This window comes from Companilactobacillus sp. FL22-1, assembly GCF_043951805.1.
Classification (GTDB): Bacteria; Bacillota; Bacilli; order Lactobacillales; family Lactobacillaceae; genus Companilactobacillus.
On record NZ_JBINJY010000013.1, the window covers coordinates 1 to 51,662 of the forward strand.

General features: G+C 36.4%; 74 protein-coding genes and 6 pseudogenes (1 of these 80 running past the window's edge). 41 read left to right on the forward strand and 39 right to left on the reverse strand.

From position 1 onward, the window contains the following. Positions 1 to 224 precede the first annotated feature (224 nt). From dhaK to ACG72T_RS10895, 5 genes and pseudogenes are all read left to right on the forward strand, one after another. Positions 225 to 1,223 (forward strand): dihydroxyacetone kinase subunit DhaK, encoded by a 999-nt coding sequence (gene dhaK / locus ACG72T_RS10875; RefSeq protein WP_395266226.1) that lies wholly within the window; start codon positions 225 to 227, stop codon positions 1,221 to 1,223. A gap of 30 nt (positions 1,224 to 1,253) precedes the next feature. Continuing rightward, positions 1,254 to 1,838: a dihydroxyacetone kinase subunit DhaL gene (gene dhaL, locus ACG72T_RS10880; protein WP_395266227.1), complete on the forward strand. Its 585-nt coding sequence runs from the start codon at positions 1,254 to 1,256 to the stop codon at positions 1,836 to 1,838. Position 1,839: 1 nt separating this feature from the next. Continuing rightward, entirely contained in the window at positions 1,840 to 2,223 is a 384-nt protein-coding gene (gene dhaM / locus ACG72T_RS10885; RefSeq protein WP_395266228.1) for a dihydroxyacetone kinase phosphoryl donor subunit DhaM, read from the forward strand. Between the two features lie 5 nt (positions 2,224 to 2,228). Further along, positions 2,229 to 2,945 (forward strand): MIP/aquaporin family protein, encoded by a 717-nt coding sequence (locus ACG72T_RS10890; RefSeq protein WP_395266229.1) that lies wholly within the window; start codon positions 2,229 to 2,231, stop codon positions 2,943 to 2,945. 516 nt (positions 2,946 to 3,461) lie between these two features. After that, positions 3,462 to 3,653 (forward strand): annotated as a pseudogene (locus ACG72T_RS10895) (hypothetical protein); the annotation flags it as partial. Between the two features lie 237 nt (positions 3,654 to 3,890). On the opposite strand, the pseudogene ACG72T_RS10900 reads toward ACG72T_RS10895, so the two are convergent. From ACG72T_RS10900 to ACG72T_RS10910, 3 genes and pseudogenes are all read right to left on the reverse strand, one after another. After that, a pseudogene (locus ACG72T_RS10900) lies at positions 3,891 to 4,749 on the reverse strand (IS982 family transposase). Positions 4,750 to 4,851: 102 nt separating this feature from the next. Next, a complete protein-coding gene (locus ACG72T_RS10905; protein WP_395266230.1) occupies positions 4,852 to 5,436 on the reverse strand; it encodes a recombinase family protein in 585 nt (194 codons plus the stop codon). Positions 5,437 to 5,548: 112 nt separating this feature from the next. Continuing rightward, positions 5,549 to 6,202 carry a hypothetical protein gene (locus tag ACG72T_RS10910; RefSeq protein ID WP_226769511.1) on the reverse strand — a complete coding sequence of 218 codons (654 nt, stop codon included), beginning with the start codon at positions 6,200 to 6,202 and terminating at the stop codon, positions 5,549 to 5,551. A gap of 116 nt (positions 6,203 to 6,318) precedes the next feature. Between ACG72T_RS10910 and ACG72T_RS10915 the strand changes: the two genes are divergently transcribed. The 4 genes from ACG72T_RS10915 to ACG72T_RS10930 all read left to right on the forward strand — a co-directional run bounded on the left by ACG72T_RS10915 (position 6,319) and on the right by ACG72T_RS10930 (position 9,567). After that, positions 6,319 to 7,494, forward strand: coding sequence for an IS256 family transposase (locus tag ACG72T_RS10915; protein WP_072557572.1), 1,176 nt, complete (start codon positions 6,319 to 6,321; stop codon positions 7,492 to 7,494). A 182-nt stretch (positions 7,495 to 7,676) separates the two neighbouring features. Further along, entirely contained in the window at positions 7,677 to 8,888 is a 1,212-nt protein-coding gene (locus ACG72T_RS10920; RefSeq protein ID WP_010492180.1) for an NAD(P)/FAD-dependent oxidoreductase, read from the forward strand. A gap of 32 nt (positions 8,889 to 8,920) precedes the next feature. Next, positions 8,921 to 9,292, forward strand: a complete 372-nt coding sequence (locus ACG72T_RS10925; protein WP_010492182.1) for a DUF488 domain-containing protein — start codon at positions 8,921 to 8,923, stop codon at positions 9,290 to 9,292. Positions 9,293 to 9,420: 128 nt separating this feature from the next. Next, positions 9,421 to 9,567, forward strand: coding sequence for a hypothetical protein (locus ACG72T_RS10930; RefSeq protein ID WP_156521557.1), 147 nt, complete (start codon positions 9,421 to 9,423; stop codon positions 9,565 to 9,567). A 224-nt stretch (positions 9,568 to 9,791) separates the two neighbouring features. Here the strand turns inward: ACG72T_RS10930 and ACG72T_RS10935 are convergent, their stop codons facing one another. Together ACG72T_RS10935 and folE are read right to left on the reverse strand one after the other, a co-directional pair. Continuing rightward, positions 9,792 to 10,553 (reverse strand): SDR family oxidoreductase, encoded by a 762-nt coding sequence (locus ACG72T_RS10935; protein ID WP_024047499.1) that lies wholly within the window; start codon positions 10,551 to 10,553, stop codon positions 9,792 to 9,794. 8 nt (positions 10,554 to 10,561) lie between these two features. Then, the gene (gene folE, locus ACG72T_RS10940) at positions 10,562 to 11,209 is read right to left on the reverse strand and encodes a GTP cyclohydrolase I FolE (RefSeq protein ID WP_010492191.1); all 648 of its coding nucleotides are present in this window, start codon (positions 11,207 to 11,209) and stop codon (positions 10,562 to 10,564) included. 176 nt (positions 11,210 to 11,385) lie between these two features. Between folE and ACG72T_RS10945 the strand changes: the two genes are divergently transcribed. The 4 genes from ACG72T_RS10945 to ACG72T_RS10960 all read left to right on the forward strand — a co-directional run bounded on the left by ACG72T_RS10945 (position 11,386) and on the right by ACG72T_RS10960 (position 13,394). Beyond that, positions 11,386 to 11,649, forward strand: coding sequence for a transposase (locus tag ACG72T_RS10945; RefSeq protein ID WP_002823325.1), 264 nt, complete (start codon positions 11,386 to 11,388; stop codon positions 11,647 to 11,649). A gap of 157 nt (positions 11,650 to 11,806) precedes the next feature. Continuing rightward, positions 11,807 to 12,606 (forward strand): IS5 family transposase gene (locus ACG72T_RS10950; protein WP_097558290.1). Its coding sequence is split into 2 segments (ribosomal slippage): positions 11,807 to 12,077 and positions 12,077 to 12,606, totalling 801 coding nucleotides; the frame shifts between segments, so codons are not numbered across the junction. A 217-nt stretch (positions 12,607 to 12,823) separates the two neighbouring features. After that, positions 12,824 to 13,102 carry a plasmid mobilization protein gene (locus tag ACG72T_RS10955; RefSeq protein ID WP_003625288.1) on the forward strand — a complete coding sequence of 93 codons (279 nt, stop codon included), beginning with the start codon at positions 12,824 to 12,826 and terminating at the stop codon, positions 13,100 to 13,102. Continuing rightward, complete coding sequence (locus tag ACG72T_RS10960; protein WP_005917927.1) at positions 13,092 to 13,394, forward strand: type II toxin-antitoxin system YafQ family toxin; 303 nt, start codon at positions 13,092 to 13,094, stop codon at positions 13,392 to 13,394. Before ACG72T_RS10955 ends, ACG72T_RS10960 begins: the two co-directional genes overlap by 11 nt. 156 nt (positions 13,395 to 13,550) lie before the next feature. Here ACG72T_RS10960 and ACG72T_RS10965 read toward each other — a convergent pair whose 3' ends face one another. Further along, positions 13,551 to 13,865 carry a hypothetical protein gene (locus tag ACG72T_RS10965; protein ID WP_395266235.1) on the reverse strand — a complete coding sequence of 105 codons (315 nt, stop codon included), beginning with the start codon at positions 13,863 to 13,865 and terminating at the stop codon, positions 13,551 to 13,553. A gap of 16 nt (positions 13,866 to 13,881) precedes the next feature. Between ACG72T_RS10965 and ACG72T_RS10970 the strand changes: the two genes are divergently transcribed. Then, positions 13,882 to 14,262: a DUF4430 domain-containing protein gene (locus ACG72T_RS10970; protein WP_125765019.1), complete on the forward strand. Its 381-nt coding sequence runs from the start codon at positions 13,882 to 13,884 to the stop codon at positions 14,260 to 14,262. 343 nt (positions 14,263 to 14,605) lie between these two features. Here ACG72T_RS10970 and ACG72T_RS10975 read toward each other — a convergent pair whose 3' ends face one another. The 6 genes and pseudogenes from ACG72T_RS10975 to ACG72T_RS11000 form a co-directional block, all read right to left on the reverse strand. Further along, positions 14,606 to 14,944 carry a hypothetical protein gene (locus ACG72T_RS10975; RefSeq protein WP_288646975.1) on the reverse strand — a complete coding sequence of 113 codons (339 nt, stop codon included), beginning with the start codon at positions 14,942 to 14,944 and terminating at the stop codon, positions 14,606 to 14,608. After that, on the reverse strand, positions 14,880 to 15,209 hold the full coding sequence (locus ACG72T_RS10980; protein WP_395266238.1) for a DUF536 domain-containing protein: 330 nt from the start codon (positions 15,207 to 15,209) through the stop codon (positions 14,880 to 14,882). Before ACG72T_RS10980 ends, ACG72T_RS10975 begins: the two co-directional genes overlap by 65 nt. Positions 15,210 to 15,655: 446 nt before the next feature. Then, on the reverse strand, positions 15,656 to 16,585 hold the full coding sequence (locus tag ACG72T_RS10985) for a replication initiation protein (protein ID WP_395266239.1): 930 nt from the start codon (positions 16,583 to 16,585) through the stop codon (positions 15,656 to 15,658). 708 nt (positions 16,586 to 17,293) lie between these two features. Beyond that, positions 17,294 to 17,506: a hypothetical protein gene (locus ACG72T_RS10990; RefSeq protein WP_395266241.1), complete on the reverse strand. Its 213-nt coding sequence runs from the start codon at positions 17,504 to 17,506 to the stop codon at positions 17,294 to 17,296. After that, entirely contained in the window at positions 17,506 to 17,598 is a 93-nt protein-coding gene (locus tag ACG72T_RS10995; protein WP_395266243.1) for a TRASH domain-containing protein, read from the reverse strand. Before ACG72T_RS10995 ends, ACG72T_RS10990 begins: the two co-directional genes overlap by 1 nt. Positions 17,599 to 17,887: 289 nt before the next feature. Further along, positions 17,888 to 18,547: pseudogene (locus ACG72T_RS11000) on the reverse strand (replication initiation protein); the annotation flags it as partial. Between the two features lie 156 nt (positions 18,548 to 18,703). Here ACG72T_RS11000 and ACG72T_RS11005 point away from each other — a divergent pair. From ACG72T_RS11005 to ACG72T_RS11020, 4 genes are read left to right on the forward strand one after another with little or no spacing between them, the layout of a single operon-like run. Continuing rightward, positions 18,704 to 19,198, forward strand: coding sequence for a MerR family transcriptional regulator (locus ACG72T_RS11005; RefSeq protein ID WP_395266245.1), 495 nt, complete (start codon positions 18,704 to 18,706; stop codon positions 19,196 to 19,198). A gap of 12 nt (positions 19,199 to 19,210) precedes the next feature. Then, positions 19,211 to 20,254 (forward strand): adenine-specific methyltransferase EcoRI family protein, encoded by a 1,044-nt coding sequence (locus ACG72T_RS11010; RefSeq protein ID WP_395266247.1) that lies wholly within the window; start codon positions 19,211 to 19,213, stop codon positions 20,252 to 20,254. Continuing rightward, positions 20,254 to 21,228 (forward strand): DUF262 domain-containing protein, encoded by a 975-nt coding sequence (locus ACG72T_RS11015; RefSeq protein WP_395266249.1) that lies wholly within the window; start codon positions 20,254 to 20,256, stop codon positions 21,226 to 21,228. Before ACG72T_RS11010 ends, ACG72T_RS11015 begins: the two co-directional genes overlap by 1 nt. Before the next feature lie 12 nt (positions 21,229 to 21,240). Next, positions 21,241 to 21,390, forward strand: a complete 150-nt coding sequence (locus ACG72T_RS11020; protein ID WP_395266251.1) for an HNH endonuclease — start codon at positions 21,241 to 21,243, stop codon at positions 21,388 to 21,390. 95 nt (positions 21,391 to 21,485) lie between these two features. On the opposite strand, the gene ACG72T_RS11025 is transcribed toward ACG72T_RS11020, so the two are convergent. Next, on the reverse strand, positions 21,486 to 22,073 hold the full coding sequence (locus ACG72T_RS11025) for a site-specific integrase (RefSeq protein ID WP_395266253.1): 588 nt from the start codon (positions 22,071 to 22,073) through the stop codon (positions 21,486 to 21,488). 103 nt (positions 22,074 to 22,176) lie between these two features. On the opposite strand from ACG72T_RS11025, the gene ACG72T_RS11030 reads away from it, so the two are divergent. Both ACG72T_RS11030 and ACG72T_RS11035 read left to right on the forward strand, forming a co-directional pair. Further along, entirely contained in the window at positions 22,177 to 22,455 is a 279-nt protein-coding gene (locus ACG72T_RS11030; RefSeq protein ID WP_003625288.1) for a plasmid mobilization protein, read from the forward strand. After that, positions 22,445 to 22,747 carry a type II toxin-antitoxin system YafQ family toxin gene (locus tag ACG72T_RS11035; RefSeq protein ID WP_005917927.1) on the forward strand — a complete coding sequence of 101 codons (303 nt, stop codon included), beginning with the start codon at positions 22,445 to 22,447 and terminating at the stop codon, positions 22,745 to 22,747. Before ACG72T_RS11030 ends, ACG72T_RS11035 begins: the two co-directional genes overlap by 11 nt. Before the next feature lie 156 nt (positions 22,748 to 22,903). Here the strand turns inward: ACG72T_RS11035 and ACG72T_RS11040 are convergent, their stop codons facing one another. Continuing rightward, positions 22,904 to 23,218, reverse strand: coding sequence for a hypothetical protein (locus tag ACG72T_RS11040; RefSeq protein WP_395266235.1), 315 nt, complete (start codon positions 23,216 to 23,218; stop codon positions 22,904 to 22,906). Positions 23,219 to 23,234: 16 nt separating this feature from the next. Between ACG72T_RS11040 and ACG72T_RS11045 the strand changes: the two genes are divergently transcribed. After that, complete coding sequence (locus ACG72T_RS11045) at positions 23,235 to 23,615, forward strand: DUF4430 domain-containing protein (protein WP_125765019.1); 381 nt, start codon at positions 23,235 to 23,237, stop codon at positions 23,613 to 23,615. A gap of 343 nt (positions 23,616 to 23,958) precedes the next feature. On the opposite strand, the gene ACG72T_RS11050 is transcribed toward ACG72T_RS11045, so the two are convergent. From ACG72T_RS11050 to ACG72T_RS11075, 6 genes and pseudogenes are all read right to left on the reverse strand, one after another. Beyond that, a complete protein-coding gene (locus ACG72T_RS11050) occupies positions 23,959 to 24,297 on the reverse strand; it encodes a hypothetical protein (RefSeq protein ID WP_288646975.1) in 339 nt (112 codons plus the stop codon). Continuing rightward, a complete protein-coding gene (locus ACG72T_RS11055; RefSeq protein WP_395266238.1) occupies positions 24,233 to 24,562 on the reverse strand; it encodes a DUF536 domain-containing protein in 330 nt (109 codons plus the stop codon). Before ACG72T_RS11055 ends, ACG72T_RS11050 begins: the two co-directional genes overlap by 65 nt. 446 nt (positions 24,563 to 25,008) lie before the next feature. Beyond that, positions 25,009 to 25,938: a replication initiation protein gene (locus tag ACG72T_RS11060; RefSeq protein ID WP_395266239.1), complete on the reverse strand. Its 930-nt coding sequence runs from the start codon at positions 25,936 to 25,938 to the stop codon at positions 25,009 to 25,011. 708 nt (positions 25,939 to 26,646) lie between these two features. Next, on the reverse strand, positions 26,647 to 26,859 hold the full coding sequence (locus ACG72T_RS11065) for a hypothetical protein (protein ID WP_395266241.1): 213 nt from the start codon (positions 26,857 to 26,859) through the stop codon (positions 26,647 to 26,649). Then, positions 26,859 to 26,951, reverse strand: coding sequence for a TRASH domain-containing protein (locus tag ACG72T_RS11070; protein WP_395266243.1), 93 nt, complete (start codon positions 26,949 to 26,951; stop codon positions 26,859 to 26,861). Before ACG72T_RS11070 ends, ACG72T_RS11065 begins: the two co-directional genes overlap by 1 nt. A gap of 289 nt (positions 26,952 to 27,240) precedes the next feature. Beyond that, positions 27,241 to 27,900, reverse strand: a pseudogene (locus ACG72T_RS11075) (replication initiation protein); the annotation flags it as partial. Positions 27,901 to 28,056: 156 nt separating this feature from the next. Between ACG72T_RS11075 and ACG72T_RS11080 the strand changes: the two are divergent. Genes ACG72T_RS11080 through ACG72T_RS11095 form a run of 4 tightly spaced genes read left to right on the forward strand, consistent with a single transcriptional unit; the run spans position 28,057 to position 30,743 of the window. Next, on the forward strand, positions 28,057 to 28,551 hold the full coding sequence (locus ACG72T_RS11080; protein ID WP_395266245.1) for a MerR family transcriptional regulator: 495 nt from the start codon (positions 28,057 to 28,059) through the stop codon (positions 28,549 to 28,551). A 12-nt stretch (positions 28,552 to 28,563) separates the two neighbouring features. Then, a complete protein-coding gene (locus tag ACG72T_RS11085) occupies positions 28,564 to 29,607 on the forward strand; it encodes an adenine-specific methyltransferase EcoRI family protein (RefSeq protein WP_395266247.1) in 1,044 nt (347 codons plus the stop codon). After that, complete coding sequence (locus tag ACG72T_RS11090; RefSeq protein ID WP_395266249.1) at positions 29,607 to 30,581, forward strand: DUF262 domain-containing protein; 975 nt, start codon at positions 29,607 to 29,609, stop codon at positions 30,579 to 30,581. Before ACG72T_RS11085 ends, ACG72T_RS11090 begins: the two co-directional genes overlap by 1 nt. A 12-nt stretch (positions 30,582 to 30,593) precedes the next feature. Continuing rightward, a complete protein-coding gene (locus ACG72T_RS11095) occupies positions 30,594 to 30,743 on the forward strand; it encodes an HNH endonuclease (protein ID WP_395266251.1) in 150 nt (49 codons plus the stop codon). A gap of 95 nt (positions 30,744 to 30,838) precedes the next feature. Here the strand turns inward: ACG72T_RS11095 and ACG72T_RS11100 are convergent, their stop codons facing one another. Further along, entirely contained in the window at positions 30,839 to 31,426 is a 588-nt protein-coding gene (locus ACG72T_RS11100) for a site-specific integrase (RefSeq protein WP_395266253.1), read from the reverse strand. Between the two features lie 103 nt (positions 31,427 to 31,529). Between ACG72T_RS11100 and ACG72T_RS11105 the strand changes: the two genes are divergently transcribed. Both ACG72T_RS11105 and ACG72T_RS11110 read left to right on the forward strand, forming a co-directional pair. After that, complete coding sequence (locus ACG72T_RS11105; protein WP_003625288.1) at positions 31,530 to 31,808, forward strand: plasmid mobilization protein; 279 nt, start codon at positions 31,530 to 31,532, stop codon at positions 31,806 to 31,808. Next, positions 31,798 to 32,100: a type II toxin-antitoxin system YafQ family toxin gene (locus ACG72T_RS11110; RefSeq protein ID WP_005917927.1), complete on the forward strand. Its 303-nt coding sequence runs from the start codon at positions 31,798 to 31,800 to the stop codon at positions 32,098 to 32,100. Before ACG72T_RS11105 ends, ACG72T_RS11110 begins: the two co-directional genes overlap by 11 nt. Positions 32,101 to 32,256: 156 nt before the next feature. Here ACG72T_RS11110 and ACG72T_RS11115 read toward each other — a convergent pair whose 3' ends face one another. Then, positions 32,257 to 32,571 carry a hypothetical protein gene (locus ACG72T_RS11115; protein WP_395266235.1) on the reverse strand — a complete coding sequence of 105 codons (315 nt, stop codon included), beginning with the start codon at positions 32,569 to 32,571 and terminating at the stop codon, positions 32,257 to 32,259. A gap of 16 nt (positions 32,572 to 32,587) precedes the next feature. On the opposite strand from ACG72T_RS11115, the gene ACG72T_RS11120 reads away from it, so the two are divergent. Further along, positions 32,588 to 32,968, forward strand: coding sequence for a DUF4430 domain-containing protein (locus ACG72T_RS11120; RefSeq protein ID WP_125765019.1), 381 nt, complete (start codon positions 32,588 to 32,590; stop codon positions 32,966 to 32,968). A gap of 343 nt (positions 32,969 to 33,311) precedes the next feature. Here ACG72T_RS11120 and ACG72T_RS11125 read toward each other — a convergent pair whose 3' ends face one another. The 6 genes and pseudogenes from ACG72T_RS11125 to ACG72T_RS11150 form a co-directional block, all read right to left on the reverse strand. Continuing rightward, a complete protein-coding gene (locus ACG72T_RS11125; RefSeq protein ID WP_288646975.1) occupies positions 33,312 to 33,650 on the reverse strand; it encodes a hypothetical protein in 339 nt (112 codons plus the stop codon). Then, positions 33,586 to 33,915 (reverse strand): DUF536 domain-containing protein, encoded by a 330-nt coding sequence (locus ACG72T_RS11130; RefSeq protein WP_395266238.1) that lies wholly within the window; start codon positions 33,913 to 33,915, stop codon positions 33,586 to 33,588. Before ACG72T_RS11130 ends, ACG72T_RS11125 begins: the two co-directional genes overlap by 65 nt. A gap of 446 nt (positions 33,916 to 34,361) precedes the next feature. After that, positions 34,362 to 35,291: a replication initiation protein gene (locus ACG72T_RS11135; protein ID WP_395266239.1), complete on the reverse strand. Its 930-nt coding sequence runs from the start codon at positions 35,289 to 35,291 to the stop codon at positions 34,362 to 34,364. A 708-nt stretch (positions 35,292 to 35,999) separates the two neighbouring features. Beyond that, complete coding sequence (locus ACG72T_RS11140) at positions 36,000 to 36,212, reverse strand: hypothetical protein (protein ID WP_395266241.1); 213 nt, start codon at positions 36,210 to 36,212, stop codon at positions 36,000 to 36,002. Next, entirely contained in the window at positions 36,212 to 36,304 is a 93-nt protein-coding gene (locus tag ACG72T_RS11145; protein ID WP_395266243.1) for a TRASH domain-containing protein, read from the reverse strand. Before ACG72T_RS11145 ends, ACG72T_RS11140 begins: the two co-directional genes overlap by 1 nt. A 289-nt stretch (positions 36,305 to 36,593) precedes the next feature. Then, positions 36,594 to 37,253: pseudogene (locus ACG72T_RS11150) on the reverse strand (replication initiation protein); the annotation flags it as partial. 156 nt (positions 37,254 to 37,409) lie between these two features. On the opposite strand from ACG72T_RS11150, the gene ACG72T_RS11155 reads away from it, so the two are divergent. Genes ACG72T_RS11155 through ACG72T_RS11170 form a run of 4 tightly spaced genes read left to right on the forward strand, consistent with a single transcriptional unit; the run spans position 37,410 to position 40,096 of the window. Next, entirely contained in the window at positions 37,410 to 37,904 is a 495-nt protein-coding gene (locus ACG72T_RS11155; protein ID WP_395266245.1) for a MerR family transcriptional regulator, read from the forward strand. 12 nt (positions 37,905 to 37,916) lie between these two features. Beyond that, positions 37,917 to 38,960, forward strand: coding sequence for an adenine-specific methyltransferase EcoRI family protein (locus ACG72T_RS11160; RefSeq protein WP_395266247.1), 1,044 nt, complete (start codon positions 37,917 to 37,919; stop codon positions 38,958 to 38,960). Beyond that, positions 38,960 to 39,934 (forward strand): DUF262 domain-containing protein, encoded by a 975-nt coding sequence (locus ACG72T_RS11165; RefSeq protein WP_395266249.1) that lies wholly within the window; start codon positions 38,960 to 38,962, stop codon positions 39,932 to 39,934. Before ACG72T_RS11160 ends, ACG72T_RS11165 begins: the two co-directional genes overlap by 1 nt. A 12-nt stretch (positions 39,935 to 39,946) precedes the next feature. Then, complete coding sequence (locus ACG72T_RS11170; protein ID WP_395266251.1) at positions 39,947 to 40,096, forward strand: HNH endonuclease; 150 nt, start codon at positions 39,947 to 39,949, stop codon at positions 40,094 to 40,096. Between the two features lie 95 nt (positions 40,097 to 40,191). Here ACG72T_RS11170 and ACG72T_RS11175 read toward each other — a convergent pair whose 3' ends face one another. After that, positions 40,192 to 40,779, reverse strand: coding sequence for a site-specific integrase (locus ACG72T_RS11175; protein ID WP_395266253.1), 588 nt, complete (start codon positions 40,777 to 40,779; stop codon positions 40,192 to 40,194). A gap of 103 nt (positions 40,780 to 40,882) precedes the next feature. On the opposite strand from ACG72T_RS11175, the gene ACG72T_RS11180 reads away from it, so the two are divergent. Together ACG72T_RS11180 and ACG72T_RS11185 are read left to right on the forward strand one after the other, a co-directional pair. After that, positions 40,883 to 41,161 carry a plasmid mobilization protein gene (locus ACG72T_RS11180; RefSeq protein ID WP_003625288.1) on the forward strand — a complete coding sequence of 93 codons (279 nt, stop codon included), beginning with the start codon at positions 40,883 to 40,885 and terminating at the stop codon, positions 41,159 to 41,161. Continuing rightward, a complete protein-coding gene (locus tag ACG72T_RS11185; RefSeq protein ID WP_005917927.1) occupies positions 41,151 to 41,453 on the forward strand; it encodes a type II toxin-antitoxin system YafQ family toxin in 303 nt (100 codons plus the stop codon). Before ACG72T_RS11180 ends, ACG72T_RS11185 begins: the two co-directional genes overlap by 11 nt. A 156-nt stretch (positions 41,454 to 41,609) precedes the next feature. On the opposite strand, the gene ACG72T_RS11190 is transcribed toward ACG72T_RS11185, so the two are convergent. After that, entirely contained in the window at positions 41,610 to 41,924 is a 315-nt protein-coding gene (locus ACG72T_RS11190; protein ID WP_395266235.1) for a hypothetical protein, read from the reverse strand. Between the two features lie 16 nt (positions 41,925 to 41,940). Between ACG72T_RS11190 and ACG72T_RS11195 the strand changes: the two genes are divergently transcribed. After that, complete coding sequence (locus ACG72T_RS11195) at positions 41,941 to 42,321, forward strand: DUF4430 domain-containing protein (protein ID WP_125765019.1); 381 nt, start codon at positions 41,941 to 41,943, stop codon at positions 42,319 to 42,321. Positions 42,322 to 42,664: 343 nt separating this feature from the next. Here the strand turns inward: ACG72T_RS11195 and ACG72T_RS11200 are convergent, their stop codons facing one another. From ACG72T_RS11200 to ACG72T_RS11225, 6 genes and pseudogenes are all read right to left on the reverse strand, one after another. Further along, positions 42,665 to 43,003, reverse strand: a complete 339-nt coding sequence (locus tag ACG72T_RS11200) for a hypothetical protein (RefSeq protein ID WP_288646975.1) — start codon at positions 43,001 to 43,003, stop codon at positions 42,665 to 42,667. Further along, positions 42,939 to 43,268, reverse strand: a complete 330-nt coding sequence (locus ACG72T_RS11205) for a DUF536 domain-containing protein (RefSeq protein WP_395266238.1) — start codon at positions 43,266 to 43,268, stop codon at positions 42,939 to 42,941. The genes ACG72T_RS11200 and ACG72T_RS11205 overlap by 65 nt, the downstream gene beginning before the upstream one ends. 446 nt (positions 43,269 to 43,714) lie before the next feature. Next, positions 43,715 to 44,644, reverse strand: a complete 930-nt coding sequence (locus ACG72T_RS11210; protein WP_395266239.1) for a replication initiation protein — start codon at positions 44,642 to 44,644, stop codon at positions 43,715 to 43,717. Positions 44,645 to 45,352: 708 nt separating this feature from the next. Next, positions 45,353 to 45,565, reverse strand: coding sequence for a hypothetical protein (locus tag ACG72T_RS11215; protein ID WP_395266241.1), 213 nt, complete (start codon positions 45,563 to 45,565; stop codon positions 45,353 to 45,355). Then, the gene (locus ACG72T_RS11220) at positions 45,565 to 45,657 is read right to left on the reverse strand and encodes a TRASH domain-containing protein (RefSeq protein ID WP_395266243.1); all 93 of its coding nucleotides are present in this window, start codon (positions 45,655 to 45,657) and stop codon (positions 45,565 to 45,567) included. Before ACG72T_RS11220 ends, ACG72T_RS11215 begins: the two co-directional genes overlap by 1 nt. Positions 45,658 to 45,946: 289 nt before the next feature. Next, a pseudogene (locus tag ACG72T_RS11225) lies at positions 45,947 to 46,606 on the reverse strand (replication initiation protein); the annotation flags it as partial. A gap of 156 nt (positions 46,607 to 46,762) precedes the next feature. Here ACG72T_RS11225 and ACG72T_RS11230 point away from each other — a divergent pair. From ACG72T_RS11230 to ACG72T_RS11245, 4 genes are read left to right on the forward strand one after another with little or no spacing between them, the layout of a single operon-like run. After that, entirely contained in the window at positions 46,763 to 47,257 is a 495-nt protein-coding gene (locus ACG72T_RS11230; protein WP_395266245.1) for a MerR family transcriptional regulator, read from the forward strand. 12 nt (positions 47,258 to 47,269) lie between these two features. Further along, positions 47,270 to 48,313, forward strand: coding sequence for an adenine-specific methyltransferase EcoRI family protein (locus tag ACG72T_RS11235; RefSeq protein ID WP_395266247.1), 1,044 nt, complete (start codon positions 47,270 to 47,272; stop codon positions 48,311 to 48,313). Further along, positions 48,313 to 49,287: a DUF262 domain-containing protein gene (locus tag ACG72T_RS11240; protein ID WP_395266249.1), complete on the forward strand. Its 975-nt coding sequence runs from the start codon at positions 48,313 to 48,315 to the stop codon at positions 49,285 to 49,287. The genes ACG72T_RS11235 and ACG72T_RS11240 overlap by 1 nt, the downstream gene beginning before the upstream one ends. A gap of 12 nt (positions 49,288 to 49,299) precedes the next feature. Further along, the gene (locus ACG72T_RS11245; RefSeq protein WP_395266251.1) at positions 49,300 to 49,449 is read left to right on the forward strand and encodes an HNH endonuclease; all 150 of its coding nucleotides are present in this window, start codon (positions 49,300 to 49,302) and stop codon (positions 49,447 to 49,449) included. Positions 49,450 to 49,544: 95 nt separating this feature from the next. Here the strand turns inward: ACG72T_RS11245 and ACG72T_RS11250 are convergent, their stop codons facing one another. Then, positions 49,545 to 50,132 (reverse strand): site-specific integrase, encoded by a 588-nt coding sequence (locus tag ACG72T_RS11250; protein WP_395266253.1) that lies wholly within the window; start codon positions 50,130 to 50,132, stop codon positions 49,545 to 49,547. 103 nt (positions 50,133 to 50,235) lie between these two features. On the opposite strand from ACG72T_RS11250, the gene ACG72T_RS11255 reads away from it, so the two are divergent. Continuing rightward, entirely contained in the window at positions 50,236 to 50,514 is a 279-nt protein-coding gene (locus ACG72T_RS11255) for a plasmid mobilization protein (RefSeq protein ID WP_003625288.1), read from the forward strand. Then, complete coding sequence (locus ACG72T_RS11260; protein ID WP_005917927.1) at positions 50,504 to 50,806, forward strand: type II toxin-antitoxin system YafQ family toxin; 303 nt, start codon at positions 50,504 to 50,506, stop codon at positions 50,804 to 50,806. Before ACG72T_RS11255 ends, ACG72T_RS11260 begins: the two co-directional genes overlap by 11 nt. A gap of 324 nt (positions 50,807 to 51,130) precedes the next feature. Here the strand turns inward: ACG72T_RS11260 and ACG72T_RS11265 are convergent, their stop codons facing one another. After that, entirely contained in the window at positions 51,131 to 51,418 is a 288-nt protein-coding gene (locus ACG72T_RS11265; RefSeq protein WP_395266254.1) for a hypothetical protein, read from the reverse strand. Continuing rightward, positions 51,411 to 51,662 carry the 3' portion of a hypothetical protein gene (locus tag ACG72T_RS11270; RefSeq protein WP_062913483.1) on the reverse strand. The gene runs 66 nt beyond the window's last position, so only the last 252 of its 318 coding nucleotides appear in the window; its start codon lies off the right edge, out of view — the gene reads right to left on this strand; its stop codon occupies positions 51,411 to 51,413. The genes ACG72T_RS11265 and ACG72T_RS11270 overlap by 8 nt, the downstream gene beginning before the upstream one ends.

Here is a 51,662-nt window from a genome sequence, read left to right on the forward strand (position 1 = left end):
ATTACTATGATATATAATTGTAATAAGTTATATATTGTAGTAAATGATTTATTACGTTTAGATATACAACGAAAAAATCCGAGATAATAAGAAGAATAATAAAATATACTTTCACGGTTTTGTACATTTTATTTAATGCTACTTCATTGAAAATGCTTACATGCAGTGCTAGAATAAAACTGATAAATGTTTAAATGTAAAGTTATTGAAGAGGGGCTTTAATAATGAAGAAAATTATTAACAATCCTAGTGATGTTGTAAGTGAAATGGTTGATGGATTAGTTAGATCATATCCTCAATACTTAACTCAAATTGATGGCACTGAGGCTGTTGTGAGAACAGATAAAGATTCAATGAAAGGCAAAGTAGGATTAGTTAGTGGTGGTGGTAGCGGTCACGAACCTGCACATGCTGGCTATGTTGGTAAAGGTATGTTATCTGCAGCTGTTTGTGGTCAAGTATTTACTTCTCCAACCCCAGATCAAATTTATGAAGCAATTAAAGCTGTAGATCAAGGTAAAGGTGTATTTTGTATCGTTAAGAACTATTCTGGCGATGTTATGAACTTTGACATGGCTAAAGATTTGGCTGAAGGCGATGGAATTAAGGTTAAATCAATTGTTATTGATGATGATATCGCTGTAGAAAACAGTTTGTATACTCAAGGTCGTCGTGGTGTTGCTGGAACTGTCTTTGTACACAAGATTTTAGGTGCTGCTGCTGACCAAGGCGCAAGCTTAGATGAAATTGAAGCTTTAGCTAAAGAAGTAGTTAACAACGTTAAGACTATTGGGGTAGCTCTTTCAGCAGCTACTAACCCAGAAGTTGGTAAGCCTGGCTTTGAATTGAAAGACGATGAAATTGAATACGGTGTAGGTATTCACTCTGAACCAGGTTATCGTCGTGAAAAGATTAAGCCTTCTAAGGACTTAGTTGAAGAGTTGATTGGTAAGCTAAATGACGAAATGCATCTAGATAAGAATAAGAAATATGCTGTTTTGGTAAACGGTATGGGTGCAACTCCATTAATGGAACAATATATATTTAGTCACGATTTGCTTAACAAATTAGATGAATTTGATATTAAGCCAGCATTTATGAGAGTTGGCAACTACTTGACCTCAATTGATATGGCTGGTTTATCACTTACTATTTTGGAAATTAAAGATAGTAAATGGTTAGATTACTTGAACTACCCAGTAAAGACAATTGCTTGGAACTAAATAGTAGGCTTGTAAGAAAGGATTGATTTTATGACATTAACTGTCGACACATTAACTGAATGGATGTCAAAATTTGCTGATCAAATTTCAACTAATAAGCAATATTTGTCAGATCTTGACAGTGCTATCGGTGACGGAGACCATGGTTTTAACATGGATCGTGGTATGAAAGCAGTTGAAGAAAAGTTGGCTACAAAACCTGCTGATGTTCCAACTGAATTTAGAACGATTGCTATGGCTTTAATTTCTACTGTTGGTGGTGCTTCAGGTCCGCTTTATGGTACAGCATTCTTGGAAATGTTCAAAAAGAGTAAGGACACTACTGATATGGGTGAACTCCTTGAAGCAGCATTAGCCGGTATTGAAAAGCGTGGTGGAGCACAACCTGGTGATAAGACTATGGTTGATGTTTGGAATGCTTTGGTTCCAGAAGTTAAGAATGGAACTTTGACTCAAGAAAAGATTGATGCGGCTGTTGAAGCAACGAAACCAATGATTGCTAAAAAGGGTCGTGCATCATACTTAGGTGAACGTTCTAAAGGTCATATTGACCCAGGCTCTCAATCAAGTGGTTACTTATTCAGCACAATGTTAGAAACGAAGGGACTATTGTAATATGAGTAAAAAATATGGAATCACTTTAGTTTCACATGTTCCAGAAGTTGCTGAAGGTGTTAAAAAGTTATTATCACAAGTAGCAAAAGATGTTGATATTACAACGGCTGGTGGTACCAATGATAATGGCATTGGTACTAGCATGGATAAGATAATGCAGGCTTTTGATGATAATTCAGCAGATGAGATTTTGGCTTTTTATGATTTAGGTAGTGCCAAGATGAATTTGGATATGGCCATTGAAATGACTGATAAAAAGATTCATTTATATAATACCGCCTTTATCGAAGGCGCCTATGCTGCTGCAACTTTAGCAGAAGTGGACGTTGATATTAATGAAATTGAAAAGCAACTAAAGCCTTTAATTATTAAAGGAGATAGGTGATTATTATGTCAGGCTTTTTAGGCGAATTTCTAGGCACTATGGTCCTAATAGTCTTAGGTGTAGGCTGTGGTGCTGCTATTAACTTGAAAGATTCATATGCTAGAGGATCTAATTGGTTATACGTATCTATTGCATGGGGTATGGCAGTAACTTTTGGTGTTTATGTTGCTGCTAGTTTTGGCTCCCAAGGTCACTTGAACCCAGCTGTAACTATTGGATTCGCTTGTTTTGGCTTTTTCCCTTGGAGTCAAGTATTGCCTTATTTGTTAGGACAATTCTTGGGCGCATTTGTTGGCGCTGCAATTGTTATTATTCAATATTACCCTCACTTTAAAGTTTCTAAGAATGCTGAAGATGGTAATACCGTTGGGATCTTTGCAACTGGTCCAGCTATTAAGAACAATGTATTTAACTTCTTAAGCGAATTGATTGCAACTTTTATCTTTGTATTCAGTTTGCTTAATTTAGGTAACTTCAGTGCAGGACTTAAGCCATTTATTGTAGGTTTATTAATTATGGTAGTTGGTCAAGCACTTGGTGGTACTACTGGATTTGCGTTAAACCCAGCCCGTGATTGGGGTCCACGTTTGGCATATACTATTTTGCCAGTACCTAACAAGGGAACAGCAAATTGGTCATATGCTTGGGTTCCAATGTTTGGACCTCTTGCAGGTGGTATTTTAGCCGGTGCAGTTCATGTGCTTTGCAAAGGATTAATTTAATAGTATTCATTGAATATAAAATCCAATATAAAAACCGTTCTGATAATTCAGAGCGGTTTTTGATTTATTAATAAAAAAATCAAAAAAATTTTTTGATCAATAGAATATATAAACTACCACAATTATATATTGTGGTAAATAAATAATATACCACAGTTAATTCATAAAACTAAAAAAAGAATATTGATATAACAAGCTTTTGAAGCGTAGTAAATTATATATTGTAGTAAATAAATACTTTACTACAATTAATTTAAATATTTAGAAAATAGTGATACTTTAGCACTATTTAGGAGGTTGTAATTTAGATAAAAATAGGCAATACTAGTTACAAATATATCTAAAACACAAAAATAAGAACATAAAAAATCGAATGGTATTGGCGTACCATTCGATCAAATCGTTACTGCCAAAGCAATCACGAAATAAAAAAGCTTGTTGATATTATGTTATCACTCTAATGATAAAAATCAAGCGTGTTGATTGTTGCAATTAGGCGGTATTTTATGCGGCTACATTGCCGTGACGGCTCTAACTTATGATCTGTTAACTTGGCAAGAAAGACAAAGTACCGATGATCGAACCTTAGGCGATTTATTCTATTTAATGAATGAGGCGCTGCCTGATTTAGCCTTTGAAGAAGCATTGGTCTACCTGCTTACAGCTTTCAAAGAAGTAAAGGCCGAAATCTCTGCCATAGTGGAATAAATATTAGACAACTTTATTAAGTTATTGCTGGTTTTCATTCAAAAGCAACTTCTGAGGACAACTTAAAAACTAATTTAAGAAACAAAAAGCCAGATCCGATAAGAGATCCGGCTAGTTTTAGTGCTTTCAAGTTTCAGTAAATAATTAAAAGAGGACGTTACTTATTGATAAAAGTGGAGTAACGTCCTTTCTTAATAAATGTAATAGATACTATAATATATATTAGTACGCGTGGTGCTAGTTAAATCGTTCTAGACAATATGCCATATTGTAGGCTAAAACTGCAACTTCAAGCCGTTCCTGAAAACCTGTTAGACTCCGAGCACGATTATTTTCAGCGTTGTAATAGCTAAGCAAGGAGAAATCGCTCTCGATTGTTCTTCTGATAGCCATTAGCTGATGATCATTGTGCTCTTTGGCGCCTTGCATGTTTTTGCGGTATGGTGTCCAAAGTTTATAGCCCGTTTGTTTTAACTTGAAAGCTAAATCTTTGCCGAGGTAGCCTTCATCACCTAAAAGATAATGGTTAACAGGATGGGCATTGGCCATCAGTTCTGTAGTTTCCTTGGCATCATGCACTGATGCTTTAGTTACTGCATAATCAAGCAAGTAGCCGTCATCACTTACAATGGCATGAACCTTAAAGCCATAATAGTAGACTTTTTTCGTTGCTTTGTAGCCAATATCAGCCATATCGTGAAAGATTCTAACGCGATAATTGCGAACAGGCTGACAGACCGGAACAGGAAAACTATCAATAATCAATATTTTGCCTGACAGATCTACTTCTTGGTTCAGAACATGACGAAGCAAGTAAATCAGCGGTAAAAGCTGACGAGATCTGCGATTAAATCTTGAATGGGATAATCCTACAGAGAATTTACAGAATCTTCTTTGAGATTCGATTCCTAATTCTGCTTGCCAGATAAGCATAGCCAGTATAGAACTTATCAGATATCTTGGTCTGATCAGTATTTCTACGATGCTTCAAAGAATCCGGTGCATACAGCTTGTACCAGGAACGACAAATCATATTCAAACGACTAAAACTAACTTGTAAATGGTGAGAAAAATGCTTAAGCTTGAGGTAGTTCAATCGAGTCAGACTCTTTTCTATTATTACTATTTACAAGTCGAGTCTAACAAGATTGGACTTTTTATTTAACTAAAATGATTTAACTAGCACTACGCGTAAGCCTCATCTTTTTATATTAAACTTTTTGCGATATCTGATAAAGGTTGTCCGTTTAATTCCTGTATTACGGGCAACATCGACATCACTCATGCCTGCCTGGTAAAGCTTAAAAGCATGTTGCAAGCGGGGATCGTCTTGGGTGTATTGGGGTTTGCGCCCATGATATTTACCTTGCTGTTTGGCAAGCGCAATGCCTTGTTGCTGGCGCTCAATGATCCGCTTACGTTCACTTTCCGCCTGGTACTTATACAATTCAATGATGAGGTTAGTCATAAGTTGACGCAAATTAGGGTCAGTAATTCCAGTCATGGACGGCAAATTTAACACATCTAGGGTGGCACCCTTGTTTTGAATGTTGTTCATGATCCTAGTTAAGTCCTGGTTGTTTCGACCCAAGCGATCTAATTCAGTGACCAGGACAATATCACCTTCACGGATATAGGCCAGCATTTTTTGCAGTTCTGGACGATTAGTGTTAGCCCCACTTAATTTATCCGTAAATAATTTATCAACGTCTTTTAAAGCCGCTAACTGTCGATCTAAATGTTGCTCCTTGGAACTCACGCGAGCATAACCGATTTTAGCCATTTCCAGTTCTCCTTTTGGACAGTTCTAATGGACATTTATAATTCCTAGTATAGCACAGAAATAAAAAAGACCATTAGGGTATACCCTAGTGGCTATTTTCGGTTTAGTACTATTAATTCAGCTTTTCTATATTCAATGACCTTAGTTCCTCTTTTTTGAAGTATTGTGTCGCAAAGCAAAAAGAAGGTTGTATGCCTAAGTTTGTACCAGCTTCATTACCATAATTTGATTTTTTGTATGGAAACACAATGCCCAATCTGAATTCGTTTTGTATTGAGTACTTCATTGACTTCGTTCCTAGCATGCCTCGGCCAACTTGCTCCACAGACTTTTTATCTTCAAAATAGTCTTTTTCAAGTTTGTCCATTCTATTTACGTAATCCGTGATATACCAAACTTTTCGAGCAAATATTGTTGTTTCTTTTAGGATACCTTCTCGCTTACCTGCTTGGCACTCCTTAATTACATTCAATAAGTGAATCATATTTTGATAAGGAATAAAAATAAAGTCACGATTCTTGCCTAATTTTTCTTCGCATTTTATTAATGAGCATGATATTTCTTCCTTTACAAAACCGTTTTTGTCAAAGGAGTTTATATCTAGTTCTGTAAAACTAGTTATAAAAGCTGGCATGTCTAACGCTAGCTTTTCAAGTTTTCCCTCAAATTTATCATCAATTAAGTTATCAGCAGCTTCTTCACTATTTTTTGTAAAAGTATCAATATTTGATAACCATATAGATTTGAGATTAAAAAAGTTTTTCATATACTTTCTGTCTACAAGAGAGTGTAAAATATTTTGTGTAAATGAGTATTGAAAAAAGGAAGACCTTCCCCGTATGATTATAAGCGTCTAAACCAAATCAACGGAGGTCTTCCCCTATGAATCAGTTTAACAAAGAATTGGCAAATGTACTACTATCTCATGGTGATTTAAAAGAAGTTTTTAGAAAACAACTGCAGGATACATTAAATACGTTACTTCAAGCCGAGTTAACTTCTGTTCTAGGCTACGATCCTTATGATCGTCAAGGTTTCAACTCTGGTAACTCTCGAAATGGCCAATATTTTCGTCAAATTGATTCAGGGTATGGAAAGCTGAGTATCTGTGTCCCACGTGATCGCAAGGGCGAGTTTAAGGCTAACTTAATCCCACCTTATTCTCGAAGAGTAGATGCACTGGAAACGACGATTATACAGTTATACGAAAAAGGAATTACAACTCGAGAAATAGCTGACTTAATCGAAAAGATGTATGGAACTCATTATTCACCCACTACGATTTCCAACATTACAGCCATTGTTGAGGATCAAGTGACTGCTTATCATCAGCGGCGGTTTAGTTCGACAGACTACGTCTGTCTTTTCCTTGATGCAACTTATGTGCCCTTACGTCGTGATACGGTTCAAAAAGAGTCGGTTTATGTCGCTTTAGGTATTAAAGCAGATGGTCATAAAGAAATTTTAGATTACTGTATTGCACCAACGGAAAATTCAGAAGTTTGGTCCGAATTACTAACTGGTTTAGTCAGTCGTGGTATTAAACACGTCCAGTTAGTCATCGCAGATGGCTTAGTTGGCTTGGATTCAGCGCTTAACCACAATTATCCTCAAGCTAAATTTCAACGCTGTCTGATCCATATGTCACGGAATATCATGCAGAAAGTTCGCGTAAACGACCGTGCAGAGGTCGTTAATGAGTTCAAAGAACTCCACAGAGCAAAAACACGTGATGAAGCCCAGCTAATTTTAAATCGTTTTATCGATCATTGGGAGTCAAAGTATCCTCGAATGGTTAGAAATTTAGCCAGTACGTCTAATTTACTAACCTTCTTAGAATTTCCTCCGAGTATTCGCAGAACAATTTACTCAACGAACATTATTGAATCATTCAATAAAAAGCTGAAGCGCAAGACAAAAGTCAAAGAACAATTTCCAAATGAATCAGCACTTGACCGTTTCCTTGCGACAATTATCTTAGAGTACAACGAGAAATACTTCGGCAGAGCTCATAATGGCTTTAAGCAGTGCCAAGATACTTTAGAATCAATGTTTTAAGCTAGACAAAATGATACGAAGAAGTCTTCTTGTTATTTACACAAACTTCTTGACGCTCTCGTCCTTTTTGGATGGTGTTTTTATTTGGTCAATCGGCTAGACTAACAAGCCGATATTTTGCGTGGTTATTCTTTTTGCATTAGACTTAAGTTATAATTCGAATTCAGATTAGGAGGATCCCTATGAAGTTTGATATTGTAGTTGTCGGTGGTTCAACGGCCGGATTTTATTTGGTGAAGGCATTACGGACTAAAGGTTTTTCAGGTAGTATTTGTTTAATTGATCGCGAAGACGCACTGCCTTATAATCGTTATAAATTATCTAAAAATTGGCTGACAGGCAAGAAGTTAGATGCACCTATTTTTAAACCGGAATCGTTCTTTGCTGAAAATGAGATTAAGTTACAATTAAATACCGAAGTTGTGGCGGTTCATGATGAGAAGAAGAAAGTTGTCACAGCAGATCATCAAGAAATTACTTATGGTCAACTTGTTCTAGCTATGGGTGCAGAGTCACGTCATTTGCACTTGCCTAATGATGACGCTGAAGGAATTTTTTACTTAAGAAGTTATCACGATGCGATCAAGATTAAGCAGTGGAGCGAGCAAGTTAAAGATGTGGTCTTAATTGGCGCTGGGTTTATTAGTTTAGAATTGGCTAGCTCCTTTAGAAAGTTAGGCCTTAATGTCACAGTTGTTGAACATGGTCAACATCCATTGGGACGTGTAGTTGGTCCACAGGCTTCAGAATATTTCGTTAAGATGCATCAAGAACAGGGCGTCAAATTTGTTTTAGGTAGTGGTGTTGAATCGTTTACGCATGACCAACAGCATCAAGTCACTGGGGTGGTAACTGATACGGGTGCAACAATTCCTGCACAAATGGTTGTTGTTGGTGTTGGTGCAGTTCCTAACACGTCAATTAAAGCAGATCATTTGGAATTAGGGCAGAATATTGTCGTTAATGAATATGGCGAAACAGCACTGAAAGATGTTTACGCTGTTGGCGATGCTACTATTTGGCCGTTCCAGGGTGAAGAGATTCATGTGGAACATTGGGAAAATGCGCAAAGTCACGGTAAAAATGTTGCCGCTAATCTGATCCAGCCACAAAGTCAGCCTTATGATGTCTTACCATATTTTTGGACAGATCAGTATGATCAAACCTTTGAATATTTAGGTCATACGACTAAGTGGGATCAAACTTTTATCCGCGGTAATCTTGATTCTGGTAAGTTTACAATTGCTTATGTTGATGAAAATCAAGTACCATTGGCTATTTTGTTTGCTAATGGTAATGACGAGCGTGCTGACGTTACCGAATTAATGTCACGCCGTCAACCATTAGATTCAGAACGGTTTGCCGATACTAATCAGCCATTATCCACGTTATAAAATGTGATTTTTAAAAGGAGGTTCAAGTTGTTATGCCACAAATTAAATTAATTCGCGCTTATGATCAAGCAGCAGTTAAACGGGCATCTGGTTATAAAATTTTAGTGGATCGCTTGTGGCCTCGGGGGCTCGCTAAAGCTGATTTACCTTATCAATGGTGGCTTAAAGAATTAGCGCCAAGTTCTGAGTTAAGGAAATGGTTTAATCATCAAGAAGAGCGCTATCCTGAATTCAAGCAACGCTATCTTGCTGAAATTGCCGCCAATCCATTAAGTGCAGCGGTGCTTGATTTTATTAGTCTCTGTTTACAAAGTGAAGATGTAATTTTAATTTATGGTGCCAAAAACGAGCAACACAATCAAGCTGTGGTTTTAAAAGCATGGTTAGAACAAAAATTGGAATAAGTTATACCTGATAAAAAGCTTGGATCACTTGATTCAGGCTTTTTTATTTAGCATTAATTGACTTGTTTAGTTAAGAGCATAAAATATAAGTAAAGTCATTAATCAGCGTCAAACGGTTAGCAGAACCAATGCTGGTGCAAGTGTTTCGCAATGCGATTGCACATGATTTGACACTGGAAGTGAATGCTAAAAGTATTGTTTTGCGTCATAATTTAGGCTATATGAATATGCGATTGAGTTATGGCAGTCACTTGGTGGCACTAAATTCACTTTAGGTTCTGATGCACATGAAGTGGCGCATTTCGAATTGGGCTTCCCAGAACTGAAAGACATGTTAAGACACCATGGTGTTCAATAACTGGTTATATTTGCTGGCGGCGTCGGTCAAAGTGTGGCTATTTAAAATTTATCAAGAATAGAAATAGCCTTCCGAAAATATTGAGTGATTTTCGGAAGGCTAATTTTATACCATATTTAGTTGTTACTAGTAGTTTAAATTTTAGTCATGACGATGAATAATATTTTCGCCGCCAGCTAAGTTAATGATGTTGCCGGTTAAATAGTCTGAATCTTCTGCACATAAAAAGGCAATAACGCGAGCAACATCTTCACCAGCAGCTTTTCGTTTAGTCTGATTAGGTGCAAGTTTCTGGGCTTGTTCAATGTCAGCTTCTTTAAGATCAGCTTTAATATCACCGGGGCAGACCATATTTGCAGTAATTTGATAGTCTTTTTCTTCAAGCGCTAAAGTTCTAATCGCCGCGGCCACACCAGTTTTAGCGGCGGCATAAGCACCACGATATTGCCAACCCGAGACTTGGTCAATTTGGTCAAAGCCTAGCGCAATAATGCGGCCCCAATTTTGTTTTTCCATCATAGGTACCGTTGCCTTAACTAAATAGAAAAAACTATCAAGGTTAGCACTCATCATGTCATGCCACTGGGCTGGGGTATGGTCGACGAGTTTTAATTTATCGTGAATAAAGGGACCAGCGTTAAGAATTAAAATATCTAAGTGACCAAAATCAAGTTTAATTTGTTCAATCATTCGTACCACGTCAGCTTGTTGGCTTACATCGCCTTGGTAAAGGCGAGCATTGACTTGATAGCATTGTGCCAAATCTTGTTGTAATTGTAACGCAGCTGTTTGACTGTGTCGGTAATTTAAGGCTAATTGATAGCCTGCTTGAGCAAGTTTATGGGCCATTTGCACGCCCAGTCCCGTAGTACTCCCTGTAATAAAAGCGACTCTTTTACTCATTAGTGACCTCACTTAATAGCAGTCATAAATTCTGACCGCAATTGGCTATCTTTAATGTAAGCACCACGACTAGCCAGCGTGAAAGTTTGCGCTTGTTCTTTTTTAGCGCCGCGACTTGAAACACATAAATGCTTCGCTTCAATAGCTACCATAACCCCTTTAGGCTGCAAGACGGTATCAATTGCATCGGCAATTTGATTCGTTAAGCGCTCTTGAACTTGGAAACGCCGCGCGTAACCTTCAACGACCCGTGCAATTTTGGAAAGTCCGGTGACTTTTTGATCAGGAAGATATGCAACGTGAGCTACGCCAAAGAAGGGTGCAAAATGATGTTCGCACATCGAATAAAATTCGATATCTTTTACAATAATAGGATCATTTTGTTGAATATCAAAGACTTTTTCTAGATGGGCAGTAGGATCTTCGCGGTAACCACTGGTGTATTCAAGAAAGGCTTTTACCACACGAAAGGGCGTTTTATCTAAATCGGGATTATTGTCGTCTTGACCACAGAGAGCCATTAAAGTTTGCAGTGCTTGTTCGATTTGTTGAACATCAGTTAACTTTTGCTGTAATAGTTCTGAGTTATTTGCAGTTTCGGGAAAATAGCTGGCAAGTAATTCAGCTTCATTGTAATGATCATTGTTTGTTGTCATGATATGAATCTCCTAACTCAATAATAACTTAAGTCTACTTCAAGTTCATGATTTTGAACAACGATTTGTTTTCAACTTTGCATCAAAAAAGACGAGTCTGCTCCTATACTGAAATTTGGTACCAAATTCATTAGATTTTGTGTCATAATGATAAAAATCAGAATAGGAGTTTTTTTATGAAATATTATTCAGATGAATTTAAAAACAACATCGTTAAGCTTTATCACAATGAAAATCGTTCAAAGAAATCCTTAGCCAATGAATATGGGGTTCATCCAACCACCATCAGTCATTGGATCAAGCGGGCCAAATTAGTTGAACTACCTGACGGTGGCGTAACGAGTGTTGAAGCCTTCAAGCAACTACAGAAAGAAAACCAGCAGTTAAAAGAAGAAAATGAAATTTTAAAAGCAGCGGCGGTGTTACTGGGAAGGCATTAGGCAAAGTTAAAGCCATAGACTTTATCAACGAACAATTATGTAAACACCGCCTCTGGATAATCTTGAAAGCCTTAGGGCTTTCTAAGAACGTGTTTGGATACTTTGACATTCGATTTGATTTTAGTTAAATTAGATCAAAAACAGGGGTTTTTAATCCATGAAAAGCTTTGCACACCATTATAGTAGCGACATCTCTCGTGAACAATTTGAACTAATCCGGACAGATCTAGAAGGCATACGTAAGCGGACTAAGCCAAGAAAGGTTGATTTATATGATATCTTTTGTGCCCTGCTTTATACCTTGAAAAATGGGTGCGTTTGGCGCGATTTACCCAGCGATTTTCCTAAATGGGAAACCGTCTATTATTACTGGTTACTTTGGACTAAAACGCCATCTCCTGCTGGTATCACTCCTCTGGATAAGGTTTTAAAAAAATTGTCAGCCAACATCGGTTGGCTCAGAAGCGTTCAGTTTATACATCGTTCGTCATTCTAGATGCTCAAAGTGTCAAGAATACCGATCCTGCTGAAAGTAGTGGCTACGATGGTGGTAAAAAGGTGAGTGGGATTAAGCGCCATCTTGCTGTAGATATCAATGGGCTGCCGATGGCAGTCCATGTGACAACCGCCAATGTTTCTGAGCGTGATGGCGCCAATGCGCTACTGGCGTTAAACAAATCACAGTTTGACCTGGTTCAACGAGTAATGGCCGATGGTGGTTATACTGGTAACAACTTTGCTCAATCAGTTCAGGCAATGATTAACGCTGAAGTCATTATTGCTAAACAGAGTGACCTTAGGCACGGTCAAGTGACCCCGCAACGCTGGGTTATCGAACGCAGTTTTAGCTGGCTAGGAAAATATCGGCGCCTCTGGCGCAATTGTGAGCGAAAGCTGAACACCAGTAAGATGATGATTAGCTTAGCCTTCCTGCGAATACTCTTGAAAAGATTCTAAACACGTTCTAAAAGTACGTATTATCATTGGAAACACTATCAGATAAGTCGTCATGATAAACAAGATACGATTTTAAAAAGCCAGATCTTTGATGGGTAAGACAACTTGTTGCATAAGCTGTTAGTTCCTTTACTTTAAAATTAATTTAGTTGCAGAAAACTTAAAAATCGAATATTATAATGTAGTACGATGGTAAACTTAAAGGAGGCGGATTAGTATGAGTAATACTATTATTAAAAACAAGACAATTTCAACTCGTGTAACACCTGACATTAGTGAACGGGCTAAAGCTAATCTAGCAAAACAAGGGCTAACCGTTTCTGAGTATATACGCTTATCGTTAGTTAAAGCGGCCAATAATGAAGTTCGATTAGTCAGCTTTTTAGATTCTCCGGAAGCCTTAGCCGCTAAAAAAGAAGCAGAAACAGGGCAGGTCAAAAACATTGGTTCATTGACTGACTTTGAAGATTGGATCGATAAGTTAGATGCAAATTAAACAGACCAAATCTTTTGAACGTGAATTAAAAAAACTAGTCAAAAAACATTTCCCAATAACTGTCTTGAAGCCTTGTTTAGAAGCAATTGTTGAACAAGATGTACTTGTTTTGAAACAGATTAAAGATCATGCATTAAAAGGAAATTGGCGTGGATATCGTGAATTTCACCCTGCCAGATATGGAAACTATGGTAAAAATTATGACAACTGGATTGTTATTTATCAGCTAGATCATGATGAATTGATTTTGTTATTGGTTGCAACTGGCTCCCATGAAATCTTGAATCAATAGCTATAGTTTAGGGGCACTTATAAAAGAATAAATTAAAATAGCCCCCAATATCTATAATGTAGATATTGGGGGCTATTCTTTCAATGTTTTTGAGGGGTTATTTGATAGTTATAGACCCTATATATTCATAGCCCCTTTCTGTTTGGTGTTAAAGTATTAGTCATCGATGTCATGCACTATCTTGTTTAGCTCCGTTTTGATGGAACTGGGAATATTTTCTAAATTGAAATGATTATATATTTCTTTATCCTTAAGCATCCTTTTTTGTGCCTTATTTAATTTACACTCATTGTTACCCACTAACCATTCATCCTTTGTACGTATAAAGGGGTTCTGCGCACTTTCCTTTAACGCGTTTTGAACATCTTCATAAGGTAAATAAAATTCAATTGTAGATTTATTTAATTGAATGGTTTTTAAATTATTATTTTCGTCTGCCTTTTCTTTGTTATAATGAAAATCGTTGTACAAATCGAGGAGGAAAATAATGAAAAAGATTACAGCATTTTTATTGTCATTATTAATGTTACTAGGGGTATTCGCTCCAGCAACTGCAACAACCGTTCAAGCTAAGGCTTCCGAGAATATCAAAGCTACTTACACTTTGAAGAAGAACAAAAAGAAGATTGCCAAGAAAACTATCACATTGAAAAAGAATGCCACTGTTACTGATGGTCTTAAAAAAGGCTGGAAAGTTAACGACAAAGGCGGCTTTATCACAGCTATCGACGGTCACAAACAAAATAACAAGAAGAAAATTTACTGGACATTCACTGTTAATGGCAAACAAGTTAACGTTTCAGCTGACAAAAAGAAATTACACAACAAAGACAAAGTTGTTTTCAAATTATCAAAATATAACGGTTAATGATTAAATTAAAATATGAGATGAGGATAAATTCAATATCCTTATCTCATATTTTTTTGCATAAATAAGTAATTCTACAATCTACCTTTTTATTTAATTTTTAAGGATCAATACAACCACTTTTTTCACAAATCGGATAACCTAAATCCCAGATTAATATCATTTTTAACAAATCGATTAATTTAGTCGCTGTTAACGAAACGGCTATTATTGTATGAACAGCGAATGCCCATATAAAATCTGTTCTCGCCCTTCTGAACCTCTATTAATGCCACTATCCATAATAAGCATGCCTGTATAGAGCTCTTAATAATAAAGTCCAAACCACCAATAATCATAATTGTCAAAAAAATATTTTCACTCCATCTATTCTTAGGTTATCAAAGTAATCTTGATATTGTTTCTCATTTTTTCTAGGATATTTTTCAAGATCATTATTTTCCATAGTATTTTTCAACCCATATATCCACCATGAAGAATTAAATAATGCTGAAAATTCAACAGTAGGTTTGGGCTCGTGACTCAATTGGTTAAAATCATTTTGATATAAACGCCTTTTGTTTACAAATCCAAATATTTTTTCCTCTACAGATCCAGAGCCTTGCTGCCACTGATTGTCACCAAAAATGCCACCAACTATTATCGGTGTTGTTCTTAAATGTTTTCTTTTGTCTATTACCATATTCAGCAACTTTATTTTCATTTTGATTGTCGTTTTTATCCTTGATGTGACTGGTATTAGAACTATTCGTCAAGGTATCGTCCTTGTCGTTTAATTGTTGCTGATGAGTAGCACTAGAAGATTCAAACAAGCCACTCAGTTTCTGAACGTGTTCTTTTAATCGATGGTTCTCTGCAACCGTTGCTATCTGTAATTTTTGCTGCTGATCTAAGGCTTGTTGTAAATTTGCAATTTGTTGATCTTTAACATCAAGTTGCTTCAGCAAGATCTGATCAATATTTTTGTCCTTGCCGTTTTCAGCTTGTCTATTTCTAGATGGTTTTTAACTTTGTAAGTGTGTTTGCTTCGAAAGCCATTAATGCTATTAATACGTTGATTAATAGCTTGTTTTGACAATTTAAATTCTTCTGAAAGTTGCCGAATAGTCTTGCCCAATAGTTTCACCGCCTAATTAATCCGCCTTAAATTATAAGTTAAAAACGACAAGAAAACCAATCGACAACCAAAACTTAAACTTGGTTGTCGATTGGTTTTCTTTAGGTATCAATCTTCAAGCTAAACTATAATCGATTTGGTTCTGGTTGTTGCCACCAATGAATGTTGCTTTAACAACAAATATCCCGAATTAACAACAACTAAAGTTTGCATCTAGTTTTTTCCCTAATGGCTTGTTTTGATACACCAAACTCATCAGCAAGTTCTCTAATAGTTTTAGGCATGATTTCCAAACTCCTTTCGGAGTTCAGCAAGTGCTTCTTTTCTTGCTTGATCTCTTATTTTTTTATCATGTTCGGCTTGTTTGACAGCCAATGCTTGCTTTTCAGTAGAGCCTAAAGTTAACCCCTTAACTTTATCAATGGCACTCCATTTTTCCTGTTCTGTTAATTCGCCATTATGCTGAATATTAAAGAGTTTTTGACGTTCATCTTGAAATTGACCTTGTGAGAAGTCGTTAGCGTCTTTCTTTTCGGGTTTCCAGGTAAACGAATAGCCAATAACAGGCTTTCCTCGCCCTTTACCGTATTTCTTTCGGACAGTTAGCCCACAAAATAGGGGGGTAAGTTCTTCTTTGATTGGTTTTATCACTTTTTTGTTAATGTCGCCTTGCCGATAAGTTTTTGGAATATCAAGTAACTCATCAAAATCTGCTTTGGAAAAGTAAGCGTACCCAGTAGTTCTAAATTGTTTTAGTAACCGAAACATTGTTTTTGCGTAACTACTTTTTAAATCTCTAAACTCTGCCAACGCATAACGAACCCAACTTTCTAAATCGTTTAGTAAGTGTAAGGCTTTAGGATAAACTCGGATATCAACGTAAGGTATTTCAGCTTCGCCTTTAATTTCAAATTCGGTAAACATAACAAAAAATTCTCGATTTAAGCCACTTTTACTTCGTCTACCAAAATGTAATCCCATCATTTTTTCATAAGTTCTCTGAATGTCATCTTCAAAACGGTTATTTGCAGTAGGTTTATAAGCACTTAACTCTTTTAATTGATCAAAAGTAAAACGAACGGTCTGATCTCCCTTATCACGCATACGAGAAATAATCGAAAAAAATAAATTCATTTCAACTGGAGTAAATTTTCGAAGTGGAATGGTATTTAACTCTGGATCATATTTAACTAGTTCGTTGCTCAAAAAACCACCTCCTAAATTAGAGGCTACCATATCAAGGCCGGAGCCTCAAGACGGGACCCCCATAAACAGACAATTGGACCCCCATAAACAGACAATTGGACCCCTATAAACAGACAATTGGACCCCCATAAACAGACAATTGGACCCCCAAACATTTGTGAAACGCTTGGGAGAGTAAAGTGGAACATGCCCTTAAAAGAGGTTTAAAAGAGGTTTATAAAAGAGGTTTAAAAGAGGCACTACTGTACGAGGGCAAAATCTAAAACAAAAACACAAAGGAGTGAGCCAAAAAACAGGCTCACATTAAACTCCAGTCGCTATGCTCCTTGCGCCTCACTTTGTTCGTTGCCTAAAAGGTGTGGCAAGCCACATTCATTCGGGCGCTGACGCCCCGAACCCCGTCCAAGCTGAGCCAGCTTGACCGCTTTTTCACTCGCCGTTAGGCAGGAAAGCAAAGTTTTATAGAAACTTTGGCTTTCGCCAATTCAGTGTTAAGACTGGTTAAGAGCTGTCAATTCCTTATGCTCCCACGCTTTGCTCGTCCGCTACCATTGACAGCAAACAGTTAGTTTTTCTGAATCTTAACAAGACTTTAACTGCTATATTCGTTTTTAAGGGCCTTATTTCTCGTTTCTAGCGGTTTTAAGAATGTTTATATACATTTATACCAAAGGAAAAATAAAAAGCCCTCAGCAGGCTATTAGAGGGCTAAATAACGAAGCCAGGACGATTAATAATATCTTCTTGTCTTTTTTGCAAAATATAAGTGTATAAGGAATCATACAAATTCCTTTTGATCTCGTCAGGTTCATTGACAGAAGCTTCAAACAATTCTTGAATATCAACTTGCCAAGGATCAGCAAGCATTTCATCAATTGGTGTTAATACTTTCTTTTCGTCCATCTTGATTACTCCTAACATCAAAATAATGATTTCAGTTTAGATACACAGTTCTTACAGTTAGTTATTAAAATTTTGTTGCTAAGTTTATAAAGAATCTCTGTAAAAGACAATTAAAAAATTCGAATTGGAAATAGCGGAATCTGTAATAGTTTTTAAGTATTTAAAGCATAGCAAATTTAGTTGATTTGGACGCATATATTGAATTAAAAATGTATTCAATTCAATAACGGAAAACCTGATTTAATAGCTATCAGCAGACCGAGTGAAATGAGGTCAATGTGCACTTACACATAGAATTTATTCTATGTTGTGCTAGACCCATTAAAAACCTGCATCAGAAGTCGCCGTTGGTGACAACAAATAAAAAAAGAGGAAAACCAATTAGTTTTCCTCTTGGATCTATAAATGTCTATTAAGCCTTTGCAATAAGTCTTGCCGTATTTTAGTTTCACTTAATTCTCGTTTTTCCTGCATATTTACTTGTTCTGAGGTCCCTAGGGGAACATCTTTAACTTTATCTATTGCTCTCCACTTTTCTCGTTCTGATAGCTCGGAATTATGCTCAATATTAAAGAGTTTAGTTTGTAATCGTTGTTTGCTGCTTATGTGAATATTTTCAGCATCTTTTGGCTCAGCTTTCCAAGTAAAAGTAAAGCCAATAACAGGCTTGCCACGACTTTTACCGTATTTTTTACGGATAGTTAATGCACGGAATAAGGGTGTTAACTCTTCTCTAAGGGGACTAAGGACGCGTTGCTCTAGAGTACCTTGATTATAGCTCTTGGTTATATCCAATAATTCATTGAAATCAGCAACAGTGAAATAAGCATATCCCGTTGTACGGTATTGTTTAAGCAAGCGGAACCTTGTTTTCGAATAGCTACTCTTTAACCCTCGGAACTCTGCTAGAGCATAACGTACCCATCGTTCAAGGTTATTTAGTAATGGGAGAGCATCCTTATAGATTTCTACCTCAACATATGGACAATCAGCATCACCGTTTATTTTAAACTTGGTAAACATGACGAATCTCTCTACGCTTAACCCCGTTTTACTTCTGGGATAGTAGGGCTAAGGACCTCACTAAAAGAGGTTATAAAAGAGGCTGTTCAACCATCTGCTAATTCATCTAATGCGCAATCTGATAAATCTAAAGATCATGGTGACGATTTAACCCTCTAATGTAGTAGAATTAACGCGAGAGGTCAGAAAGGCATGGGACAAAGTAAAAGGAAAGACTACACAATATCAGACATAGCAAGGATTTCTGATGTTACTGTGGCGTCTGTTAGCAAGTATATTAAAAGAAATGAGTTAAAACCGGTAAGGCTGGGGAAAAACAACTCTAAATACTTTGATAGCAGTGTTTTAGACGAAATCAGGTCTTACTACCAACGTAAGAGCGAAAAACAGCAAGAAGCTAGTTCTGAACACCGTCCGGCCACTAAAGATGATGTGATTGATGAGCTTCGGGCTCGTGTTCGCGACCTGCAGACTACCAATGAGCTGCTACGTAATGAGTTAAAGGTTAAAAATGACCAGATTGCAGATGCCATTCGGCTAGCCGATCAGGCCCAACAGTTGGACTTAACTACTCATAATCAACAAGTCTTGCCAGAACCAGAAGTTAAGACACCGGAAGTAAAAGATAAGTCGGAACATGATGATGAAAAGAAAACCAAAAAGTTTAAACTTTGGCCGTTTAGATGAGGAGTGATAGCTATGGCAACTAATGAACGATTGAACAAAGCTGCAAAGGCAAAAAAAGATGAATTTTATACCTCTTATGATGATATTCAATCAGAAATTAATAATTTTGAAGATGGATTTGCTGGCAAAACTGTTTTATGTAATTGCGATGATCCGTTTGAAAGTAATTTTTCAAAGTTCTTTCTTCGCAACTTTAACTATTTGAAGTTAAAACGGCTTATATGTACTTCATATGCTGGAAGTCCAGTAGTTGGAACACAAATGTCATTGTTCGACGATTACAATGAACCAGTTGAAAGCGATCGTGGTTATGTGTTGGATATATCGAGTGTTCCTATGGCAAATGGTCGTGGAGTTAGTGATGACGATATTAATACGCTTTTACATGAACGTGGAATAGTCAAACGACTAAAGGGCGATGGTGATTATCGTTCTGATGAATGCTTGAATTATTTGAAGCAAGCAGATGTGGTAGTAACAAATCCGCCATTCTCAAAATTTAGAGAATTTGTGAAAACGCTGTTTGAATATAATAAGCAATTTTTGATTATTGGCAATCAGAATGCAATTACTTATAAAGAAATTTTTCCATTGATTAAGGATAATAAAATGTGGCTTGGGAAGCCATTTAAAGGTAACGTTGGATTCTTTAAGAGCCTATATGAAGATGTGGCCACTGCTTCACAGCATAAAGAAGGACTAATCAGAGTATCTGGTGTTATGTGGTATACAAATCTTGATTATGCTCGTCGGCATGAACCAATGATTTTGTATAAAAAGTATAATCCTGATGAGTATCCTAAATATGATAATTATGATGCTATTAATATAAGCAAAACTGCTGAAATTCCGTTGGATTATGATGGTGTTATGGGAATTCCAATAACAGGTATGCTTAAATATACTCCTGAACAGTTTGAAATTATTGGTTGCACTGAAAGCGAAGGAAATGGATTATCGAATGGGCTTTGGAATTCTAAATCAGGCGTCAAACAAGCGACAATTAATGGTAAACGTATTTACAAGCGTATTTTTATTAAGAAGGTGGAGAAGTAATGGAGATTGAACTAAAACAGGTGCCCGTTAAAAATGTTTTTGATGGGTATAAAGATATGGATGAAGCTGGTGTTGTCGGATATCAAGGACAACTAAACATACGTCCTCCGTATCAAAGAAATTTTGTTTATGATCTGCCAGAAGAAAAAGCTGTTATTAATACGGCTTTGCGTGGCTTCCCATTAAATGTTATGTATTGGGTAATTGATGATGATGAACATTATGAAGTGCTCGATGGCCAACAACGTACATTGTCAATTATGCGATTCTTGGACCATAAGTTTCCAATTGAATGGGACGGTCAAACTATGTATGTAGATGCTTTACCAAATGATCTATATGATCGTTTGATGAATTATCAATTGATGGTTTACTGGTGCAAAGGTACGGATTCCGAAAAGCTATCATGGTTTAAAACGGTAAATATTGCTGGAAAGAAATTGACAAGTCAAGAGCTGCGTAATATTGCATACGTTGGGCCGTGGCTATCAGATGCCAAGAGACATTTTAGTAAGCGAGGCTGTGTTGCTGCAAAAGTGAGTGACCACTATGTAAAGGGTGATCCTAATCGGCAAGAATTGTTGGAGAAGGCGTTGCTTTGGATTGCTGATGCTAAAGATACTACTATTGAGGAATATATGGATGAACACAAGTCAGATGACGATGCAAATGAATTGTGGCAGTATTGGCAGAAAATCATGGACTGGATTCGAATGACTTTCCCTCAAGTCTACAAAGAAATGAATGGCCTTGATTGGGGAACTCTGTATAACAAATACCATTCTAATGACTACAATTCATCTAAGATTGATGCGGATATTCAAAAGCTGATTGATGATGATGAAATCAAGAAAAAGAAAGGCATTTGGCAATACAAGCTAGCCGTTAATGCCAATGAAGCAGGAGCCACAAAGTATCTTAATTTACGTGGTTTTCCAAAAGACATGATGCGAAAGAAATACAAGGAGCAATAAGGCCACTGCCCAATGTGTCTTGAAGAAGGCAATGATAAAGTGTACCAATTATCTGAAATGGAAGGTGACCACATTACACCTTGGTCTGAAGGCGGTCGTACTGAAGAAGATAATTTACAGATGCTTTGTAAGCGACACAATCGAATGAAAAGCAACCATTAGTGCGCACTTATACTCCGCTAAAAATTAGTGGAGGTTTTGTGCTTAAAATCTGTCTCAGAAGTTGCCTTCGGCAACAACTAAAAATCCAAATAAAACTAACCAAAATCAATTTGATCTAACATAGTTTCGGTACTGGCTTGGTCTAAGCCTAAATAAGCTAAAGTCATGGCTTCACTTGAATGATTTAATAAGTGCATGACTAAGCCAATATTGTAATTGGATTGCGTATAAACGCGATAAGCCCCAGTTTTGCGCATAGTGTGGGTACCAAGGTAATTAATTCCTAATAGATCGCCAACCTTACTCATAATTTTGTAGAACTGTTTTTCAGTAATATGGCGTTCTGGGTGTTGAATTGAAGGAAAGAGCCATTCAGAATCCAGCTTATGATCGAGCAGCCATTGACGATACAATAAAAGCTCTGTTTGAACTGGTTTAAGGTACAAGGTATTCGGTTTACCAGTTTTTCGGTCATGAATAAACGCATTTTGTTTAATAGAACCGTCCGGATTAAAAATATCGTCCTGTTTTAAGCCCATAACGTCACTCACTCGCAGTAGCGTCGCTTTACCAACTTGAAAAATCGTATAGTTACGTCGGCCAGCTTTAAAGTTATTGAGTAACGTATCTTGAACCTCTTTAAGAACGTTTGAATCTTTGATGGGTAAGACAACTTGTCGCATAAGCTGTTAGTTCCTTTACTTTAAAATTAATTTAGTTGCAGAAAACCTAAAAATCGAATATTATAATGTAGTACGATGGTAAACTTAAAGGAGGCGGATTAGAATGAGTAATACTATTATTAAAAACAAGACAATTTCAACTCGTGTAACACCTGACATTAGTGAACGGGCTAAAGCTAATCTAGCAAAACAAGGGCTAACCGTTTCTGAGTATATACGCTTATCGTTAGTTAAAGCGGCCAATAATGAAGTTCGATTAGTCAGCTTTTTAGATTCTCCGGAAGCCTTAGCCGCTAAAAAAGAAGCAGAAACAGGGCAGGTCAAAAACATTGGTTCATTGACTGACTTTGAAGATTGGATCGATAAGTTAGATGCAAATTAAACAGACCAAATCTTTTGAACGTGAATTAAAAAAACTAGTCAAAAAACATTTCCCAATAACTGTCTTGAAGCCTTGTTTAGAAGCAATTGTTGAACAAGATGTACTTGTTTTGAAACAGATTAAAGATCATGCATTAAAAGGAAATTGGCGTGGATATCGTGAATTTCACCCTGCCAGATATGGAAACTATGGTAAAAATTATGACAACTGGATTGTTATTTATCAGCTAGATCATGATGAATTGATTTTGTTATTGGTTGCAACTGGCTCCCATGAAATCTTGAATCAATAGCTATAGTTTAGGGGCACTTATAAAAGAATAAATTAAAATAGCCCCCAATATCTATAATGTAGATATTGGGGGCTATTCTTTCAATGTTTTTGAGGGGTTATTTGATAGTTATAGACCCTATATATTCATAGCCCCTTTCTGTTTGGTGTTAAAGTATTAGTCATCGATGTCATGCACTATCTTGTTTAGCTCCGTTTTGATGGAACTGGGAATATTTTCTAAATTGAAATGATTATATATTTCTTTATCCTTAAGCATCCTTTTTTGTGCCTTATTTAATTTACACTCATTGTTACCCACTAACCATTCATCCTTTGTACGTATAAAGGGGTTCTGCGCACTTTCCTTTAACGCGTTTTGAACATCTTCATAAGGTAAATAAAATTCAATTGTAGATTTATTTAATTGAATGGTTTTTAAATTATTATTTTCGTCTGCCTTTTCTTTGTTATAATGAAAATCGTTGTACAAATCGAGGAGGAAAATAATGAAAAAGATTACAGCATTTTTATTGTCATTATTAATGTTACTAGGGGTATTCGCTCCAGCAACTGCAACAACCGTTCAAGCTAAGGCTTCCGAGAATATCAAAGCTACTTACACTTTGAAGAAGAACAAAAAGAAGATTGCCAAGAAAACTATCACATTGAAAAAGAATGCCACTGTTACTGATGGTCTTAAAAAAGGCTGGAAAGTTAACGACAAAGGCGGCTTTATCACAGCTATCGACGGTCACAAACAAAATAACAAGAAGAAAATTTACTGGACATTCACTGTTAATGGCAAACAAGTTAACGTTTCAGCTGACAAAAAGAAATTACACAACAAAGACAAAGTTGTTTTCAAATTATCAAAATATAACGGTTAATGATTAAATTAAAATATGAGATGAGGATAAATTCAATATCCTTATCTCATATTTTTTTGCATAAATAAGTAATTCTACAATCTACCTTTTTATTTAATTTTTAAGGATCAATACAACCACTTTTTTCACAAATCGGATAACCTAAATCCCAGATTAATATCATTTTTAACAAATCGATTAATTTAGTCGCTGTTAACGAAACGGCTATTATTGTATGAACAGCGAATGCCCATATAAAATCTGTTCTCGCCCTTCTGAACCTCTATTAATGCCACTATCCATAATAAGCATGCCTGTATAGAGCTCTTAATAATAAAGTCCAAACCACCAATAATCATAATTGTCAAAAAAATATTTTCACTCCATCTATTCTTAGGTTATCAAAGTAATCTTGATATTGTTTCTCATTTTTTCTAGGATATTTTTCAAGATCATTATTTTCCATAGTATTTTTCAACCCATATATCCACCATGAAGAATTAAATAATGCTGAAAATTCAACAGTAGGTTTGGGCTCGTGACTCAATTGGTTAAAATCATTTTGATATAAACGCCTTTTGTTTACAAATCCAAATATTTTTTCCTCTACAGATCCAGAGCCTTGCTGCCACTGATTGTCACCAAAAATGCCACCAACTATTATCGGTGTTGTTCTTAAATGTTTTCTTTTGTCTATTACCATATTCAGCAACTTTATTTTCATTTTGATTGTCGTTTTTATCCTTGATGTGACTGGTATTAGAACTATTCGTCAAGGTATCGTCCTTGTCGTTTAATTGTTGCTGATGAGTAGCACTAGAAGATTCAAACAAGCCACTCAGTTTCTGAACGTGTTCTTTTAATCGATGGTTCTCTGCAACCGTTGCTATCTGTAATTTTTGCTGCTGATCTAAGGCTTGTTGTAAATTTGCAATTTGTTGATCTTTAACATCAAGTTGCTTCAGCAAGATCTGATCAATATTTTTGTCCTTGCCGTTTTCAGCTTGTCTATTTCTAGATGGTTTTTAACTTTGTAAGTGTGTTTGCTTCGAAAGCCATTAATGCTATTAATACGTTGATTAATAGCTTGTTTTGACAATTTAAATTCTTCTGAAAGTTGCCGAATAGTCTTGCCCAATAGTTTCACCGCCTAATTAATCCGCCTTAAATTATAAGTTAAAAACGACAAGAAAACCAATCGACAACCAAAACTTAAACTTGGTTGTCGATTGGTTTTCTTTAGGTATCAATCTTCAAGCTAAACTATAATCGATTTGGTTCTGGTTGTTGCCACCAATGAATGTTGCTTTAACAACAAATATCCCGAATTAACAACAACTAAAGTTTGCATCTAGTTTTTTCCCTAATGGCTTGTTTTGATACACCAAACTCATCAGCAAGTTCTCTAATAGTTTTAGGCATGATTTCCAAACTCCTTTCGGAGTTCAGCAAGTGCTTCTTTTCTTGCTTGATCTCTTATTTTTTTATCATGTTCGGCTTGTTTGACAGCCAATGCTTGCTTTTCAGTAGAGCCTAAAGTTAACCCCTTAACTTTATCAATGGCACTCCATTTTTCCTGTTCTGTTAATTCGCCATTATGCTGAATATTAAAGAGTTTTTGACGTTCATCTTGAAATTGACCTTGTGAGAAGTCGTTAGCGTCTTTCTTTTCGGGTTTCCAGGTAAACGAATAGCCAATAACAGGCTTTCCTCGCCCTTTACCGTATTTCTTTCGGACAGTTAGCCCACAAAATAGGGGGGTAAGTTCTTCTTTGATTGGTTTTATCACTTTTTTGTTAATGTCGCCTTGCCGATAAGTTTTTGGAATATCAAGTAACTCATCAAAATCTGCTTTGGAAAAGTAAGCGTACCCAGTAGTTCTAAATTGTTTTAGTAACCGAAACATTGTTTTTGCGTAACTACTTTTTAAATCTCTAAACTCTGCCAACGCATAACGAACCCAACTTTCTAAATCGTTTAGTAAGTGTAAGGCTTTAGGATAAACTCGGATATCAACGTAAGGTATTTCAGCTTCGCCTTTAATTTCAAATTCGGTAAACATAACAAAAAATTCTCGATTTAAGCCACTTTTACTTCGTCTACCAAAATGTAATCCCATCATTTTTTCATAAGTTCTCTGAATGTCATCTTCAAAACGGTTATTTGCAGTAGGTTTATAAGCACTTAACTCTTTTAATTGATCAAAAGTAAAACGAACGGTCTGATCTCCCTTATCACGCATACGAGAAATAATCGAAAAAAATAAATTCATTTCAACTGGAGTAAATTTTCGAAGTGGAATGGTATTTAACTCTGGATCATATTTAACTAGTTCGTTGCTCAAAAAACCACCTCCTAAATTAGAGGCTACCATATCAAGGCCGGAGCCTCAAGACGGGACCCCCATAAACAGACAATTGGACCCCCATAAACAGACAATTGGACCCCTATAAACAGACAATTGGACCCCCATAAACAGACAATTGGACCCCCAAACATTTGTGAAACGCTTGGGAGAGTAAAGTGGAACATGCCCTTAAAAGAGGTTTAAAAGAGGTTTATAAAAGAGGTTTAAAAGAGGCACTACTGTACGAGGGCAAAATCTAAAACAAAAACACAAAGGAGTGAGCCAAAAAACAGGCTCACATTAAACTCCAGTCGCTATGCTCCTTGCGCCTCACTTTGTTCGTTGCCTAAAAGGTGTGGCAAGCCACATTCATTCGGGCGCTGACGCCCCGAACCCCGTCCAAGCTGAGCCAGCTTGACCGCTTTTTCACTCGCCGTTAGGCAGGAAAGCAAAGTTTTATAGAAACTTTGGCTTTCGCCAATTCAGTGTTAAGACTGGTTAAGAGCTGTCAATTCCTTATGCTCCCACGCTTTGCTCGTCCGCTACCATTGACAGCAAACAGTTAGTTTTTCTGAATCTTAACAAGACTTTAACTGCTATATTCGTTTTTAAGGGCCTTATTTCTCGTTTCTAGCGGTTTTAAGAATGTTTATATACATTTATACCAAAGGAAAAATAAAAAGCCCTCAGCAGGCTATTAGAGGGCTAAATAACGAAGCCAGGACGATTAATAATATCTTCTTGTCTTTTTTGCAAAATATAAGTGTATAAGGAATCATACAAATTCCTTTTGATCTCGTCAGGTTCATTGACAGAAGCTTCAAACAATTCTTGAATATCAACTTGCCAAGGATCAGCAAGCATTTCATCAATTGGTGTTAATACTTTCTTTTCGTCCATCTTGATTACTCCTAACATCAAAATAATGATTTCAGTTTAGATACACAGTTCTTACAGTTAGTTATTAAAATTTTGTTGCTAAGTTTATAAAGAATCTCTGTAAAAGACAATTAAAAAATTCGAATTGGAAATAGCGGAATCTGTAATAGTTTTTAAGTATTTAAAGCATAGCAAATTTAGTTGATTTGGACGCATATATTGAATTAAAAATGTATTCAATTCAATAACGGAAAACCTGATTTAATAGCTATCAGCAGACCGAGTGAAATGAGGTCAATGTGCACTTACACATAGAATTTATTCTATGTTGTGCTAGACCCATTAAAAACCTGCATCAGAAGTCGCCGTTGGTGACAACAAATAAAAAAAGAGGAAAACCAATTAGTTTTCCTCTTGGATCTATAAATGTCTATTAAGCCTTTGCAATAAGTCTTGCCGTATTTTAGTTTCACTTAATTCTCGTTTTTCCTGCATATTTACTTGTTCTGAGGTCCCTAGGGGAACATCTTTAACTTTATCTATTGCTCTCCACTTTTCTCGTTCTGATAGCTCGGAATTATGCTCAATATTAAAGAGTTTAGTTTGTAATCGTTGTTTGCTGCTTATGTGAATATTTTCAGCATCTTTTGGCTCAGCTTTCCAAGTAAAAGTAAAGCCAATAACAGGCTTGCCACGACTTTTACCGTATTTTTTACGGATAGTTAATGCACGGAATAAGGGTGTTAACTCTTCTCTAAGGGGACTAAGGACGCGTTGCTCTAGAGTACCTTGATTATAGCTCTTGGTTATATCCAATAATTCATTGAAATCAGCAACAGTGAAATAAGCATATCCCGTTGTACGGTATTGTTTAAGCAAGCGGAACCTTGTTTTCGAATAGCTACTCTTTAACCCTCGGAACTCTGCTAGAGCATAACGTACCCATCGTTCAAGGTTATTTAGTAATGGGAGAGCATCCTTATAGATTTCTACCTCAACATATGGACAATCAGCATCACCGTTTATTTTAAACTTGGTAAACATGACGAATCTCTCTACGCTTAACCCCGTTTTACTTCTGGGATAGTAGGGCTAAGGACCTCACTAAAAGAGGTTATAAAAGAGGCTGTTCAACCATCTGCTAATTCATCTAATGCGCAATCTGATAAATCTAAAGATCATGGTGACGATTTAACCCTCTAATGTAGTAGAATTAACGCGAGAGGTCAGAAAGGCATGGGACAAAGTAAAAGGAAAGACTACACAATATCAGACATAGCAAGGATTTCTGATGTTACTGTGGCGTCTGTTAGCAAGTATATTAAAAGAAATGAGTTAAAACCGGTAAGGCTGGGGAAAAACAACTCTAAATACTTTGATAGCAGTGTTTTAGACGAAATCAGGTCTTACTACCAACGTAAGAGCGAAAAACAGCAAGAAGCTAGTTCTGAACACCGTCCGGCCACTAAAGATGATGTGATTGATGAGCTTCGGGCTCGTGTTCGCGACCTGCAGACTACCAATGAGCTGCTACGTAATGAGTTAAAGGTTAAAAATGACCAGATTGCAGATGCCATTCGGCTAGCCGATCAGGCCCAACAGTTGGACTTAACTACTCATAATCAACAAGTCTTGCCAGAACCAGAAGTTAAGACACCGGAAGTAAAAGATAAGTCGGAACATGATGATGAAAAGAAAACCAAAAAGTTTAAACTTTGGCCGTTTAGATGAGGAGTGATAGCTATGGCAACTAATGAACGATTGAACAAAGCTGCAAAGGCAAAAAAAGATGAATTTTATACCTCTTATGATGATATTCAATCAGAAATTAATAATTTTGAAGATGGATTTGCTGGCAAAACTGTTTTATGTAATTGCGATGATCCGTTTGAAAGTAATTTTTCAAAGTTCTTTCTTCGCAACTTTAACTATTTGAAGTTAAAACGGCTTATATGTACTTCATATGCTGGAAGTCCAGTAGTTGGAACACAAATGTCATTGTTCGACGATTACAATGAACCAGTTGAAAGCGATCGTGGTTATGTGTTGGATATATCGAGTGTTCCTATGGCAAATGGTCGTGGAGTTAGTGATGACGATATTAATACGCTTTTACATGAACGTGGAATAGTCAAACGACTAAAGGGCGATGGTGATTATCGTTCTGATGAATGCTTGAATTATTTGAAGCAAGCAGATGTGGTAGTAACAAATCCGCCATTCTCAAAATTTAGAGAATTTGTGAAAACGCTGTTTGAATATAATAAGCAATTTTTGATTATTGGCAATCAGAATGCAATTACTTATAAAGAAATTTTTCCATTGATTAAGGATAATAAAATGTGGCTTGGGAAGCCATTTAAAGGTAACGTTGGATTCTTTAAGAGCCTATATGAAGATGTGGCCACTGCTTCACAGCATAAAGAAGGACTAATCAGAGTATCTGGTGTTATGTGGTATACAAATCTTGATTATGCTCGTCGGCATGAACCAATGATTTTGTATAAAAAGTATAATCCTGATGAGTATCCTAAATATGATAATTATGATGCTATTAATATAAGCAAAACTGCTGAAATTCCGTTGGATTATGATGGTGTTATGGGAATTCCAATAACAGGTATGCTTAAATATACTCCTGAACAGTTTGAAATTATTGGTTGCACTGAAAGCGAAGGAAATGGATTATCGAATGGGCTTTGGAATTCTAAATCAGGCGTCAAACAAGCGACAATTAATGGTAAACGTATTTACAAGCGTATTTTTATTAAGAAGGTGGAGAAGTAATGGAGATTGAACTAAAACAGGTGCCCGTTAAAAATGTTTTTGATGGGTATAAAGATATGGATGAAGCTGGTGTTGTCGGATATCAAGGACAACTAAACATACGTCCTCCGTATCAAAGAAATTTTGTTTATGATCTGCCAGAAGAAAAAGCTGTTATTAATACGGCTTTGCGTGGCTTCCCATTAAATGTTATGTATTGGGTAATTGATGATGATGAACATTATGAAGTGCTCGATGGCCAACAACGTACATTGTCAATTATGCGATTCTTGGACCATAAGTTTCCAATTGAATGGGACGGTCAAACTATGTATGTAGATGCTTTACCAAATGATCTATATGATCGTTTGATGAATTATCAATTGATGGTTTACTGGTGCAAAGGTACGGATTCCGAAAAGCTATCATGGTTTAAAACGGTAAATATTGCTGGAAAGAAATTGACAAGTCAAGAGCTGCGTAATATTGCATACGTTGGGCCGTGGCTATCAGATGCCAAGAGACATTTTAGTAAGCGAGGCTGTGTTGCTGCAAAAGTGAGTGACCACTATGTAAAGGGTGATCCTAATCGGCAAGAATTGTTGGAGAAGGCGTTGCTTTGGATTGCTGATGCTAAAGATACTACTATTGAGGAATATATGGATGAACACAAGTCAGATGACGATGCAAATGAATTGTGGCAGTATTGGCAGAAAATCATGGACTGGATTCGAATGACTTTCCCTCAAGTCTACAAAGAAATGAATGGCCTTGATTGGGGAACTCTGTATAACAAATACCATTCTAATGACTACAATTCATCTAAGATTGATGCGGATATTCAAAAGCTGATTGATGATGATGAAATCAAGAAAAAGAAAGGCATTTGGCAATACAAGCTAGCCGTTAATGCCAATGAAGCAGGAGCCACAAAGTATCTTAATTTACGTGGTTTTCCAAAAGACATGATGCGAAAGAAATACAAGGAGCAATAAGGCCACTGCCCAATGTGTCTTGAAGAAGGCAATGATAAAGTGTACCAATTATCTGAAATGGAAGGTGACCACATTACACCTTGGTCTGAAGGCGGTCGTACTGAAGAAGATAATTTACAGATGCTTTGTAAGCGACACAATCGAATGAAAAGCAACCATTAGTGCGCACTTATACTCCGCTAAAAATTAGTGGAGGTTTTGTGCTTAAAATCTGTCTCAGAAGTTGCCTTCGGCAACAACTAAAAATCCAAATAAAACTAACCAAAATCAATTTGATCTAACATAGTTTCGGTACTGGCTTGGTCTAAGCCTAAATAAGCTAAAGTCATGGCTTCACTTGAATGATTTAATAAGTGCATGACTAAGCCAATATTGTAATTGGATTGCGTATAAACGCGATAAGCCCCAGTTTTGCGCATAGTGTGGGTACCAAGGTAATTAATTCCTAATAGATCGCCAACCTTACTCATAATTTTGTAGAACTGTTTTTCAGTAATATGGCGTTCTGGGTGTTGAATTGAAGGAAAGAGCCATTCAGAATCCAGCTTATGATCGAGCAGCCATTGACGATACAATAAAAGCTCTGTTTGAACTGGTTTAAGGTACAAGGTATTCGGTTTACCAGTTTTTCGGTCATGAATAAACGCATTTTGTTTAATAGAACCGTCCGGATTAAAAATATCGTCCTGTTTTAAGCCCATAACGTCACTCACTCGCAGTAGCGTCGCTTTACCAACTTGAAAAATCGTATAGTTACGTCGGCCAGCTTTAAAGTTATTGAGTAACGTATCTTGAACCTCTTTAAGAACGTTTGAATCTTTGATGGGTAAGACAACTTGTCGCATAAGCTGTTAGTTCCTTTACTTTAAAATTAATTTAGTTGCAGAAAACCTAAAAATCGAATATTATAATGTAGTACGATGGTAAACTTAAAGGAGGCGGATTAGAATGAGTAATACTATTATTAAAAACAAGACAATTTCAACTCGTGTAACACCTGACATTAGTGAACGGGCTAAAGCTAATCTAGCAAAACAAGGGCTAACCGTTTCTGAGTATATACGCTTATCGTTAGTTAAAGCGGCCAATAATGAAGTTCGATTAGTCAGCTTTTTAGATTCTCCGGAAGCCTTAGCCGCTAAAAAAGAAGCAGAAACAGGGCAGGTCAAAAACATTGGTTCATTGACTGACTTTGAAGATTGGATCGATAAGTTAGATGCAAATTAAACAGACCAAATCTTTTGAACGTGAATTAAAAAAACTAGTCAAAAAACATTTCCCAATAACTGTCTTGAAGCCTTGTTTAGAAGCAATTGTTGAACAAGATGTACTTGTTTTGAAACAGATTAAAGATCATGCATTAAAAGGAAATTGGCGTGGATATCGTGAATTTCACCCTGCCAGATATGGAAACTATGGTAAAAATTATGACAACTGGATTGTTATTTATCAGCTAGATCATGATGAATTGATTTTGTTATTGGTTGCAACTGGCTCCCATGAAATCTTGAATCAATAGCTATAGTTTAGGGGCACTTATAAAAGAATAAATTAAAATAGCCCCCAATATCTATAATGTAGATATTGGGGGCTATTCTTTCAATGTTTTTGAGGGGTTATTTGATAGTTATAGACCCTATATATTCATAGCCCCTTTCTGTTTGGTGTTAAAGTATTAGTCATCGATGTCATGCACTATCTTGTTTAGCTCCGTTTTGATGGAACTGGGAATATTTTCTAAATTGAAATGATTATATATTTCTTTATCCTTAAGCATCCTTTTTTGTGCCTTATTTAATTTACACTCATTGTTACCCACTAACCATTCATCCTTTGTACGTATAAAGGGGTTCTGCGCACTTTCCTTTAACGCGTTTTGAACATCTTCATAAGGTAAATAAAATTCAATTGTAGATTTATTTAATTGAATGGTTTTTAAATTATTATTTTCGTCTGCCTTTTCTTTGTTATAATGAAAATCGTTGTACAAATCGAGGAGGAAAATAATGAAAAAGATTACAGCATTTTTATTGTCATTATTAATGTTACTAGGGGTATTCGCTCCAGCAACTGCAACAACCGTTCAAGCTAAGGCTTCCGAGAATATCAAAGCTACTTACACTTTGAAGAAGAACAAAAAGAAGATTGCCAAGAAAACTATCACATTGAAAAAGAATGCCACTGTTACTGATGGTCTTAAAAAAGGCTGGAAAGTTAACGACAAAGGCGGCTTTATCACAGCTATCGACGGTCACAAACAAAATAACAAGAAGAAAATTTACTGGACATTCACTGTTAATGGCAAACAAGTTAACGTTTCAGCTGACAAAAAGAAATTACACAACAAAGACAAAGTTGTTTTCAAATTATCAAAATATAACGGTTAATGATTAAATTAAAATATGAGATGAGGATAAATTCAATATCCTTATCTCATATTTTTTTGCATAAATAAGTAATTCTACAATCTACCTTTTTATTTAATTTTTAAGGATCAATACAACCACTTTTTTCACAAATCGGATAACCTAAATCCCAGATTAATATCATTTTTAACAAATCGATTAATTTAGTCGCTGTTAACGAAACGGCTATTATTGTATGAACAGCGAATGCCCATATAAAATCTGTTCTCGCCCTTCTGAACCTCTATTAATGCCACTATCCATAATAAGCATGCCTGTATAGAGCTCTTAATAATAAAGTCCAAACCACCAATAATCATAATTGTCAAAAAAATATTTTCACTCCATCTATTCTTAGGTTATCAAAGTAATCTTGATATTGTTTCTCATTTTTTCTAGGATATTTTTCAAGATCATTATTTTCCATAGTATTTTTCAACCCATATATCCACCATGAAGAATTAAATAATGCTGAAAATTCAACAGTAGGTTTGGGCTCGTGACTCAATTGGTTAAAATCATTTTGATATAAACGCCTTTTGTTTACAAATCCAAATATTTTTTCCTCTACAGATCCAGAGCCTTGCTGCCACTGATTGTCACCAAAAATGCCACCAACTATTATCGGTGTTGTTCTTAAATGTTTTCTTTTGTCTATTACCATATTCAGCAACTTTATTTTCATTTTGATTGTCGTTTTTATCCTTGATGTGACTGGTATTAGAACTATTCGTCAAGGTATCGTCCTTGTCGTTTAATTGTTGCTGATGAGTAGCACTAGAAGATTCAAACAAGCCACTCAGTTTCTGAACGTGTTCTTTTAATCGATGGTTCTCTGCAACCGTTGCTATCTGTAATTTTTGCTGCTGATCTAAGGCTTGTTGTAAATTTGCAATTTGTTGATCTTTAACATCAAGTTGCTTCAGCAAGATCTGATCAATATTTTTGTCCTTGCCGTTTTCAGCTTGTCTATTTCTAGATGGTTTTTAACTTTGTAAGTGTGTTTGCTTCGAAAGCCATTAATGCTATTAATACGTTGATTAATAGCTTGTTTTGACAATTTAAATTCTTCTGAAAGTTGCCGAATAGTCTTGCCCAATAGTTTCACCGCCTAATTAATCCGCCTTAAATTATAAGTTAAAAACGACAAGAAAACCAATCGACAACCAAAACTTAAACTTGGTTGTCGATTGGTTTTCTTTAGGTATCAATCTTCAAGCTAAACTATAATCGATTTGGTTCTGGTTGTTGCCACCAATGAATGTTGCTTTAACAACAAATATCCCGAATTAACAACAACTAAAGTTTGCATCTAGTTTTTTCCCTAATGGCTTGTTTTGATACACCAAACTCATCAGCAAGTTCTCTAATAGTTTTAGGCATGATTTCCAAACTCCTTTCGGAGTTCAGCAAGTGCTTCTTTTCTTGCTTGATCTCTTATTTTTTTATCATGTTCGGCTTGTTTGACAGCCAATGCTTGCTTTTCAGTAGAGCCTAAAGTTAACCCCTTAACTTTATCAATGGCACTCCATTTTTCCTGTTCTGTTAATTCGCCATTATGCTGAATATTAAAGAGTTTTTGACGTTCATCTTGAAATTGACCTTGTGAGAAGTCGTTAGCGTCTTTCTTTTCGGGTTTCCAGGTAAACGAATAGCCAATAACAGGCTTTCCTCGCCCTTTACCGTATTTCTTTCGGACAGTTAGCCCACAAAATAGGGGGGTAAGTTCTTCTTTGATTGGTTTTATCACTTTTTTGTTAATGTCGCCTTGCCGATAAGTTTTTGGAATATCAAGTAACTCATCAAAATCTGCTTTGGAAAAGTAAGCGTACCCAGTAGTTCTAAATTGTTTTAGTAACCGAAACATTGTTTTTGCGTAACTACTTTTTAAATCTCTAAACTCTGCCAACGCATAACGAACCCAACTTTCTAAATCGTTTAGTAAGTGTAAGGCTTTAGGATAAACTCGGATATCAACGTAAGGTATTTCAGCTTCGCCTTTAATTTCAAATTCGGTAAACATAACAAAAAATTCTCGATTTAAGCCACTTTTACTTCGTCTACCAAAATGTAATCCCATCATTTTTTCATAAGTTCTCTGAATGTCATCTTCAAAACGGTTATTTGCAGTAGGTTTATAAGCACTTAACTCTTTTAATTGATCAAAAGTAAAACGAACGGTCTGATCTCCCTTATCACGCATACGAGAAATAATCGAAAAAAATAAATTCATTTCAACTGGAGTAAATTTTCGAAGTGGAATGGTATTTAACTCTGGATCATATTTAACTAGTTCGTTGCTCAAAAAACCACCTCCTAAATTAGAGGCTACCATATCAAGGCCGGAGCCTCAAGACGGGACCCCCATAAACAGACAATTGGACCCCCATAAACAGACAATTGGACCCCTATAAACAGACAATTGGACCCCCATAAACAGACAATTGGACCCCCAAACATTTGTGAAACGCTTGGGAGAGTAAAGTGGAACATGCCCTTAAAAGAGGTTTAAAAGAGGTTTATAAAAGAGGTTTAAAAGAGGCACTACTGTACGAGGGCAAAATCTAAAACAAAAACACAAAGGAGTGAGCCAAAAAACAGGCTCACATTAAACTCCAGTCGCTATGCTCCTTGCGCCTCACTTTGTTCGTTGCCTAAAAGGTGTGGCAAGCCACATTCATTCGGGCGCTGACGCCCCGAACCCCGTCCAAGCTGAGCCAGCTTGACCGCTTTTTCACTCGCCGTTAGGCAGGAAAGCAAAGTTTTATAGAAACTTTGGCTTTCGCCAATTCAGTGTTAAGACTGGTTAAGAGCTGTCAATTCCTTATGCTCCCACGCTTTGCTCGTCCGCTACCATTGACAGCAAACAGTTAGTTTTTCTGAATCTTAACAAGACTTTAACTGCTATATTCGTTTTTAAGGGCCTTATTTCTCGTTTCTAGCGGTTTTAAGAATGTTTATATACATTTATACCAAAGGAAAAATAAAAAGCCCTCAGCAGGCTATTAGAGGGCTAAATAACGAAGCCAGGACGATTAATAATATCTTCTTGTCTTTTTTGCAAAATATAAGTGTATAAGGAATCATACAAATTCCTTTTGATCTCGTCAGGTTCATTGACAGAAGCTTCAAACAATTCTTGAATATCAACTTGCCAAGGATCAGCAAGCATTTCATCAATTGGTGTTAATACTTTCTTTTCGTCCATCTTGATTACTCCTAACATCAAAATAATGATTTCAGTTTAGATACACAGTTCTTACAGTTAGTTATTAAAATTTTGTTGCTAAGTTTATAAAGAATCTCTGTAAAAGACAATTAAAAAATTCGAATTGGAAATAGCGGAATCTGTAATAGTTTTTAAGTATTTAAAGCATAGCAAATTTAGTTGATTTGGACGCATATATTGAATTAAAAATGTATTCAATTCAATAACGGAAAACCTGATTTAATAGCTATCAGCAGACCGAGTGAAATGAGGTCAATGTGCACTTACACATAGAATTTATTCTATGTTGTGCTAGACCCATTAAAAACCTGCATCAGAAGTCGCCGTTGGTGACAACAAATAAAAAAAGAGGAAAACCAATTAGTTTTCCTCTTGGATCTATAAATGTCTATTAAGCCTTTGCAATAAGTCTTGCCGTATTTTAGTTTCACTTAATTCTCGTTTTTCCTGCATATTTACTTGTTCTGAGGTCCCTAGGGGAACATCTTTAACTTTATCTATTGCTCTCCACTTTTCTCGTTCTGATAGCTCGGAATTATGCTCAATATTAAAGAGTTTAGTTTGTAATCGTTGTTTGCTGCTTATGTGAATATTTTCAGCATCTTTTGGCTCAGCTTTCCAAGTAAAAGTAAAGCCAATAACAGGCTTGCCACGACTTTTACCGTATTTTTTACGGATAGTTAATGCACGGAATAAGGGTGTTAACTCTTCTCTAAGGGGACTAAGGACGCGTTGCTCTAGAGTACCTTGATTATAGCTCTTGGTTATATCCAATAATTCATTGAAATCAGCAACAGTGAAATAAGCATATCCCGTTGTACGGTATTGTTTAAGCAAGCGGAACCTTGTTTTCGAATAGCTACTCTTTAACCCTCGGAACTCTGCTAGAGCATAACGTACCCATCGTTCAAGGTTATTTAGTAATGGGAGAGCATCCTTATAGATTTCTACCTCAACATATGGACAATCAGCATCACCGTTTATTTTAAACTTGGTAAACATGACGAATCTCTCTACGCTTAACCCCGTTTTACTTCTGGGATAGTAGGGCTAAGGACCTCACTAAAAGAGGTTATAAAAGAGGCTGTTCAACCATCTGCTAATTCATCTAATGCGCAATCTGATAAATCTAAAGATCATGGTGACGATTTAACCCTCTAATGTAGTAGAATTAACGCGAGAGGTCAGAAAGGCATGGGACAAAGTAAAAGGAAAGACTACACAATATCAGACATAGCAAGGATTTCTGATGTTACTGTGGCGTCTGTTAGCAAGTATATTAAAAGAAATGAGTTAAAACCGGTAAGGCTGGGGAAAAACAACTCTAAATACTTTGATAGCAGTGTTTTAGACGAAATCAGGTCTTACTACCAACGTAAGAGCGAAAAACAGCAAGAAGCTAGTTCTGAACACCGTCCGGCCACTAAAGATGATGTGATTGATGAGCTTCGGGCTCGTGTTCGCGACCTGCAGACTACCAATGAGCTGCTACGTAATGAGTTAAAGGTTAAAAATGACCAGATTGCAGATGCCATTCGGCTAGCCGATCAGGCCCAACAGTTGGACTTAACTACTCATAATCAACAAGTCTTGCCAGAACCAGAAGTTAAGACACCGGAAGTAAAAGATAAGTCGGAACATGATGATGAAAAGAAAACCAAAAAGTTTAAACTTTGGCCGTTTAGATGAGGAGTGATAGCTATGGCAACTAATGAACGATTGAACAAAGCTGCAAAGGCAAAAAAAGATGAATTTTATACCTCTTATGATGATATTCAATCAGAAATTAATAATTTTGAAGATGGATTTGCTGGCAAAACTGTTTTATGTAATTGCGATGATCCGTTTGAAAGTAATTTTTCAAAGTTCTTTCTTCGCAACTTTAACTATTTGAAGTTAAAACGGCTTATATGTACTTCATATGCTGGAAGTCCAGTAGTTGGAACACAAATGTCATTGTTCGACGATTACAATGAACCAGTTGAAAGCGATCGTGGTTATGTGTTGGATATATCGAGTGTTCCTATGGCAAATGGTCGTGGAGTTAGTGATGACGATATTAATACGCTTTTACATGAACGTGGAATAGTCAAACGACTAAAGGGCGATGGTGATTATCGTTCTGATGAATGCTTGAATTATTTGAAGCAAGCAGATGTGGTAGTAACAAATCCGCCATTCTCAAAATTTAGAGAATTTGTGAAAACGCTGTTTGAATATAATAAGCAATTTTTGATTATTGGCAATCAGAATGCAATTACTTATAAAGAAATTTTTCCATTGATTAAGGATAATAAAATGTGGCTTGGGAAGCCATTTAAAGGTAACGTTGGATTCTTTAAGAGCCTATATGAAGATGTGGCCACTGCTTCACAGCATAAAGAAGGACTAATCAGAGTATCTGGTGTTATGTGGTATACAAATCTTGATTATGCTCGTCGGCATGAACCAATGATTTTGTATAAAAAGTATAATCCTGATGAGTATCCTAAATATGATAATTATGATGCTATTAATATAAGCAAAACTGCTGAAATTCCGTTGGATTATGATGGTGTTATGGGAATTCCAATAACAGGTATGCTTAAATATACTCCTGAACAGTTTGAAATTATTGGTTGCACTGAAAGCGAAGGAAATGGATTATCGAATGGGCTTTGGAATTCTAAATCAGGCGTCAAACAAGCGACAATTAATGGTAAACGTATTTACAAGCGTATTTTTATTAAGAAGGTGGAGAAGTAATGGAGATTGAACTAAAACAGGTGCCCGTTAAAAATGTTTTTGATGGGTATAAAGATATGGATGAAGCTGGTGTTGTCGGATATCAAGGACAACTAAACATACGTCCTCCGTATCAAAGAAATTTTGTTTATGATCTGCCAGAAGAAAAAGCTGTTATTAATACGGCTTTGCGTGGCTTCCCATTAAATGTTATGTATTGGGTAATTGATGATGATGAACATTATGAAGTGCTCGATGGCCAACAACGTACATTGTCAATTATGCGATTCTTGGACCATAAGTTTCCAATTGAATGGGACGGTCAAACTATGTATGTAGATGCTTTACCAAATGATCTATATGATCGTTTGATGAATTATCAATTGATGGTTTACTGGTGCAAAGGTACGGATTCCGAAAAGCTATCATGGTTTAAAACGGTAAATATTGCTGGAAAGAAATTGACAAGTCAAGAGCTGCGTAATATTGCATACGTTGGGCCGTGGCTATCAGATGCCAAGAGACATTTTAGTAAGCGAGGCTGTGTTGCTGCAAAAGTGAGTGACCACTATGTAAAGGGTGATCCTAATCGGCAAGAATTGTTGGAGAAGGCGTTGCTTTGGATTGCTGATGCTAAAGATACTACTATTGAGGAATATATGGATGAACACAAGTCAGATGACGATGCAAATGAATTGTGGCAGTATTGGCAGAAAATCATGGACTGGATTCGAATGACTTTCCCTCAAGTCTACAAAGAAATGAATGGCCTTGATTGGGGAACTCTGTATAACAAATACCATTCTAATGACTACAATTCATCTAAGATTGATGCGGATATTCAAAAGCTGATTGATGATGATGAAATCAAGAAAAAGAAAGGCATTTGGCAATACAAGCTAGCCGTTAATGCCAATGAAGCAGGAGCCACAAAGTATCTTAATTTACGTGGTTTTCCAAAAGACATGATGCGAAAGAAATACAAGGAGCAATAAGGCCACTGCCCAATGTGTCTTGAAGAAGGCAATGATAAAGTGTACCAATTATCTGAAATGGAAGGTGACCACATTACACCTTGGTCTGAAGGCGGTCGTACTGAAGAAGATAATTTACAGATGCTTTGTAAGCGACACAATCGAATGAAAAGCAACCATTAGTGCGCACTTATACTCCGCTAAAAATTAGTGGAGGTTTTGTGCTTAAAATCTGTCTCAGAAGTTGCCTTCGGCAACAACTAAAAATCCAAATAAAACTAACCAAAATCAATTTGATCTAACATAGTTTCGGTACTGGCTTGGTCTAAGCCTAAATAAGCTAAAGTCATGGCTTCACTTGAATGATTTAATAAGTGCATGACTAAGCCAATATTGTAATTGGATTGCGTATAAACGCGATAAGCCCCAGTTTTGCGCATAGTGTGGGTACCAAGGTAATTAATTCCTAATAGATCGCCAACCTTACTCATAATTTTGTAGAACTGTTTTTCAGTAATATGGCGTTCTGGGTGTTGAATTGAAGGAAAGAGCCATTCAGAATCCAGCTTATGATCGAGCAGCCATTGACGATACAATAAAAGCTCTGTTTGAACTGGTTTAAGGTACAAGGTATTCGGTTTACCAGTTTTTCGGTCATGAATAAACGCATTTTGTTTAATAGAACCGTCCGGATTAAAAATATCGTCCTGTTTTAAGCCCATAACGTCACTCACTCGCAGTAGCGTCGCTTTACCAACTTGAAAAATCGTATAGTTACGTCGGCCAGCTTTAAAGTTATTGAGTAACGTATCTTGAACCTCTTTAAGAACGTTTGAATCTTTGATGGGTAAGACAACTTGTCGCATAAGCTGTTAGTTCCTTTACTTTAAAATTAATTTAGTTGCAGAAAACCTAAAAATCGAATATTATAATGTAGTACGATGGTAAACTTAAAGGAGGCGGATTAGAATGAGTAATACTATTATTAAAAACAAGACAATTTCAACTCGTGTAACACCTGACATTAGTGAACGGGCTAAAGCTAATCTAGCAAAACAAGGGCTAACCGTTTCTGAGTATATACGCTTATCGTTAGTTAAAGCGGCCAATAATGAAGTTCGATTAGTCAGCTTTTTAGATTCTCCGGAAGCCTTAGCCGCTAAAAAAGAAGCAGAAACAGGGCAGGTCAAAAACATTGGTTCATTGACTGACTTTGAAGATTGGATCGATAAGTTAGATGCAAATTAAACAGACCAAATCTTTTGAACGTGAATTAAAAAAACTAGTCAAAAAACATTTCCCAATAACTGTCTTGAAGCCTTGTTTAGAAGCAATTGTTGAACAAGATGTACTTGTTTTGAAACAGATTAAAGATCATGCATTAAAAGGAAATTGGCGTGGATATCGTGAATTTCACCCTGCCAGATATGGAAACTATGGTAAAAATTATGACAACTGGATTGTTATTTATCAGCTAGATCATGATGAATTGATTTTGTTATTGGTTGCAACTGGCTCCCATGAAATCTTGAATCAATAGCTATAGTTTAGGGGCACTTATAAAAGAATAAATTAAAATAGCCCCCAATATCTATAATGTAGATATTGGGGGCTATTCTTTCAATGTTTTTGAGGGGTTATTTGATAGTTATAGACCCTATATATTCATAGCCCCTTTCTGTTTGGTGTTAAAGTATTAGTCATCGATGTCATGCACTATCTTGTTTAGCTCCGTTTTGATGGAACTGGGAATATTTTCTAAATTGAAATGATTATATATTTCTTTATCCTTAAGCATCCTTTTTTGTGCCTTATTTAATTTACACTCATTGTTACCCACTAACCATTCATCCTTTGTACGTATAAAGGGGTTCTGCGCACTTTCCTTTAACGCGTTTTGAACATCTTCATAAGGTAAATAAAATTCAATTGTAGATTTATTTAATTGAATGGTTTTTAAATTATTATTTTCGTCTGCCTTTTCTTTGTTATAATGAAAATCGTTGTACAAATCGAGGAGGAAAATAATGAAAAAGATTACAGCATTTTTATTGTCATTATTAATGTTACTAGGGGTATTCGCTCCAGCAACTGCAACAACCGTTCAAGCTAAGGCTTCCGAGAATATCAAAGCTACTTACACTTTGAAGAAGAACAAAAAGAAGATTGCCAAGAAAACTATCACATTGAAAAAGAATGCCACTGTTACTGATGGTCTTAAAAAAGGCTGGAAAGTTAACGACAAAGGCGGCTTTATCACAGCTATCGACGGTCACAAACAAAATAACAAGAAGAAAATTTACTGGACATTCACTGTTAATGGCAAACAAGTTAACGTTTCAGCTGACAAAAAGAAATTACACAACAAAGACAAAGTTGTTTTCAAATTATCAAAATATAACGGTTAATGATTAAATTAAAATATGAGATGAGGATAAATTCAATATCCTTATCTCATATTTTTTTGCATAAATAAGTAATTCTACAATCTACCTTTTTATTTAATTTTTAAGGATCAATACAACCACTTTTTTCACAAATCGGATAACCTAAATCCCAGATTAATATCATTTTTAACAAATCGATTAATTTAGTCGCTGTTAACGAAACGGCTATTATTGTATGAACAGCGAATGCCCATATAAAATCTGTTCTCGCCCTTCTGAACCTCTATTAATGCCACTATCCATAATAAGCATGCCTGTATAGAGCTCTTAATAATAAAGTCCAAACCACCAATAATCATAATTGTCAAAAAAATATTTTCACTCCATCTATTCTTAGGTTATCAAAGTAATCTTGATATTGTTTCTCATTTTTTCTAGGATATTTTTCAAGATCATTATTTTCCATAGTATTTTTCAACCCATATATCCACCATGAAGAATTAAATAATGCTGAAAATTCAACAGTAGGTTTGGGCTCGTGACTCAATTGGTTAAAATCATTTTGATATAAACGCCTTTTGTTTACAAATCCAAATATTTTTTCCTCTACAGATCCAGAGCCTTGCTGCCACTGATTGTCACCAAAAATGCCACCAACTATTATCGGTGTTGTTCTTAAATGTTTTCTTTTGTCTATTACCATATTCAGCAACTTTATTTTCATTTTGATTGTCGTTTTTATCCTTGATGTGACTGGTATTAGAACTATTCGTCAAGGTATCGTCCTTGTCGTTTAATTGTTGCTGATGAGTAGCACTAGAAGATTCAAACAAGCCACTCAGTTTCTGAACGTGTTCTTTTAATCGATGGTTCTCTGCAACCGTTGCTATCTGTAATTTTTGCTGCTGATCTAAGGCTTGTTGTAAATTTGCAATTTGTTGATCTTTAACATCAAGTTGCTTCAGCAAGATCTGATCAATATTTTTGTCCTTGCCGTTTTCAGCTTGTCTATTTCTAGATGGTTTTTAACTTTGTAAGTGTGTTTGCTTCGAAAGCCATTAATGCTATTAATACGTTGATTAATAGCTTGTTTTGACAATTTAAATTCTTCTGAAAGTTGCCGAATAGTCTTGCCCAATAGTTTCACCGCCTAATTAATCCGCCTTAAATTATAAGTTAAAAACGACAAGAAAACCAATCGACAACCAAAACTTAAACTTGGTTGTCGATTGGTTTTCTTTAGGTATCAATCTTCAAGCTAAACTATAATCGATTTGGTTCTGGTTGTTGCCACCAATGAATGTTGCTTTAACAACAAATATCCCGAATTAACAACAACTAAAGTTTGCATCTAGTTTTTTCCCTAATGGCTTGTTTTGATACACCAAACTCATCAGCAAGTTCTCTAATAGTTTTAGGCATGATTTCCAAACTCCTTTCGGAGTTCAGCAAGTGCTTCTTTTCTTGCTTGATCTCTTATTTTTTTATCATGTTCGGCTTGTTTGACAGCCAATGCTTGCTTTTCAGTAGAGCCTAAAGTTAACCCCTTAACTTTATCAATGGCACTCCATTTTTCCTGTTCTGTTAATTCGCCATTATGCTGAATATTAAAGAGTTTTTGACGTTCATCTTGAAATTGACCTTGTGAGAAGTCGTTAGCGTCTTTCTTTTCGGGTTTCCAGGTAAACGAATAGCCAATAACAGGCTTTCCTCGCCCTTTACCGTATTTCTTTCGGACAGTTAGCCCACAAAATAGGGGGGTAAGTTCTTCTTTGATTGGTTTTATCACTTTTTTGTTAATGTCGCCTTGCCGATAAGTTTTTGGAATATCAAGTAACTCATCAAAATCTGCTTTGGAAAAGTAAGCGTACCCAGTAGTTCTAAATTGTTTTAGTAACCGAAACATTGTTTTTGCGTAACTACTTTTTAAATCTCTAAACTCTGCCAACGCATAACGAACCCAACTTTCTAAATCGTTTAGTAAGTGTAAGGCTTTAGGATAAACTCGGATATCAACGTAAGGTATTTCAGCTTCGCCTTTAATTTCAAATTCGGTAAACATAACAAAAAATTCTCGATTTAAGCCACTTTTACTTCGTCTACCAAAATGTAATCCCATCATTTTTTCATAAGTTCTCTGAATGTCATCTTCAAAACGGTTATTTGCAGTAGGTTTATAAGCACTTAACTCTTTTAATTGATCAAAAGTAAAACGAACGGTCTGATCTCCCTTATCACGCATACGAGAAATAATCGAAAAAAATAAATTCATTTCAACTGGAGTAAATTTTCGAAGTGGAATGGTATTTAACTCTGGATCATATTTAACTAGTTCGTTGCTCAAAAAACCACCTCCTAAATTAGAGGCTACCATATCAAGGCCGGAGCCTCAAGACGGGACCCCCATAAACAGACAATTGGACCCCCATAAACAGACAATTGGACCCCTATAAACAGACAATTGGACCCCCATAAACAGACAATTGGACCCCCAAACATTTGTGAAACGCTTGGGAGAGTAAAGTGGAACATGCCCTTAAAAGAGGTTTAAAAGAGGTTTATAAAAGAGGTTTAAAAGAGGCACTACTGTACGAGGGCAAAATCTAAAACAAAAACACAAAGGAGTGAGCCAAAAAACAGGCTCACATTAAACTCCAGTCGCTATGCTCCTTGCGCCTCACTTTGTTCGTTGCCTAAAAGGTGTGGCAAGCCACATTCATTCGGGCGCTGACGCCCCGAACCCCGTCCAAGCTGAGCCAGCTTGACCGCTTTTTCACTCGCCGTTAGGCAGGAAAGCAAAGTTTTATAGAAACTTTGGCTTTCGCCAATTCAGTGTTAAGACTGGTTAAGAGCTGTCAATTCCTTATGCTCCCACGCTTTGCTCGTCCGCTACCATTGACAGCAAACAGTTAGTTTTTCTGAATCTTAACAAGACTTTAACTGCTATATTCGTTTTTAAGGGCCTTATTTCTCGTTTCTAGCGGTTTTAAGAATGTTTATATACATTTATACCAAAGGAAAAATAAAAAGCCCTCAGCAGGCTATTAGAGGGCTAAATAACGAAGCCAGGACGATTAATAATATCTTCTTGTCTTTTTTGCAAAATATAAGTGTATAAGGAATCATACAAATTCCTTTTGATCTCGTCAGGTTCATTGACAGAAGCTTCAAACAATTCTTGAATATCAACTTGCCAAGGATCAGCAAGCATTTCATCAATTGGTGTTAATACTTTCTTTTCGTCCATCTTGATTACTCCTAACATCAAAATAATGATTTCAGTTTAGATACACAGTTCTTACAGTTAGTTATTAAAATTTTGTTGCTAAGTTTATAAAGAATCTCTGTAAAAGACAATTAAAAAATTCGAATTGGAAATAGCGGAATCTGTAATAGTTTTTAAGTATTTAAAGCATAGCAAATTTAGTTGATTTGGACGCATATATTGAATTAAAAATGTATTCAATTCAATAACGGAAAACCTGATTTAATAGCTATCAGCAGACCGAGTGAAATGAGGTCAATGTGCACTTACACATAGAATTTATTCTATGTTGTGCTAGACCCATTAAAAACCTGCATCAGAAGTCGCCGTTGGTGACAACAAATAAAAAAAGAGGAAAACCAATTAGTTTTCCTCTTGGATCTATAAATGTCTATTAAGCCTTTGCAATAAGTCTTGCCGTATTTTAGTTTCACTTAATTCTCGTTTTTCCTGCATATTTACTTGTTCTGAGGTCCCTAGGGGAACATCTTTAACTTTATCTATTGCTCTCCACTTTTCTCGTTCTGATAGCTCGGAATTATGCTCAATATTAAAGAGTTTAGTTTGTAATCGTTGTTTGCTGCTTATGTGAATATTTTCAGCATCTTTTGGCTCAGCTTTCCAAGTAAAAGTAAAGCCAATAACAGGCTTGCCACGACTTTTACCGTATTTTTTACGGATAGTTAATGCACGGAATAAGGGTGTTAACTCTTCTCTAAGGGGACTAAGGACGCGTTGCTCTAGAGTACCTTGATTATAGCTCTTGGTTATATCCAATAATTCATTGAAATCAGCAACAGTGAAATAAGCATATCCCGTTGTACGGTATTGTTTAAGCAAGCGGAACCTTGTTTTCGAATAGCTACTCTTTAACCCTCGGAACTCTGCTAGAGCATAACGTACCCATCGTTCAAGGTTATTTAGTAATGGGAGAGCATCCTTATAGATTTCTACCTCAACATATGGACAATCAGCATCACCGTTTATTTTAAACTTGGTAAACATGACGAATCTCTCTACGCTTAACCCCGTTTTACTTCTGGGATAGTAGGGCTAAGGACCTCACTAAAAGAGGTTATAAAAGAGGCTGTTCAACCATCTGCTAATTCATCTAATGCGCAATCTGATAAATCTAAAGATCATGGTGACGATTTAACCCTCTAATGTAGTAGAATTAACGCGAGAGGTCAGAAAGGCATGGGACAAAGTAAAAGGAAAGACTACACAATATCAGACATAGCAAGGATTTCTGATGTTACTGTGGCGTCTGTTAGCAAGTATATTAAAAGAAATGAGTTAAAACCGGTAAGGCTGGGGAAAAACAACTCTAAATACTTTGATAGCAGTGTTTTAGACGAAATCAGGTCTTACTACCAACGTAAGAGCGAAAAACAGCAAGAAGCTAGTTCTGAACACCGTCCGGCCACTAAAGATGATGTGATTGATGAGCTTCGGGCTCGTGTTCGCGACCTGCAGACTACCAATGAGCTGCTACGTAATGAGTTAAAGGTTAAAAATGACCAGATTGCAGATGCCATTCGGCTAGCCGATCAGGCCCAACAGTTGGACTTAACTACTCATAATCAACAAGTCTTGCCAGAACCAGAAGTTAAGACACCGGAAGTAAAAGATAAGTCGGAACATGATGATGAAAAGAAAACCAAAAAGTTTAAACTTTGGCCGTTTAGATGAGGAGTGATAGCTATGGCAACTAATGAACGATTGAACAAAGCTGCAAAGGCAAAAAAAGATGAATTTTATACCTCTTATGATGATATTCAATCAGAAATTAATAATTTTGAAGATGGATTTGCTGGCAAAACTGTTTTATGTAATTGCGATGATCCGTTTGAAAGTAATTTTTCAAAGTTCTTTCTTCGCAACTTTAACTATTTGAAGTTAAAACGGCTTATATGTACTTCATATGCTGGAAGTCCAGTAGTTGGAACACAAATGTCATTGTTCGACGATTACAATGAACCAGTTGAAAGCGATCGTGGTTATGTGTTGGATATATCGAGTGTTCCTATGGCAAATGGTCGTGGAGTTAGTGATGACGATATTAATACGCTTTTACATGAACGTGGAATAGTCAAACGACTAAAGGGCGATGGTGATTATCGTTCTGATGAATGCTTGAATTATTTGAAGCAAGCAGATGTGGTAGTAACAAATCCGCCATTCTCAAAATTTAGAGAATTTGTGAAAACGCTGTTTGAATATAATAAGCAATTTTTGATTATTGGCAATCAGAATGCAATTACTTATAAAGAAATTTTTCCATTGATTAAGGATAATAAAATGTGGCTTGGGAAGCCATTTAAAGGTAACGTTGGATTCTTTAAGAGCCTATATGAAGATGTGGCCACTGCTTCACAGCATAAAGAAGGACTAATCAGAGTATCTGGTGTTATGTGGTATACAAATCTTGATTATGCTCGTCGGCATGAACCAATGATTTTGTATAAAAAGTATAATCCTGATGAGTATCCTAAATATGATAATTATGATGCTATTAATATAAGCAAAACTGCTGAAATTCCGTTGGATTATGATGGTGTTATGGGAATTCCAATAACAGGTATGCTTAAATATACTCCTGAACAGTTTGAAATTATTGGTTGCACTGAAAGCGAAGGAAATGGATTATCGAATGGGCTTTGGAATTCTAAATCAGGCGTCAAACAAGCGACAATTAATGGTAAACGTATTTACAAGCGTATTTTTATTAAGAAGGTGGAGAAGTAATGGAGATTGAACTAAAACAGGTGCCCGTTAAAAATGTTTTTGATGGGTATAAAGATATGGATGAAGCTGGTGTTGTCGGATATCAAGGACAACTAAACATACGTCCTCCGTATCAAAGAAATTTTGTTTATGATCTGCCAGAAGAAAAAGCTGTTATTAATACGGCTTTGCGTGGCTTCCCATTAAATGTTATGTATTGGGTAATTGATGATGATGAACATTATGAAGTGCTCGATGGCCAACAACGTACATTGTCAATTATGCGATTCTTGGACCATAAGTTTCCAATTGAATGGGACGGTCAAACTATGTATGTAGATGCTTTACCAAATGATCTATATGATCGTTTGATGAATTATCAATTGATGGTTTACTGGTGCAAAGGTACGGATTCCGAAAAGCTATCATGGTTTAAAACGGTAAATATTGCTGGAAAGAAATTGACAAGTCAAGAGCTGCGTAATATTGCATACGTTGGGCCGTGGCTATCAGATGCCAAGAGACATTTTAGTAAGCGAGGCTGTGTTGCTGCAAAAGTGAGTGACCACTATGTAAAGGGTGATCCTAATCGGCAAGAATTGTTGGAGAAGGCGTTGCTTTGGATTGCTGATGCTAAAGATACTACTATTGAGGAATATATGGATGAACACAAGTCAGATGACGATGCAAATGAATTGTGGCAGTATTGGCAGAAAATCATGGACTGGATTCGAATGACTTTCCCTCAAGTCTACAAAGAAATGAATGGCCTTGATTGGGGAACTCTGTATAACAAATACCATTCTAATGACTACAATTCATCTAAGATTGATGCGGATATTCAAAAGCTGATTGATGATGATGAAATCAAGAAAAAGAAAGGCATTTGGCAATACAAGCTAGCCGTTAATGCCAATGAAGCAGGAGCCACAAAGTATCTTAATTTACGTGGTTTTCCAAAAGACATGATGCGAAAGAAATACAAGGAGCAATAAGGCCACTGCCCAATGTGTCTTGAAGAAGGCAATGATAAAGTGTACCAATTATCTGAAATGGAAGGTGACCACATTACACCTTGGTCTGAAGGCGGTCGTACTGAAGAAGATAATTTACAGATGCTTTGTAAGCGACACAATCGAATGAAAAGCAACCATTAGTGCGCACTTATACTCCGCTAAAAATTAGTGGAGGTTTTGTGCTTAAAATCTGTCTCAGAAGTTGCCTTCGGCAACAACTAAAAATCCAAATAAAACTAACCAAAATCAATTTGATCTAACATAGTTTCGGTACTGGCTTGGTCTAAGCCTAAATAAGCTAAAGTCATGGCTTCACTTGAATGATTTAATAAGTGCATGACTAAGCCAATATTGTAATTGGATTGCGTATAAACGCGATAAGCCCCAGTTTTGCGCATAGTGTGGGTACCAAGGTAATTAATTCCTAATAGATCGCCAACCTTACTCATAATTTTGTAGAACTGTTTTTCAGTAATATGGCGTTCTGGGTGTTGAATTGAAGGAAAGAGCCATTCAGAATCCAGCTTATGATCGAGCAGCCATTGACGATACAATAAAAGCTCTGTTTGAACTGGTTTAAGGTACAAGGTATTCGGTTTACCAGTTTTTCGGTCATGAATAAACGCATTTTGTTTAATAGAACCGTCCGGATTAAAAATATCGTCCTGTTTTAAGCCCATAACGTCACTCACTCGCAGTAGCGTCGCTTTACCAACTTGAAAAATCGTATAGTTACGTCGGCCAGCTTTAAAGTTATTGAGTAACGTATCTTGAACCTCTTTAAGAACGTTTGAATCTTTGATGGGTAAGACAACTTGTCGCATAAGCTGTTAGTTCCTTTACTTTAAAATTAATTTAGTTGCAGAAAACCTAAAAATCGAATATTATAATGTAGTACGATGGTAAACTTAAAGGAGGCGGATTAGAATGAGTAATACTATTATTAAAAACAAGACAATTTCAACTCGTGTAACACCTGACATTAGTGAACGGGCTAAAGCTAATCTAGCAAAACAAGGGCTAACCGTTTCTGAGTATATACGCTTATCGTTAGTTAAAGCGGCCAATAATGAAGTTCGATTAGTCAGCTTTTTAGATTCTCCGGAAGCCTTAGCCGCTAAAAAAGAAGCAGAAACAGGGCAGGTCAAAAACATTGGTTCATTGACTGACTTTGAAGATTGGATCGATAAGTTAGATGCAAATTAAACAGACCAAATCTTTTGAACGTGAATTAAAAAAACTAGTCAAAAAACATTTCCCAATAACTGTCTTGAAGCCTTGTTTAGAAGCAATTGTTGAACAAGATGTACTTGTTTTGAAACAGATTAAAGATCATGCATTAAAAGGAAATTGGCGTGGATATCGTGAATTTCACCCTGCCAGATATGGAAACTATGGTAAAAATTATGACAACTGGATTGTTATTTATCAGCTAGATCATGATGAATTGATTTTGTTATTGGTTGCAACTGGCTCCCATGAAATCTTGAATCAATAACTATAGTTTAGGGGCACTTATAAAAAAATAAATTAAAATAGCCCCCAATATCTATATTATAGATATTGGGGGCTATTTTAACAATGATTTTGAGGGGCGATTTGTTAATTATAGCCCCTTTTCCTTGCTCTTCTGTAATCATTGCAAATTATTATTTATACTTTCCTAGTAAATTTTTTTGACTTCCTGTAAATAATCATCAGGATATTCCGGCACTAGTAAATTTCCATCAATGGCATCAAGCATGATCTTTTCTTTATCTTTTAACTTGTTCCCGAAAAAAAAAAAAGCAGGTCAAATCGCACACTGGCGATTCGACCTGCTTCATTTGCGTACATTGACATAGACTTGGCGGCTGCGGGGAAATTCCACTTTCAATGCCGCCTTTAGCGCATGGCGGCATTCGTGACGCTGTTCGATCGTGAAACTTTGCTGTGACTTGCCGTACCCGTTTTCTAAAAGCCGCAGCTGATCGACTTGACGATATAACCCTAGCAACCGATCTTTTTTAAAAGTAAAAACTGTGATTTCAGTGGCATCCGCTTTGGCAGCCAGTGCGTTTTCGAGCAATTTTTCGGCTTGTTTCAATGACATTAACCGCATGCTAAGCACCTCGAATAAAGCGTTCCACGATTTGGGTGAAACGGTTTTTCTGCAACACGGGACTGATCAGCAGCACTGTGGCTGTGGCACCGGTCTGGATAAAAGCGAGACGGACGCTGCCGATATCAGCTTGGTTAACCCGGCACTCCCACACGCGCTCCCCGGCAAACCGCTCACTGCAAGCCGGCTTCACCTTCGTCATGCCTGTAACGACCTGCCGCTGCAACTGTGCTTGGATCGCTTGTTTGATCGC

What these genes read in the sequence shown, in the direction of transcription:
- ACG72T_RS11020 (WP_395266251.1), top strand. Translation starts at nt 21,241, where the DNA reads ATGTGTCTTGAAGAAGGCAATGATAAAGTGTACCAATTATCTGAAATG.
- ACG72T_RS11100 (WP_395266253.1), bottom strand. Translation starts at nt 31,426, where the DNA reads ATGCGACAAGTTGTCTTACCCATCAAAGATTCAAACGTTCTTAAAGAG.
- ACG72T_RS11215 (WP_395266241.1), bottom strand. Translation starts at nt 45,565, where the DNA reads ATGTTAGGAGTAATCAAGATGGACGAAAAGAAAGTATTAACACCAATT.
- ACG72T_RS10910 (WP_226769511.1), bottom strand. Translation starts at nt 6,202, where the DNA reads ATGAAAAACTTTTTTAATCTCAAATCTATATGGTTATCAAATATTGAT.
- folE (WP_010492191.1), bottom strand. Translation starts at nt 11,209, where the DNA reads ATGACAACAAACAATGATCATTACAATGAAGCTGAATTACTTGCCAGC.
- ACG72T_RS10935 (WP_024047499.1), bottom strand. Translation starts at nt 10,553, where the DNA reads ATGAGTAAAAGAGTCGCTTTTATTACAGGGAGTACTACGGGACTGGGC.
- ACG72T_RS11010 (WP_395266247.1), top strand. Translation starts at nt 19,211, where the DNA reads ATGGCAACTAATGAACGATTGAACAAAGCTGCAAAGGCAAAAAAAGAT.
- ACG72T_RS11180 (WP_003625288.1), top strand. Translation starts at nt 40,883, where the DNA reads ATGAGTAATACTATTATTAAAAACAAGACAATTTCAACTCGTGTAACA.
- ACG72T_RS11120 (WP_125765019.1), top strand. Translation starts at nt 32,588, where the DNA reads ATGAAAAAGATTACAGCATTTTTATTGTCATTATTAATGTTACTAGGG.
- ACG72T_RS11160 (WP_395266247.1), top strand. Translation starts at nt 37,917, where the DNA reads ATGGCAACTAATGAACGATTGAACAAAGCTGCAAAGGCAAAAAAAGAT.
- ACG72T_RS11170 (WP_395266251.1), top strand. Translation starts at nt 39,947, where the DNA reads ATGTGTCTTGAAGAAGGCAATGATAAAGTGTACCAATTATCTGAAATG.
- ACG72T_RS10960 (WP_005917927.1), top strand. Translation starts at nt 13,092, where the DNA reads ATGCAAATTAAACAGACCAAATCTTTTGAACGTGAATTAAAAAAACTA.
- ACG72T_RS11050 (WP_288646975.1), bottom strand. Translation starts at nt 24,297, where the DNA reads ATGGTAATAGACAAAAGAAAACATTTAAGAACAACACCGATAATAGTT.
- dhaL (WP_395266227.1), top strand. Translation starts at nt 1,254, where the DNA reads ATGACATTAACTGTCGACACATTAACTGAATGGATGTCAAAATTTGCT.
- ACG72T_RS11080 (WP_395266245.1), top strand. Translation starts at nt 28,057, where the DNA reads ATGGGACAAAGTAAAAGGAAAGACTACACAATATCAGACATAGCAAGG.
- ACG72T_RS11185 (WP_005917927.1), top strand. Translation starts at nt 41,151, where the DNA reads ATGCAAATTAAACAGACCAAATCTTTTGAACGTGAATTAAAAAAACTA.
- ACG72T_RS11235 (WP_395266247.1), top strand. Translation starts at nt 47,270, where the DNA reads ATGGCAACTAATGAACGATTGAACAAAGCTGCAAAGGCAAAAAAAGAT.
- ACG72T_RS11030 (WP_003625288.1), top strand. Translation starts at nt 22,177, where the DNA reads ATGAGTAATACTATTATTAAAAACAAGACAATTTCAACTCGTGTAACA.
- ACG72T_RS11230 (WP_395266245.1), top strand. Translation starts at nt 46,763, where the DNA reads ATGGGACAAAGTAAAAGGAAAGACTACACAATATCAGACATAGCAAGG.
- ACG72T_RS11045 (WP_125765019.1), top strand. Translation starts at nt 23,235, where the DNA reads ATGAAAAAGATTACAGCATTTTTATTGTCATTATTAATGTTACTAGGG.
- ACG72T_RS11250 (WP_395266253.1), bottom strand. Translation starts at nt 50,132, where the DNA reads ATGCGACAAGTTGTCTTACCCATCAAAGATTCAAACGTTCTTAAAGAG.
- ACG72T_RS11025 (WP_395266253.1), bottom strand. Translation starts at nt 22,073, where the DNA reads ATGCGACAAGTTGTCTTACCCATCAAAGATTCAAACGTTCTTAAAGAG.
- ACG72T_RS11165 (WP_395266249.1), top strand. Translation starts at nt 38,960, where the DNA reads ATGGAGATTGAACTAAAACAGGTGCCCGTTAAAAATGTTTTTGATGGG.
- ACG72T_RS10990 (WP_395266241.1), bottom strand. Translation starts at nt 17,506, where the DNA reads ATGTTAGGAGTAATCAAGATGGACGAAAAGAAAGTATTAACACCAATT.
- ACG72T_RS11005 (WP_395266245.1), top strand. Translation starts at nt 18,704, where the DNA reads ATGGGACAAAGTAAAAGGAAAGACTACACAATATCAGACATAGCAAGG.
- ACG72T_RS11090 (WP_395266249.1), top strand. Translation starts at nt 29,607, where the DNA reads ATGGAGATTGAACTAAAACAGGTGCCCGTTAAAAATGTTTTTGATGGG.
- ACG72T_RS10930 (WP_156521557.1), top strand. Translation starts at nt 9,421, where the DNA reads ATGCTGGTGCAAGTGTTTCGCAATGCGATTGCACATGATTTGACACTG.
- ACG72T_RS10920 (WP_010492180.1), top strand. Translation starts at nt 7,677, where the DNA reads ATGAAGTTTGATATTGTAGTTGTCGGTGGTTCAACGGCCGGATTTTAT.
- ACG72T_RS11065 (WP_395266241.1), bottom strand. Translation starts at nt 26,859, where the DNA reads ATGTTAGGAGTAATCAAGATGGACGAAAAGAAAGTATTAACACCAATT.
- ACG72T_RS10945 (WP_002823325.1), top strand. Translation starts at nt 11,386, where the DNA reads ATGAAATATTATTCAGATGAATTTAAAAACAACATCGTTAAGCTTTAT.
- dhaM (WP_395266228.1), top strand. Translation starts at nt 1,840, where the DNA reads ATGAGTAAAAAATATGGAATCACTTTAGTTTCACATGTTCCAGAAGTT.
- ACG72T_RS11155 (WP_395266245.1), top strand. Translation starts at nt 37,410, where the DNA reads ATGGGACAAAGTAAAAGGAAAGACTACACAATATCAGACATAGCAAGG.
- ACG72T_RS11200 (WP_288646975.1), bottom strand. Translation starts at nt 43,003, where the DNA reads ATGGTAATAGACAAAAGAAAACATTTAAGAACAACACCGATAATAGTT.
- ACG72T_RS11110 (WP_005917927.1), top strand. Translation starts at nt 31,798, where the DNA reads ATGCAAATTAAACAGACCAAATCTTTTGAACGTGAATTAAAAAAACTA.
- ACG72T_RS11140 (WP_395266241.1), bottom strand. Translation starts at nt 36,212, where the DNA reads ATGTTAGGAGTAATCAAGATGGACGAAAAGAAAGTATTAACACCAATT.
- ACG72T_RS10955 (WP_003625288.1), top strand. Translation starts at nt 12,824, where the DNA reads ATGAGTAATACTATTATTAAAAACAAGACAATTTCAACTCGTGTAACA.
- ACG72T_RS10905 (WP_395266230.1), bottom strand. Translation starts at nt 5,436, where the DNA reads ATGGCTAAAATCGGTTATGCTCGCGTGAGTTCCAAGGAGCAACATTTA.
- ACG72T_RS11245 (WP_395266251.1), top strand. Translation starts at nt 49,300, where the DNA reads ATGTGTCTTGAAGAAGGCAATGATAAAGTGTACCAATTATCTGAAATG.
- ACG72T_RS11255 (WP_003625288.1), top strand. Translation starts at nt 50,236, where the DNA reads ATGAGTAATACTATTATTAAAAACAAGACAATTTCAACTCGTGTAACA.
- ACG72T_RS11095 (WP_395266251.1), top strand. Translation starts at nt 30,594, where the DNA reads ATGTGTCTTGAAGAAGGCAATGATAAAGTGTACCAATTATCTGAAATG.
- ACG72T_RS10890 (WP_395266229.1), top strand. Translation starts at nt 2,229, where the DNA reads ATGTCAGGCTTTTTAGGCGAATTTCTAGGCACTATGGTCCTAATAGTC.
- ACG72T_RS11015 (WP_395266249.1), top strand. Translation starts at nt 20,254, where the DNA reads ATGGAGATTGAACTAAAACAGGTGCCCGTTAAAAATGTTTTTGATGGG.
- ACG72T_RS11240 (WP_395266249.1), top strand. Translation starts at nt 48,313, where the DNA reads ATGGAGATTGAACTAAAACAGGTGCCCGTTAAAAATGTTTTTGATGGG.
- dhaK (WP_395266226.1), top strand. Translation starts at nt 225, where the DNA reads ATGAAGAAAATTATTAACAATCCTAGTGATGTTGTAAGTGAAATGGTT.
- ACG72T_RS10975 (WP_288646975.1), bottom strand. Translation starts at nt 14,944, where the DNA reads ATGGTAATAGACAAAAGAAAACATTTAAGAACAACACCGATAATAGTT.
- ACG72T_RS11195 (WP_125765019.1), top strand. Translation starts at nt 41,941, where the DNA reads ATGAAAAAGATTACAGCATTTTTATTGTCATTATTAATGTTACTAGGG.
- ACG72T_RS11125 (WP_288646975.1), bottom strand. Translation starts at nt 33,650, where the DNA reads ATGGTAATAGACAAAAGAAAACATTTAAGAACAACACCGATAATAGTT.
- ACG72T_RS11085 (WP_395266247.1), top strand. Translation starts at nt 28,564, where the DNA reads ATGGCAACTAATGAACGATTGAACAAAGCTGCAAAGGCAAAAAAAGAT.
- ACG72T_RS10915 (WP_072557572.1), top strand. Translation starts at nt 6,319, where the DNA reads ATGAATCAGTTTAACAAAGAATTGGCAAATGTACTACTATCTCATGGT.
- ACG72T_RS11175 (WP_395266253.1), bottom strand. Translation starts at nt 40,779, where the DNA reads ATGCGACAAGTTGTCTTACCCATCAAAGATTCAAACGTTCTTAAAGAG.
- ACG72T_RS11260 (WP_005917927.1), top strand. Translation starts at nt 50,504, where the DNA reads ATGCAAATTAAACAGACCAAATCTTTTGAACGTGAATTAAAAAAACTA.
- ACG72T_RS11035 (WP_005917927.1), top strand. Translation starts at nt 22,445, where the DNA reads ATGCAAATTAAACAGACCAAATCTTTTGAACGTGAATTAAAAAAACTA.
- ACG72T_RS10970 (WP_125765019.1), top strand. Translation starts at nt 13,882, where the DNA reads ATGAAAAAGATTACAGCATTTTTATTGTCATTATTAATGTTACTAGGG.
- ACG72T_RS11105 (WP_003625288.1), top strand. Translation starts at nt 31,530, where the DNA reads ATGAGTAATACTATTATTAAAAACAAGACAATTTCAACTCGTGTAACA.
- ACG72T_RS10925 (WP_010492182.1), top strand. Translation starts at nt 8,921, where the DNA reads ATGCCACAAATTAAATTAATTCGCGCTTATGATCAAGCAGCAGTTAAA.